Origin of the sequence: Nocardia sp. NBC_01377, from assembly GCF_045040005.1 — a bacterium.
Classification (GTDB): Bacteria; Actinomycetota; Actinomycetes; order Mycobacteriales; family Mycobacteriaceae; genus Nocardia; species Nocardia noduli.
In genome coordinates this window covers 8341410-8399080 of the sequence record NZ_CP109566.1, presented here as the reverse complement: position 1 = coordinate 8399080, position 57671 = coordinate 8341410, and the positions used below count along the sequence as shown (strand labels likewise).

General features: G+C 68.5%; 31 protein-coding genes (1 of these 31 only partly in view). 7 read left to right on the top strand and 24 right to left on the bottom strand.

Annotated elements, in window-relative coordinates; all coding sequences use genetic code 11:
* Positions 1–4, bottom strand: partial view of a phosphatase gene (locus OG225_RS38590; RefSeq protein ID WP_405179574.1) — the 5' portion only. Its footprint begins 800 nt before the window's first position; only the first 4 of its 804 coding nucleotides appear in the window; its start codon is at positions 2–4; its stop codon lies beyond the left edge, outside the window.
* 189 nt (positions 5–193) lie between these two features.
* Between OG225_RS38590 and OG225_RS38585 the strand changes: the two genes are divergently transcribed.
* Entirely contained in the window at positions 194–796 is a 603-nt protein-coding gene (locus tag OG225_RS38585; protein WP_405179573.1) for a YdeI family protein, read from the top strand.
* Between the two features lie 85 nt (positions 797–881).
* Here the strand turns inward: OG225_RS38585 and OG225_RS38580 are convergent, their stop codons facing one another.
* The 13 genes from OG225_RS38580 to rpsJ all read right to left on the bottom strand — a co-directional run bounded on the left by OG225_RS38580 (position 882) and on the right by rpsJ (position 6970).
* On the bottom strand, positions 882–1325 hold the full coding sequence (locus OG225_RS38580) for a type II toxin-antitoxin system VapC family toxin (protein WP_405179572.1): 444 nt from the start codon (positions 1323–1325) through the stop codon (positions 882–884).
* Positions 1322–1546, bottom strand: a complete 225-nt coding sequence (locus tag OG225_RS38575) for a ribbon-helix-helix domain-containing protein (RefSeq protein WP_405179571.1) — start codon at positions 1544–1546, stop codon at positions 1322–1324. The genes OG225_RS38580 and OG225_RS38575 overlap by 4 nt, the downstream gene beginning before the upstream one ends.
* Positions 1547–1665: 119 nt before the next feature.
* Complete coding sequence (rpsQ, locus tag OG225_RS38570) at positions 1666–1938, bottom strand: 30S ribosomal protein S17 (protein ID WP_405179570.1); 273 nt, start codon at positions 1936–1938, stop codon at positions 1666–1668.
* Positions 1935–2174 (bottom strand): 50S ribosomal protein L29, encoded by a 240-nt coding sequence (gene rpmC, locus OG225_RS38565; protein WP_109525367.1) that lies wholly within the window; start codon positions 2172–2174, stop codon positions 1935–1937. Before rpmC ends, rpsQ begins: the two co-directional genes overlap by 4 nt.
* On the bottom strand, positions 2174–2590 hold the full coding sequence (gene rplP / locus OG225_RS38560; RefSeq protein WP_216912052.1) for a 50S ribosomal protein L16: 417 nt from the start codon (positions 2588–2590) through the stop codon (positions 2174–2176). The genes rpmC and rplP overlap by 1 nt, the downstream gene beginning before the upstream one ends.
* Before the next feature lie 4 nt (positions 2591–2594).
* Complete coding sequence (gene rpsC / locus OG225_RS38555; RefSeq protein WP_109525365.1) at positions 2595–3398, bottom strand: 30S ribosomal protein S3; 804 nt, start codon at positions 3396–3398, stop codon at positions 2595–2597.
* Positions 3399–3800, bottom strand: a complete 402-nt coding sequence (gene rplV, locus OG225_RS38550) for a 50S ribosomal protein L22 (RefSeq protein WP_109525364.1) — start codon at positions 3798–3800, stop codon at positions 3399–3401.
* A complete protein-coding gene (gene rpsS, locus OG225_RS38545; protein ID WP_014349056.1) occupies positions 3797–4078 on the bottom strand; it encodes a 30S ribosomal protein S19 in 282 nt (93 codons plus the stop codon). The genes rplV and rpsS overlap by 4 nt, the downstream gene beginning before the upstream one ends.
* 15 nt (positions 4079–4093) lie before the next feature.
* Entirely contained in the window at positions 4094–4930 is an 837-nt protein-coding gene (rplB, locus tag OG225_RS38540; RefSeq protein ID WP_109525363.1) for a 50S ribosomal protein L2, read from the bottom strand.
* A gap of 33 nt (positions 4931–4963) precedes the next feature.
* Positions 4964–5269: a 50S ribosomal protein L23 gene (gene rplW, locus OG225_RS38535; protein ID WP_040686547.1), complete on the bottom strand. Its 306-nt coding sequence runs from the start codon at positions 5267–5269 to the stop codon at positions 4964–4966.
* The gene (gene rplD / locus OG225_RS38530) at positions 5266–5988 is read right to left on the bottom strand and encodes a 50S ribosomal protein L4 (RefSeq protein ID WP_405179569.1); all 723 of its coding nucleotides are present in this window, start codon (positions 5986–5988) and stop codon (positions 5266–5268) included. The genes rplW and rplD overlap by 4 nt, the downstream gene beginning before the upstream one ends.
* The gene (gene rplC / locus OG225_RS38525; protein WP_405179568.1) at positions 5985–6650 is read right to left on the bottom strand and encodes a 50S ribosomal protein L3; all 666 of its coding nucleotides are present in this window, start codon (positions 6648–6650) and stop codon (positions 5985–5987) included. The genes rplD and rplC overlap by 4 nt, the downstream gene beginning before the upstream one ends.
* Before the next feature lie 14 nt (positions 6651–6664).
* Positions 6665–6970 carry a 30S ribosomal protein S10 gene (gene rpsJ / locus OG225_RS38520; protein ID WP_003938093.1) on the bottom strand — a complete coding sequence of 102 codons (306 nt, stop codon included), beginning with the start codon at positions 6968–6970 and terminating at the stop codon, positions 6665–6667.
* Positions 6971–7469: 499 nt separating this feature from the next.
* Between rpsJ and OG225_RS38515 the strand changes: the two genes are divergently transcribed.
* A complete protein-coding gene (locus OG225_RS38515) occupies positions 7470–7946 on the top strand; it encodes a hotdog fold domain-containing protein (protein ID WP_405179567.1) in 477 nt (158 codons plus the stop codon).
* 137 nt (positions 7947–8083) lie between these two features.
* Positions 8084–9280: a lycopene cyclase family protein gene (locus tag OG225_RS38510; protein ID WP_405179566.1), complete on the top strand. Its 1197-nt coding sequence runs from the start codon at positions 8084–8086 to the stop codon at positions 9278–9280.
* 47 nt (positions 9281–9327) lie between these two features.
* Here OG225_RS38510 and OG225_RS38505 read toward each other — a convergent pair whose 3' ends face one another.
* The 4 genes from OG225_RS38505 to OG225_RS38490 all read right to left on the bottom strand — a co-directional run bounded on the left by OG225_RS38505 (position 9328) and on the right by OG225_RS38490 (position 12409).
* Complete coding sequence (locus OG225_RS38505; RefSeq protein ID WP_405179565.1) at positions 9328–9597, bottom strand: Uma2 family endonuclease; 270 nt, start codon at positions 9595–9597, stop codon at positions 9328–9330.
* Between the two features lie 111 nt (positions 9598–9708).
* On the bottom strand, positions 9709–10602 hold the full coding sequence (locus OG225_RS38500) for an ABC transporter permease (RefSeq protein ID WP_216912062.1): 894 nt from the start codon (positions 10600–10602) through the stop codon (positions 9709–9711).
* A complete protein-coding gene (locus OG225_RS38495; protein ID WP_216912063.1) occupies positions 10599–11429 on the bottom strand; it encodes an ABC transporter permease in 831 nt (276 codons plus the stop codon). The genes OG225_RS38500 and OG225_RS38495 overlap by 4 nt, the downstream gene beginning before the upstream one ends.
* Positions 11426–12409 carry an ATP-binding cassette domain-containing protein gene (locus OG225_RS38490; RefSeq protein WP_109525355.1) on the bottom strand — a complete coding sequence of 328 codons (984 nt, stop codon included), beginning with the start codon at positions 12407–12409 and terminating at the stop codon, positions 11426–11428. Before OG225_RS38490 ends, OG225_RS38495 begins: the two co-directional genes overlap by 4 nt.
* Before the next feature lie 370 nt (positions 12410–12779).
* Between OG225_RS38490 and OG225_RS38485 the strand changes: the two genes are divergently transcribed.
* Complete coding sequence (locus OG225_RS38485; protein WP_405179564.1) at positions 12780–14300, top strand: aldehyde dehydrogenase family protein; 1521 nt, start codon at positions 12780–12782, stop codon at positions 14298–14300.
* A gap of 20 nt (positions 14301–14320) precedes the next feature.
* On the opposite strand, the gene OG225_RS38480 is transcribed toward OG225_RS38485, so the two are convergent.
* Positions 14321–15604, bottom strand: a complete 1284-nt coding sequence (locus tag OG225_RS38480) for a TetR/AcrR family transcriptional regulator (RefSeq protein WP_405179563.1) — start codon at positions 15602–15604, stop codon at positions 14321–14323.
* A gap of 131 nt (positions 15605–15735) precedes the next feature.
* Between OG225_RS38480 and OG225_RS38475 the strand changes: the two genes are divergently transcribed.
* A complete protein-coding gene (locus tag OG225_RS38475) occupies positions 15736–16536 on the top strand; it encodes an enoyl-CoA hydratase-related protein (protein WP_405179562.1) in 801 nt (266 codons plus the stop codon).
* 67 nt (positions 16537–16603) lie between these two features.
* Positions 16604–17629, top strand: coding sequence for an SDR family oxidoreductase (locus tag OG225_RS38470; protein WP_405179561.1), 1026 nt, complete (start codon positions 16604–16606; stop codon positions 17627–17629).
* A gap of 9 nt (positions 17630–17638) precedes the next feature.
* Here OG225_RS38470 and OG225_RS38465 read toward each other — a convergent pair whose 3' ends face one another.
* From OG225_RS38465 to OG225_RS38455, 3 genes are all read right to left on the bottom strand, one after another.
* Positions 17639–18874: an Nramp family divalent metal transporter gene (locus OG225_RS38465; protein WP_405183505.1), complete on the bottom strand. Its 1236-nt coding sequence runs from the start codon at positions 18872–18874 to the stop codon at positions 17639–17641.
* 113 nt (positions 18875–18987) lie between these two features.
* On the bottom strand, positions 18988–19980 hold the full coding sequence (locus OG225_RS38460; RefSeq protein ID WP_216912094.1) for an alpha/beta hydrolase family protein: 993 nt from the start codon (positions 19978–19980) through the stop codon (positions 18988–18990).
* Positions 19981–20162: 182 nt separating this feature from the next.
* Positions 20163–36881: an amino acid adenylation domain-containing protein gene (locus tag OG225_RS38455; protein ID WP_405183504.1), complete on the bottom strand. Its 16719-nt coding sequence runs from the start codon at positions 36879–36881 to the stop codon at positions 20163–20165.
* 663 nt (positions 36882–37544) lie between these two features.
* Between OG225_RS38455 and OG225_RS38450 the strand changes: the two genes are divergently transcribed.
* Positions 37545–38591: an Rpn family recombination-promoting nuclease/putative transposase gene (locus OG225_RS38450; RefSeq protein WP_405179560.1), complete on the top strand. Its 1047-nt coding sequence runs from the start codon at positions 37545–37547 to the stop codon at positions 38589–38591.
* A 184-nt stretch (positions 38592–38775) separates the two neighbouring features.
* Here the strand turns inward: OG225_RS38450 and OG225_RS38445 are convergent, their stop codons facing one another.
* Both OG225_RS38445 and OG225_RS38440 read right to left on the bottom strand, forming a co-directional pair.
* Complete coding sequence (locus OG225_RS38445) at positions 38776–46122, bottom strand: amino acid adenylation domain-containing protein (protein WP_405179559.1); 7347 nt, start codon at positions 46120–46122, stop codon at positions 38776–38778.
* 254 nt (positions 46123–46376) lie between these two features.
* On the bottom strand, positions 46377–57464 hold the full coding sequence (locus OG225_RS38440; RefSeq protein WP_405179558.1) for an amino acid adenylation domain-containing protein: 11088 nt from the start codon (positions 57462–57464) through the stop codon (positions 46377–46379).
* Positions 57465–57671: the final 207 nt, after the last annotated feature.

Here is a 57671-nt window from a genome sequence, read left to right as displayed (position 1 = left end):
CCACTGCCGAACCTCCGCATATTCGGTGGGCCCGTTCAACCCCACCGAACCACCCAACCAGACGAACGTGACGCGCCCGTTCCCAGCGGACATTCTTCGAAGAAAATCCCAGGAATCCGCCGAGACGGACGGAGAATGTCCGGCCGGACCGATCCCCACCCAAACAGCTCATTCCATGAGCACTTTCCCCGCGATGATCGATAGCAACCACCACTTCGAGCCACCGGGAGCCCCCATGGAATCACGCGACACCGCCGACATCCTCGACCTCACCACCCCTGCCGCATGGGAATCCTGGCTCGCGGACAACCACGCGTCGAGCACCGGCGTCTGGCTGAAAATTGCCAAGAAGAATTCCGGCAGCACCACCATCACCATCACCGAGGCACTCGACGGCGCCCTCTGCTACGGCTGGATCGACAGCAACCGCCGCTCCCTCGACACCCGCCACTACCTCCAGCGCTACTCCCCCCGCCGCCCGAAAAGCCCCTGGTCCCAGGTCAACGTCGCCAAAGCCGAAACCCTGATCGCCGCGGGCCGCATGCGCTCCCCCGGCTTCGCCGCCATCGCCTCCGCCGAATCCGACGGCCGCTGGTCATCCGCCTACGAACCCCAACGCACCGCGACAACCCCGCCCGACCTCGCCGCGGCCCTCTCCGAAAACCCCACGGCCCGCACCCGATTCACCAACCTGGACCGCACCGCCCGCTACGCCCTGTTCCTACGCTTGATGAAGACAACCCCCACCACCCGCCCCACCCAACTGACCCGCATCCTCACCGAACTCTCCCACTGACTGGACCCACAACGACGTGCGCCACCCCGGTCGCGGAACGATGCGCAATCACCCAACACTCCGAATGCCGGACAGTCTCAGGGGCCTATGCCGAGCTGAGGTCATCGGGCAGAATCCGGAATGCGGGGAATCTGTTCAGCGGCCGCAACACCCGGAAGTCACGCCGATCCAGCGTCAATATCGCGTCGGTATCGTATTCATCGGCCATGGCTACGCAGATCGCGTCGACCAGATCGAGGTTCAACCCGTCATAGCCCGCGCGCACCGCGATCGCAGTGCGCAACTGCGCCGCATCGACATTCGCGATCGCGATTCGGGTGGCGGCTGCTCGATCCGCCACCAGCTCCAGAATGCCGTCGGCTACTTTGCGGCCTGCGCGGACACTCGCGACGTGGTGAACCTCGGTGAGGGTGAGCGGACTGACGATCAGCGCGCTGGCAGCGTCGGCCGCTCGCCGAGCTGCGAAATGCTCGGGTTCGGACCTATTGAAGATCGCGAGAAGCCCGGAGGTATCGGCGACAACAATCATGCCGACCGGTTCATCGCATCATGAATATCATCCTTGCCGACGGGACCACCCAGATCGAAGGTCTCCTCGTCGGTCAGCAGGGGTCCCTCCCAGCTGCGGTGGCGCATCAAATAGAGCCGAAGCGCGTCACGGGTGATTTCGTGTTTGGAACGCCCTTCGACATCCGCCTGCGCGGTGAGCGCAGCGTCTTCATCCTCGGGGAGCCGCATCGTCCAGGCCATAGTCCGATGATACCAAGTGTGATACCAATGCTCGGAAAGTCAGGGCCGGGCAACTGCCGAAGGCCCGCTTCCGGACGGAAGCGGGCCTTCGGTGTTCGACTATCAGCCGTGGAGCGGACTTACTTGGCCCGCTCCAGGACCTCGACCAGACGCCAGCGCTTGGTGGCCGACAGAGGACGGGTCTCCATCAGCTGAACGCGGTCGCCGACGCCGGCCACCTCGTTCTCGTCGTGCGCCTTCACCTTGGAGGTGGTGCGAATGATCTTGCCGTAGAGCGGGTGCCGGTGACGGTCTTCCAGCTCGACGACGATCGTCTTGTTCATCTTGTCCGAGACAACGTAGCCGCTGCGAACCTTGCGGCTGTTGCGCTGCCCTTCCACTTTGTCGGTCATGCCGCATCTCCCTTGCCAGCGGGTCCGGTGGCCAGGCCGAGCTCGCGCTCGCGCATGACCGTGTAGATGCGCGCGATCTCGTGACGAACGACGCGCAGCCGACGGTTGTTGTCCAGCTGACCCGTCGCCATCTGGAAGCGCAGGTTGAACAGCTCTTCCTTCGACTCACGCAGGCGGGAAACGAGTTCGTCCTCGGTGAGCTCGCGGAGCTCTGCGGCCGGTGTTTCGGTAGCCATCAGAACTGCTCCTCCCTGGTCACGATCCTGCACTTCATGGGGAGCTTGTGCATCGCGCGGCGCAGGGCCTCACGAGCGGTCTCCTCATTGGGGTACGACATTTCGAACATCACGCGACCGGGCTTGACGTTCGCGATCCACCACTCCGGCGACCCCTTACCGGAACCCATGCGGGTCTCGGCGGGCTTCTTGGTGAGGGGGCGATCCGGGTAGATGTTGATCCAGATCTTGCCGCCACGCTTGATGTGGCGGGTCATCGCGATACGGGCCGACTCGATCTGCCGGTTGGTCACGTAAGCCGGCTCCAGCGCCTGGATTCCGAACTCGCCGAACGTCACCGAGGTGCCGCCCTTGGCCATGCCGGAACGACCGGGGTGATGCTGCTTACGGTGCTTGACCTTACGAGGCATCAGCATTGCTTCAGCCCTCCTGTGTCTCTGCCGGTGCCTCCGCCACAGCGGTGGCGGCGCGTCCGGCCTCGGTGCTGGTCGCCGTGGTGCCGGCGGACCCGGACCGACGCGGACGGCTCGGACGCTCGCGGCGTGGACGATCACGATCGCCTGCCGGAGCGCTCGCGGCGGTCAGCTCACGCTTGCCACCGACGATGTCGCCCTTGTAGATCCAGACCTTCACACCGATGCGACCGAAGGTGGTCTTGGCCTCGTAGAGGCCGTAGTCGATATCCGCACGCAGCGTGTGCAGCGGAACGCGACCCTCACGGTAGAACTCCGAGCGCGACATTTCGGCGCCACCGAGGCGGCCCGAGCACTGCACGCGGATGCCCTTGACGTTCGGCGAACGCATGGCCGACTGAATGGCCTTACGCATCGCGCGACGGAACGCCACACGGTTGGAGAGCTGCTCGGCCACACCCTGGGCAACGAGCTGCGCATCCGATTCGGGGTTCTTGACCTCGAGGATGTTCAGCTGCACCTGCTTCTTGGTGAGCTTCTCCAGCTCGGCGCGGATGCGGTCGGCTTCCGCGCCACGACGGCCGATCACGATGCCCGGACGCGCTGTGTGGATATCCACACGGACGCGATCACGGGTGCGCTCGATCTCGACCTTCGAGATGCCCGCCCGCTCCATGCCGGTGGCGAGGAGCTTGCGAATGGCGACGTCTTCCTTCACGTAGTCCGCGTACTGCTTGTCCGCGTACCAACGCGACTTCCAGTCGGTGGTGATACCGAGGCGGAAGCCATGGGGGTTGATTTTCTGTCCCATTTACTTTGCCCCTCCCTTCCGGCGGTTACGAGTGGATCCACCGGCGGTGGGAACGCTCTCGACCTCGATGGTGATGTGGCTGGTGCGCTTGCGGATCCGGAACGCACGGCCCTGGGCCCGCGGCTGGAAACGCTTCATGGTGGCGCCCTCGTCGACGTAGGCCGTCGAGATCACCAGGGTCGCCGGGTTGAGGCCGAGGTTGTTCTCGGCGTTCGCCGCGGCGCTTGCCACGACCTTGGCGACCGGCTCGCTCGCTGCCTGGGGCGCGAACTTCAGGATCGCCAGGGCGTCCTCGACTCGCTTGCCGCGGACCAGGTCCACGACACGACGAGCCTTCATCGGGGTCACGCGAACGTGCTTGGCCGTCGCGCGCGCAGTCGGATTCTGAGTCTCAGTGGTCATCGCCGCTTGCTCTTCCGGTCTTCCTTCACGTGGCTCTTGAACGTGCGCGTGGGCGCGAACTCACCCAGCTTGTGTCCGACCATGTTCTCGGAGACGAACACCGGCACGTGCTTGCGACCGTCATGGACGGCGAAGGTGTGACCGATGAAATCCGGGGTGATGGTCGAACGGCGGGACCAGGTCTTGATGACCTGCTTGGTGCCCTTGTCGTTCTGAACGTCCACCTTCGCTTGGAGGTGGTCGTCGACGAACGGGCCCTTCTTGAGGCTGCGTGGCATTTCTTACCTCCTCCTTCAGCGCTTCTTGCCGGTCTTGCGACGGCGGACGATGAGCTTGTCGCTCGGACGGTTGGGCTTGCGGGTGCGGCCTTCCGGCTGACCCCACGGCGAGACCGGGTGGCGACCACCGGAGGTCTTGCCCTCGCCACCACCGTGCGGGTGGTCGACCGGGTTCATGACGACACCACGGACCGTGGGACGGCGACCTTTCCAGCGCATACGGCCGGCTTTGCCCCAGTTGATGTTCGACTGCTCGGCGTTGCCGACCTCGCCGACGGTGGCGCGGCAGCGCACGTCGACGCGGCGGATTTCACCGGAGGGCATACGCAGCGTGGCGTAGGGGCCTTCCTTGCCGAGCAGCTGGATGCTCATACCGGCCGAGCGGGCCAGTTTGGCGCCGCCGCCCGGACGAAGCTCCACCGCGTGGATGGTGGTACCCGTCGGGATGTTGCGCAGCGGCAGGTTGTTACCCGGCTTGATGTCGGCCGTGGGGCCGGACTCGATCGGGGTGCCCTGCTTGATGCCCTTCGGCGCGATGATGTAGCGCTTCTCGCCGTCGACAAAATGCAGGAGTGCGATATTCGCGGTGCGGTTCGGGTCGTACTCGATGTGAGCGACCTTGGCCGGGATGCCGTCCTTGTCCAGTCGACGGAAGTCGATCAGACGGTAGGCACGCTTGTGGCCGCCACCGCGGTGCCGGGTGGTGATACGACCGTGCGCGTTACGGCCACCGCTCTTGGTCAGCGGACGCAGCAGCGACTTCTCGGGGGTGGACCGGGTGATCTCGGCGAAGTCCGAGACGGACGCCCCGCGCCTACCCGGCGTAGTCGGCTTGTACTTACGAATTGCCATGAGTTCTTCTCTGCTTTCTGGATTCCCGTCCGCTTACGCGACCGGGCCTCCGAAGATCTCGATGGGCTTGCTGTCGGCCGAGATGGTCACGAGCGCACGCTTGGTGTCCTTGCGCTTGCCGTAACCGAAGCGGGTCCGCTTGCGCTTGCCCTGACGGTTGGCGGTGTTGACGCTGGTCACCTTCACACCGAAAACCTTCTCGACGGCGATCTTGATCTGCGTCTTGTTGGAGTCCGGGTGCACGATGAAGGTGTAGGTGCCTTCTTCGATGAGTCCGTAGGACTTCTCCGAGATGACCGGCGCCAGCAGGATGTCGCGGGGGTCGGCGATGGTGGTCACTTGCTCTCCTCCTGAACAGCGGAGCCGGGCTGCTCATTCTGGGCCGACTCCGTCGGACCGTGCACGAAGGCGTTGAGAGCCTCGACGCTGAACACCACTTCGTCGCTGTTGAGCACGTCGTAGGTGTTGAGCTGGTCCGGTGCGATCGGCAGCACGTTCTCCAGGTTCGCCACGCTCTTCCACGCGGCGACGTCCTCGCGGCCGACGACGACCAGGAACTTCTTGCGGTCCGAGAGCTCGGCCAGGAAGGTCTTGGCGGTCTTGGTCGACGGGGTCTGACCGGCGACCAGTTCGGTGATCACGTGGATACGCTCGTTGCGGGCCCGATCCGACAGGGCGCCACGGAGGGCGGCGGCCTTCATCTTCTTGGGGGTCCGCTGGCTGTAGTCACGCGGCTGCGGGCCGTGGACGACGCCACCACCGGCGAACTGCGGCGCGCGGGTCGAGCCCTGGCGGGCGCGGCCGGTGCCCTTCTGCCGGTACGGCTTCTTGCCGCCACCACGGACCTCGCCACGAGTCTTCGTGGAGTGGGTTCCTTGGCGAGCCGCGGCGAGCTGGGCCACGACGACCTGGTGCATCAGCGCGATGTTGGCGGTCACGTCGAAGATCTCCGCGGGGAGGTCGACGGTTCCGTTGGATTTGCCGCCGATCTCTTTCACCGGCAGCGTCAGATTCACGGACTGCTCCGCGGAATCCTTCTTCTCGGTATTGACGGTCATGCGTGCGCACCACCCTTCACGGCGCTCTTGACGATCACGACGCTGTTCTTGCGACCCGGGATCGCTCCCTTGATCAGCAGCAGGCCGTTCTCGGCGTCCACCTTGTGAACCGACAGGTTCTGGGTGGTGACGCGGTCGTTACCCATCCGACCCGACATGCGCATGCCCTTGAACACGCGGCCGGGGGTGGCGCAACCACCGATGGAACCGGGGCGACGGTGCACGGCCTGCGCACCGTGCGAGGCGCCCTGACCGGCGAAGCCGTGACGCTTCATGGTGCCGGCGAAGCCCTTGCCCTTGCTGGTGCCGGTGACGTCGACGTACGCGCCCTCTTCGAAGACATCGGCGGAGAGTTCCTGGCCGATCTCGAAGGTGGTCGCGTCGGCGACGCGGATCTCGGCGACGTGGCGGCGCGGGGTGACACCGGCCTTGGCGAACTGGCCGGAAGTCGGCTTGTTCACCTTGCGCGGGTCGATGGCGCCGAAAGCGATCTGCACGGCGCTGTAGCCGTCGCGCTCCACGGTGCGGATCTGGGTCACGACGTTCGGTCCCGCCTTGATGACGGTGACCGGAACGACCCGATTCTTGTCGTCGAAGACCTGGGTCATGCCGAGCTTGGTGCCCAGGATGCCGGCTGCGGGCCGGTTCTTGTTGTCAGTCATATCTCGAGTCCCCGTCACTGAATGTTGACGTCGACGCTGGCCGGCAGGTCGATGCGCATCAGCGCGTCGACCGTCTTCGGCGTCGGGTCGAGGATGTCGATAAGCCGCTTGTGCGTACGCATCTCGAAGTGCTCGCGCGAGTCCTTGTACTTGTGCGGCGAACGGATGACGCAGTACACGTTCTTCTCGGTGGGCAACGGCACCGGGCCGACGACACGTGCCCCGGTACGGGTCACCGTCTCGACGATCTTGCGCGCGGACGCGTCGATCGCCTCGTGGTCGTAGGCCTTGAGCCTGATGCGGATCTTTTGTCCCGCCACGCTAAGTGTCCTTTTCTCCGCTTTCGTTCGTGATCCGGAAGCTGCGCTCCCGAACCACCCTCATTTGCACAGTCCGAACACACGAAAGACGCCTCAGAAGAGACCTACGACCGGGCACCGCCCGATCTTCGCCGCTGTTCATCTGTCATGGTTCTCCGGTCCACGCGGTCGGGCGTGTCGCCTTTCCGCTCATTCCTCTGCCCGGACAGAAACTTCATCTCAGGCCTGGAACGTTCGTCCCGGACGTACCCGCGCTGATAAGCCAGCGGGATACACGATTGGGTACTGCTCGCCTCGCCCGACCGCATTCGATTCCGACTTCGGGAACAGACGCGGCCCGGTGCAGGGCAACCCGAACAGTATGCCCGATGCCCCTGGACACTTCAAATCCGCCCCCACCACCGGCGCGTGCTTCCGAAGAAGCGCAGCTCGAAGGCCGATTCGTCAAGTATGCCCATACTTCGACCGAGCAGAACTTACTTTTGAGTAAGATGCGGGCATGACGAAAGAGACCGCGACCTACCGCGGCTGGAAGAAGCTGCCGGACAACCGCCTGGGGCACGCGCTGTTCTCGCTGGGCATGGTCGCGAGGGTGCCGTATTTCGGCACGGTGCTGCCGAACGTGGTGCGGCTGGAACCGGGATTGTGCGAGGTCACCTCGCCGAAGTGGTTCGGCATCCACAATCATCTCGGCACCTATCACGCGATCGCCGCGTGCAATCTCGCCGAGGTCGCGATGGGCATGCTCAGCGAGGCGACGGTGCCGTCCTCGCACCGCTGGATCCCCAAGGCCATGAACGTGCGGTACCTGGCCAAGGCCGAAACCGGGCTGCGCGCGGTGGCGCGGTTGGCCGAGATCCCCGACTTCTCGCTGATCACCGAGGGAACCGAGCTGACGGTGCCGGTCGCGATCTACGACAAGCACGGGGTCGAAGTCGTGCACGCGGAGATCACGACGTGGGTCACGCCGAAGTAGGTGCCTGGAGGCTCTCACGAACGCCGTCGGGCAGGCAGGCCGGTGAACGAAGTGCCCCCGAACAGGCGAATCCGACACGCGGTGTGGTTCGCCACGGGTAGTTGCACCGCCCGATCCCGACGGCATTGAATGCTTCTATGAGCGACAGCGCAGTCAGCGATTTCGATATCGCCGTGGTCGGACTCGGTCCGGCCGGGCGCGCGCTGGCCCATCGCGCGATGCTGGCCGGATTCCGCGTGGCGGCCGTCGATCCGCGCCCGGATCGGCTCTGGCCGCCCACCTTCTCCTGCTGGGTCGACGAGTTGCCCAGGTGGCTGCCCGCCGAGGCGATCGCGGTCCGCATCCCCGCCCCGACGGTCTGGACCACGACCGAGCACCGGATCGAGCGACCCTACTGCGTGCTGTCCAAACCCGGTCTGCACGCCGCCCTGCCACTGGACGACGCGACCGTTTTCGCCGCCCGCGCCACCGAGGTCGGCGCGCACGAGGTCGAACTCGCGGACGGTGTGAAACTCAGGGCGGCAACGGTTTTCGACACCCGCGGACTCCCGCCCCTCGGACAGCGGCGAGCGGCGAGCGCGCACGGCATCTTCGTCGACGCCGACACCGCCGCTCCCATGGTCGCCGATGGTGAAGGCCTGCTGCTGGATTGGCGACCGGAGAACGGCGCGGGCCCCGAGGAGCCGCCGTCGTTCCTCTACGCGGTTCCGCTCGGCGACGGGACCGTCATCTTCGAGGAGACCAGCCTCGGACTTCGCGGCGGTATGCCGCAGCGTGAACTGCGCAGGCGCACGCTCGAACGTCTTGCCGCGCACGGTATCCGGCTCACCGGCGACGAGCCGAGCGAAGCCGCGCACTATCCGCTCGATCAGCCGCCACCGCGCCGTGGGGCCGGGCGGGCGATCCCGTTCGGTTCCAGGGGCGGGATGATGCACCCCTGCACCGGCTACAGCGTCGCCGACTCACTGGCCCTGGTCGACACCGCCGTCGACGCGCTGCGGGCGGGCCGCGATCCGATCGAGGCCCTGTGGCCGTGGCAGGCCCGCCTGGTCTACTGGATGCGGACACGCGGCCTGTACGGCCTCGGTCGACTCACCACCGACCAGTCGATCGCCATGTTCGAGGCGTTCTTCACCGAATCCGAACGCGGACAGCGCGCGCTGCTGTCGGCCCACGACGACTACGCCGCCCTCGGCGCGGTGCTGTTCAACACCGTCGCCCACACCTGGCCCTTCCGCTGGCGCTACGACCTGGTCGGCTGGACCAACCGCGACCGGTGGTCGGACTACGACTTCCCCGCCGTCACGGAGCGATTACCCCACCCCACCGACTGAAACCCGACGCGGTCGGGAATTGCTGTGGCCCAGTTGCCGCCTGTGCCTCACTTGAACTCGGCGGTCTCCAACGTCAGCGCGAAGGGCTCGGGAAGGTCGAGCGACTTACCGAAAGGCACACGGATTTCTTGGCGATAGTCGATGAGATCAGCGTGTCCGCCGGGTTCACCGAGGAGAGTGACGGCTTCGAGTTCACGATCGATCAGGAGATACAGGGGCACGCCACCACGCGCGTAGCAATACCTCTTGGACTTGCGGTCTCGATCGGCCCCTGAACTGGTGACTTCCATGACCAGCAGAACCTTGTCGACAGGCATCCAGCCCGGCTCGTCCGCATATCAGCATACGGATCACAGCTGGTCATCGCCGCCGTTCATCGGCTCTCCGAGGCCCGAGACATCAGCGTCGCGCACCCCGGAGTACCGAACTCAGGCTCCGGTTTCGGCCGCGCGCTGGTAGCCGCGGATCGCGGGCCAGCCGAAGACGAGGAGGATGCCGACGGTCCACGCGACGGTTTTCATGAGGGGTTCGGCGACGGGGCCGCCATAGGACAGGCCGCGCATGGCGTCGATGGCGCAGCTCATCGGCTGGTTCTCGACCACGTCCTGCAACCAGACCGGGTAGGCGTTGACCGGGACGAAACCGGTGTTGAAGAACATCAGCAGGGTGTTGAAGATGCTGACCAGGCTGACCAGCATCACGCCCTCGGTGATGGTCGCCAGTGCGGTGACCAGGACCGCGAAACCGACGCCGAACAGGACCGGGATGCCGATCATGGCCAGGGCGGCGATCGGTCCCTGGTCGAATCGGAAGCCGATCGCGAAACCGACGGCGATCACGATCAGCGTGGTCACGAGCACGCGGACGGCTTCGGCGAGCAGTCGACCGGTCAGGCCCGCCGCCCGGTGCACGGGCATGGTCCAGAAACGGCCGAGCAGTCCGGTGGCCTTCTCGACCTTGAATCCCAGCGCGCTGACCACCGCGCCCGCCATCGCCGCGACCAGCGTGATCATCGGCACCTGACCGTAGACGGCCGGTTTGCCGGTGGCGTCGCTGATCGAATTACCGAGCACCACGTGGAACATCAGCAGGGTGACGGCCGGGTAGAGGATCGTCTGAATGGTGGTCGCGGGGTCGCGGGCCCAGCCGTAGAGCAGTCGTTTGCTCTGGATGAGGCTGTGCGAGGCCCAGGTGGTGAGCGCGCCCTCGGATTTCGCGTGCGTGACCGTCGGCAGCGGGGTCCACCGCGGCGTGCCGGGCGAATCGGGGTCGGATGTCACATCGGACGCTTCCGGTCGCATGGTCGTCTCCACCGAACTCATGATCGCCTCACACTCGCCCAGACCGCGAACGGGATGAACACGATCGCCAGCCCGCCCAACCACACCAGCGGAACCCACAGCACCTGCCAGGTCACGCCGTCGGCGGCCATGTCGCGCATCGCGAAGGAGAACTGGGAGATCGGTTGATTGCGCGCGAACGGCCGTATCCACTCGGGGAAACTACTCTCGGGGACGAACCCGCACGACAGCATGCCGAAGATGATCGTCGGCAGGGTGAGTGCCTGACTGAGCGATTCCGGGCTCTTGGTCACGCTGCCGAGTCCGTCGGCGCCGATCGCCAGCACCGTGCCGACCGCGAGCGAGAACGCGCAGAACAGCACGGCCTGCCCGAGTCCCGCCTCGAATCGGAACCCGATCATGTGGCCGAACAGCAGCGCGCCGGTCAGCGAGACGACCGAGCGGATCAGACCGGCGCTGATACGTGCCGTCAGCGGCACCAAGGTGCCGATGGGCATGGTTTGCAACCGGGTACTCAGCCCGGTGAGCGCTTCGAACGCCGAGAGCTGCGCGTTCGACATCATGGTGAAGGCCATGGTCTGGAGCACGATGACCGGCATGACGAACTGCGCGTAGTCGATGCCCTGGAATTTCATGACGTAGCGCAGCGGCAGGTAGAAGCCGAGGGTGAAGACCAGCGGGGTGACGAACGCGACGATCAGTTCGCCCTTGGTCGCCATCGTCCACACGACACGACCGGCCAGCGCCCGCCACTGCGCGAAGGAGGACGGGTCCGCCGTGGGAAGTTCGGCGAAGAGCACGGCCGGGTCGGTGCGGTGCTCGGCTCTCTCGCCGGTGGCCGCCGTCATGCGTGGCTGCCCGAATGTCCGGTGATCGACAGGAACACGTCGTCCAGCGACGGCCTGCGCAACCCGATATCGGCCAGGTCGACGCCGGCCGAATCCAGCCTGCGCAGCGCCTCGGCCAGGGTGGCCGCGCCCTCGGGGGCCGGAATGGAGAGGCGGTCGACGCCCTCGAGTTCGGCGAGCACCGCGGCGGGCACGAGGTCGCCGAGCGCGTCGGCGACCTTGCGCATCTGGGTGGGATCGAGCGGGACCACCTCGCAGTAACTGCCGCCGGTGCGCTCCTTGAGCTCGTCGGCGGTGCCCTCGGCGATCACCGTGCCCTTGTCGATGACGATGATCCGATCGCTGAGCACGTCGGCTTCCTCGAGGTACTGCGTGGTCAGCAGTACGGTGATGCCCTGACTCTTGAGGATCTGCACCAGATCCCACACGCCCTGGCGGCTGCGCGGATCCAGGCCGGTGGTCGGCTCGTCGAGGAACACCACCTCGGGGCGGACCACCAGACCGCAGGCGATGTCGACCCGGCGGCGCATACCGCCCGAGTAGTTGCGCACCGCACGGCGACCGGCGCTGACCAGGTCGAACTGTTCGAGCAGATCGTCGGCGCGGCGGCGGGCGACGGTCTTGCGCAGACCCATCAGCCTGCCGAAGAGTTCCAGGTTCTCCCGGCCGGACAGATTCTCGTCCAGCGCGGCGTACTGCCCGGTCATCATGATCGAGCGGCGCACGCTGGAGGGATCCTTGCGCACGTCGTGGCCCGCGACGACCGCGTTTCCGGAATCCGGGCGCAGCAGCGTCGACAGGATCTTCACCGTCGTGGTCTTACCCGCGCCGTTGGGTCCGAGGATGCCGAGCACATTGGCCTTCGCCGCGGTGAAACTGATGCCCTGCAGCGCGTGGACGTCGCCGAAGGATTTTCGGACGTCCTCCACGATGACCGCTGGTTCACTCGCGGGCGAATCTGCTTGGTTCGAACTCGGCATCAACTCTCCACTATCGGCCGGGGGCGGCGACCGGGTCACCGGTGCACACGGCTGTGCGCCCTCCGGAGGGTGATCGGACCGCTCGGCGTGATGTTACCGGGCGGAGATGGCCCGACCGTTCCTGCGCCGGTATCCCGTCTACGCGGAACCTAAATGTGTCTTTACTCACATTTTGCGAGGGCGCGCGGGCCGCCGCCGAATCGCCGCTGGTAGCGCCGGTCATGGGCAGCGCAAGGGCAGCGACTACGCCTTGTCGGCGCGCGTCGACGCGCCATAGTCTTCACGCAGGGGAACCAATGTGCTCACTCGTCGGCGGGGTCGCTGTACACCGAGTGGGTACCAGGGCGGGGATGACTGCGAAGAGGTGACCATGGCCGAGTCCGCGCAGCCACAAGTGGTGGTGTATCCCGGTGGATCGGGCCGAACGAATGTGCTGACGTCCTACGATCCACGCACCGGTGAGACGGTCGGGACGTACGCGATAATGGGCGCGAGCGAATTGAACCGCACGGTTCGCGCCGCACGAGCCGCCGAAAGATGGTGGGCTGATTTAGGTTTCGTGGCGCGCAAGCGCTGGCTACTCGATTGGAAGCGCAGTATCGCAAGGCGGGCAACCGAATTGGTGGAGCTGCTGTGTGAGGAGACCGGAAAACCGGAGGCGGACGCGGTAATCGAGGTGATGCTCGCGGTCGAGAATCTGGATTGGGCCGCACGCAACGCGGCCCGCGCGCTGCGCCGCCGCAGTCTCGGCTCGACGTGGCTCACGCGCAACCAGAAGGCCTCGGTCGGCTATCTGCCGCTCGGCGTCGTCGGGGTGCTCGGGCCGTGGAACAACCCGGTCTTCACCGCGATGGGCTCGATCGCCTACGCGATGGCCGCCGGAAATGCCGTGGTGTTCAAGCCACATGAGCTGACCACCGGCGTCGGAGTCTGGCTCGCCGAGAGCTGGACCGAACTGGCGCCGAGCCAGCCGGTGCTCCAGGTGGTCACCGGTGACAGGAGCACCGGCGCCGCGCTGTGTCGGGCCAAGGTGGACAAGATCGCCTACGCGGGTTCGGATTCCGGTGCGCGCGAGGTGATCTCGCTGTGCGCGCAGAGCATGACGCCGGTGGTGGTCGAACACAACGGCAAGGGCTCGATGGTGGTGCATGTCGACGCCAGACTCGATGATGCCGCGGAGGCGGCGGTTTTCGGGGCGATGGCCAACGCGGGCCAGAACCCCACCGGAATCCAGTGCGCCTACGTCGCCGATTCGGTGTTCGACAATTTCCTGGAACTGGTCGCCGGTCACGCGAAGAGGTTGCGTCCCGGCGCGGACCGGAAGGCGTCCTACGGTCCGATGATCATGGAATCCCAGGTCGGCGTGATCCGAAAACAGGTGCGCGACGCCCTCGCGCGCGGTGGCCGGGCGGTGGTCGGCGGACTCGATTCGATACGCGAACCGTATATATCGCCGATCGTGCTCGCCGAGGTTCCCGAGGAGAGTCTCGCGGTCACCGGGGAGGCGATCGGGCCGGTGCTGATCGTGAATCGGGTCTCGATGATGGACGAGGCGGCCCAGCGCATCAACGCGTCGGGCAATGGGGTCGCGGTCTCGGTGTTCACCCGTGACGTGCGCAGTGTCGACGCGTTCGCCGAACAGTTGCGCGTCGGTGTGGTGACGATCAATTCCTCGACCGCCTACGCGGGTATTCCCGCGCTGCCGTTCGGCGGGGTGGGCGAATACGGGCAGGGACACAGCCACGGCGAACACGGATTGCGCGAATTCAGCCGGACGCTGGCGGTGGCGCGCAAGAAGTACCGCGCCGCGGTGGACCTGTCCACATTCGACCGGCATTCGCGTCATCTGCGCGCGGCCAAGACCATGTTCCGACTACGGCACGCGCGCTGACGGGTGGGCGGCAGTCCGGTTCAGTCGTCCCGGCCGGACTCGCCGCCCAGCAGTACCGCGCCCATCAGGGTGATGACGCGGGCGAGTTGCTCGGGCCGGGAATCGAAGCGAACGGCCCGGCCGACGTCGATGACCTGACCGATCGCGGCGTGGACGCGGAACCGCGCCTCGATCGGGTCGCCATCGAGCAGATTGGCCCACTCCAGCACGTTCTGGCGCTGAATGGCGCGCAACTTGTGCTGTTCGGCCTGCGGCAGATTGCTGAACTCGGCGTAGTAGACCGGCATGATCTCGGGTGTCGCGAAGGTCAGCCTGGCGTAGCGTTCGGCGATGCCGCAGGCCGCGCCGGGCCTACTTGTCGCCTCGGCCAGCGCCTCGGTGATCGCCATCGCGACCCGATCGCCGGTGCGGTAGAACGCCGCGGCGAGCAGATCGGATTTGCTGGTGAAGTAGCGGTACACGCTGGAGGCGTTGATGCCGACGGCCGCGCCGATCTCCTCGATACTGGCCTCGTGGTAACCCTGCCTGCCGAAGATCCTGATCGCCTCGGTGAGCAGCTGTTCGCGTTTCGATGTCACGGGAAGGCCCTTGGTCGCGGGTCCGGGCGCGGGTGACGGCGGCGCGGGCGGCAGGTCGGCGCGCACCAGTGCCCAGCACATGTCGTGCAGCAGCGGCAGCAGGCGCGCGCCCGACAGCGCGGTCCGATGCGCGGCGATGCTGGCGACGGCGCTGAGGACGGCGGCGGCGAGCAGGGCGATGTCCTCCTGCGGCGCGCCTGGGCGCAATTGCGCGATAGGGGCGGCGACGGTGGCGTTGAGATCGTCGTAGATCTTGCGGATCCGGACCCGATCCTCGCGTTCCAGGTAGCGCCGTTCCCAGCGGTAGAGCCCGGCCTCGCGGCGAATATCGATGGTGTGCTCGCTGATCGCCTCCAGCACCGCGTCGAGCCTGGCGGCGGGTGCGAGCCGGGGATCGTCGGCGGCCTGGGCCACCTCGAGCAGGTGGCGGGCGCCCTCTTCGGCGGCCGCGACCAGCAATGCGTATTTGTTGGCGAAATGCCGGTAGAGCGCCGGTCCGGAGATACCGACCTCCGCGGCGATCTCGTCGACGCCGACCGGGTAGTAGCCACGCTCGCTGAAGGCGCGAGCGGCCGCCCGGATGATCTGCACCTTGCGGTCCTTGGGGCGTCGGCGCACCGATTTGGGAGTGTCGACCCCGGCGGCACCGGTGCCGGAATCCGTGCTTTTACCACCTGGGTCACGCCGCGCGGAAGCGAGACCGACCTCGCTGCGATCCGCGACCATGCACCACTCCGTTCTGGGACGCCACTGCTTGTTGACAGCGCCGGACAGCTCAACCTAAGTTAACCACAATTCGCAAAGTTAACCACTATTCGTGTTGCGATGCCCGCCGAACGGCAGACCAGGAGCACCAGATGAGTACGACCGATTCCGCCCCGGCGACCTCCTTCTCCGCGGTCGAGGACGGCAAGATCCTGCGGGTCACCATCACCAATCCCAAGCGCAAGAACGCCGTCGACTACGACACGATGGTCGCGCTCGGCGACACCTTCCTCGCGGCCGCCGACGACCGCTCGGTCCGGGTCATCGTGCTGACCGGAGCGGGCGAGGATTTCTGCACCGGCGCCGATCTGTCCGCCGCCGCGGCGAACGCCCAGCGTGGCATCACCTCGGAGATGGTGATGGACACCGCCAACCGGCTCGTGAAATCGATCGTCGACTGCCCGGTCCCGGTCATCGCGCGGATCAAGGGTTCGGCGGCGGGCGTCGGCGTCGGGGTGGCGCTGGCGGCCGACCTCGTCTACGCGGACGTCGATTCCTATCTACTGCTCGCCTTCATCAATATCGGACTCATGCCCGACGGCGGCGCGGCGGCCATGGTCGCCGCGGCGGCCGGGCGTCCGCTCGCCGCCGAGATGGCCCTGCTCGGTGAACGACTGCCCGCACTCGCCGCGAAAGAGGCGGGCCTGTTCACCGGCGTGTTCGCGGGCGCGGAACTCGACGCGAAGGTCGGGGCCGCCGCGGCGAAACTGGCCGCGGGGCCGCGTCGCGCACTGGAACTGACCAAAGCCGCGCTGAATGCCGCCACGTTGCCCGCACTCGACGCCGCGCTCGCGGCGGAGAAGGCCGGACAGTCCGAATTGCTGGAATCGCCCGACTTCATCGAGGGCGCGACGGCGATGCTGACCAAGCGCGCGCCGGTCTTCTCCGACTGACCCACACCGTCGGCGAATGTGGCACCCGCCACACTTCACGGATCCGCGCCGACTATGTTGATCGGCTATGGCATACCTGGTTACCGGAGCAACTGGGTTCATCGGTCGGTTCCTCGTTCCGCAGTTGCTGAATCAGTACGGCGATATCCACGTCCTGGTCCGCCCCGGCCTCGATTCGGCGGACCGGTTCACCTGCTGCGCGCGGGAATGGGCGGCTGGTGACCGGATCCGGCCGGTCCACGGCGATCTCGGCGCGCCGGGTCTCGGCATCGACCGAGCCTGGCTCGACGAGCACCGGGGCACCATCGATCATGTCTTCCACCTCGCGGCCGGTTACGACCTGACCCAGCGCGGCGGCGGGACAAGACATGTCGTCGACGTCGCCGCCGACCTGCGGGCGGGACTTCTGCACCACGTCTCGACCATCGAGGTGGCGGGCATGTTCCAGGGCCTGTTCACCGAGGACATGTTCGATCAGGGCCAGGTGCTCGCCACCGCGAACCAGCGCACCAAATTCGAGGCCGAACGGATCGTGCGCGAATCCGGACTCGACTGGCGTATCTACCGGCCCTCGATCGTGATCGGCCATTCCAGGACCGGCGAGATCGACCGGATCGACGGGCCCTACTACTTCTTCCGCCTGCTGCGCATGGCCGCGCAATTGCCGCGCATCCTGCCGGTGCTGGTTCCGAAACTCGGCGAGACCAATATGGTGCCCGTCGATTTCGTCGCTCGCGCGCTGGCGTACCTGGCGCACAAGGACGGGCCGAACTCGACCACCTACCACCTGGTCGATCCCCGCAGGCAGAGCGCCGCCGAGGCACTGAACCTGTTCGCCGACGAGGCCGGTTCGCCGCATCTGGTCGAGGTGATGCCCAAACGCACCCTCGAGATGGTGCTGCGCGTGCCCGGTGCGCACTGGGTGCTCCCCCGCGTCGGCGTCCCGCAGGACGTGCTGGCGCACAGCGAGTTCACCTGCTGGTTCGACTGCCGACGCGCCACCGCGGCATTGGCCGACACCGATATCAAGGTGCCGCCGCTGGCCGGTTACGCCCCGCTGATCTGGAAGTACTGGGCCGAGAACTGGGTCTAGGACACCGGTTCAGCCCGTGACGGTCAGGTAGATCAGCGCGATGTTGAGCAGCGAGATGATCACCGCGACAAGCCATGCCAGCGCGCTGGTGACGCGGTGGTTCACGTCCGCGCCCATCAGCGTGCGGTCGGCGGTGAGTCGCGCCAGGGGGATCAGGGCGAACGGGATGCCGAAGGAGAGCACGACCTGGGAGATGATCAGCGCGCGCGTCGGGTCGATTCCCGCCGCCAGCACGGCGATAGCCGGAATCAGCGTGATCAGGCGACGCAACAGCAACGCGACCTTGCGCCGCAGCAGACCCTGCATGATCATCGCTCCGGCGTAGGCGCCGACCGAGGTGGACGCCAGCCCGGAGGCCAGCAGACCGATCGCGAGCAACAGGCCGGCGACGGGGCCGAGCGCCTCGCGGACCGCGGCGTGCGCCCCTTCCAGGGTGTCGACGTTCTCGCGCCCGCGCAGGGTGTTCGCGGCCATCAGCAGCATGGCCAGGTTGACGGTGCCGGCCAGCACCATGGCGAGCCCGACATCGACGCGGGTCGCGCGCAACAGCCGGACCCGGCCGGGGCCCGGCGCGGGATGGCCGTGCCGGTCCCTGGCCAGCCCGGAATGCAGGTACACCGCGTGCGGCATCACCGTCGCGCCGATCATGGCCGCCGCGAGCAGCACGCTCTCCGCGCCGTCGAAACGCGGGACCAACCCGGCGACGGCCTCCGACGCGGACGGCGGCGATATCACCACGCTCGCCAGGAATCCCACCGCGATCACCGCGAGCATGCCGATGATGACCCGTTCGAAGGGGCGTTGCCCGCGCCTGTCCTGCACGAGCAGCAACCCCATCGACACCACGCCGGTGATCAGTCCGCCGACCACGAGCGGTAACCCGAACAGCAGGTGCAGGGCGATGGCCCCGCCGACGACCTCGGCCAGGTCGGTCGCCATCGCGACGGTTTCGGCCTGACCCCAGTACGCCAGGCGCACCGGTCGGCTCGCCCGCTCCCGCACCGCCTCCGGCAGCGACATGCCGGTGACGAGGCCGAGTTTGGCGGAGAGGAACTGCACGAGTCCGGCCATGGCGTTCGCCATCACGATGACCCACACCAGCAGGTAGCCGAATTGCGCGCCCGCGCTGATATTGGACGCCACATTCCCGGGGTCGACGTAGGCGATCGCCGCGACGAACGCGGGCCCGAGCAGCGCGAGGAACGCTCCCGCGCGGCGCGCGGCCGGACGGGTCCGCTCCCCCAGTGTTGTGCTCACGAACAGAATTTTACGGTCACCCGAACTTATCGCCGCCCCCGGACGACGAACGCCCCGGCCGACCTCGAGGAGGCGACCGGGGCGTAGCGGGTTTCGTCGAGTCAGATCCCCATGCCGCGGGCCAGCGTCGGCCACGACTGGTGCAGGTCGTCCTGCCAGTAGCCCCACGAGTGCGTGCCGTTGGGACGGAAGTTGAACGTCGCCGGGATACCGAGCTGGTCCAGCTTGGTTTGCAGGTTGTGGGTGCAGTAGTTGGTTCCTGCCTCGATCACACCGCCGATGAGCACCTGGTTGGCCAGGCCGTACGCGCCGGGCAGCGCGTAGGGGCCGTCGAGGGTGTCGTACTGGCCGGGCAGGCCGGTGCCGGTGGAGACATAGAGTTCCACTCCGCGCAGACCTTCCGCGTTCAGGTACGGGTCGTTCTTCTTCCACTCCTCCGAACCCTCGGGGCCCCACATGTTCAAGGTGTCGCCGCCGCCCCAGGTCTCGACGGTCAGCCGCACGAATTCCGAGCCGACCGGATCACTGGTCTGGGCGCAGCCGCTGTAGGCTGCGGCGGCCTTGTACAGGCCGGGCTTGGCGATCGGCAGCGCCAGCACCGTGGTGCCCGAGGTCGACAGACCCGCGATACCGTTCACCCCGTTGGTGCCGAGCGCGCCGTCGACCAGCGGCGGCAGCTCCTCGGTGAAGAAGGTCTTCCACTTGTTGCGGCCCAGCGTCGGATCGTCGGCGATCCAGTCGGTGTAGTAGCTCCATTTGCCGCCGATCGGCTGGATCACGTTGACGTTCTTGTCGCGCAGGAACTCGAGCGCGTCGGTCTTGGCGTTCCACGACGCCGAATCCTCGCCGCCGCCCGCGCCGTTGAGCAGGTACAGGGCCGGACGCGGCACCGAGGCGTCGGCGGGGCGCTGCACGTCGACCGGGAAGGTCTCGTCCATGGCCGCCGAATACACGTAGAGCCGGATACTGCGCGAATCCTTGATCTCGGCCTTGGTGATCTTGGAACCGTCGGGCGCTACCGGATTGGCCAGAAGCGCTTTGGAATCGATGATCGGGTCAGCGGCCGTCGCCGATGATGCGCCGAGTCCGGACATGACTGCCGCGATGGCCGCGGTCGCCGCGATGATCGCCGCGGCACGGGAGCCACGGCGCCGGGTCTGTCGACGTATCAATTTCACACCTTCACTTCGTATCGGGATGACAGAGGGCCGAGCGGATCATATACGCCCGCCCAGATCCGGCCGCACGGATCCGGCCGGGACGCCCGACCCGCGATTCAGCGTCCACCGTCACCCGCTCGCAGCAATTTGTCCAGCACCGGGCCGATTTCCACCAGCGCCTCGGGCTGGGTCATCAGCTCGTGCACCGTCGGAATCGGGTGATCGACGACCGTCGCGGCGTAGGGCCGCCACGCCGCGATCACGTCGTGGGTGCGGCGGTCGTCGTTCGCGGCGCGGAAGTACTCGATCGTGCCGTCGAACACGCCGGGCTGGTAGGTCTGGGTGAGCCCGACCGACCGCATGGCACTGGTGTAGATGCGACGCAGCCGGTCGGCGTTCATGCCGACCATCTCCGTCGGGATCAGCTCGTGCAACTTGACGAAATCCGCCTCGGACAGTTCGTCGAGCTGATCGATGTTCAACCCGGCGATGCCGAGTTCGGCCAGCATCTCGACCATGGTGGTCCGCCACGTGGTCAGGTCGAAACTGTGATCGCTGTCGAGCATGGCAAGCAGCGCCACCTCGTGTCCGGCCGAGCGCAGCCGCACCGCGATCTCGTGGGCGAGCACACCGCCGAGCGACCAGCCGAGCAGCCGGTACGGGCCCTGCGGCTGGGTGGCGATGATCTCGTCGGTGTAGCGCGCCGCCATCGCCGTCAGCGACTGCGGCGGCGGGCCGTCCTCGGAGAGCGCGGCGGCCTGGATGCCGTAGATCGGGCGCTGTTCGTCGATGTACTGGACGAATCCGGTGTAGCACCAGGCCAGACCGTACATCGGGTGGATGCAGAACAGCGGCGGCAGGGCGCCGCTCGTGCGGATCGGCAGGACGAGTCCGAGCGCGGCATCGGATTCGGCGTCGTAGTCCAGCGTTCCCTCCTGCGCGGCGGCGAGCCGGTCGCCGAGCGCCTGCACCGTCGGAGCCAGGAAGAACCACTGCACCCGCACCTCGATACCGGTGAGCCCGCGCAACTGATGCACGACCTTGCTGGCCACCAGGCTGGTTCCGCCGAGGGCGAAGAAATCGTCGTCGAGACCGACCCGGTCCAGGCCGAGGACATCTTGGAAGACCTCGGCCACCGTCCGCTGCATCGGGGTCACCGGGGCGCGGAAGGCGCGTGCCGCGAAATCGGGTACCGGCAACGCCTTGCGGTCGAGTTTGCCGCTGGCGTTGAGCGGCAGCGCGGGCAGCACGACCACCACGGCGGGCACCATGTACGACGGCAGTCCGGCGCGCGCGTGTTCGAGCACGCTGCGTTCGGAGACGGCCCGATCGGGCGCGGCCACCACGTAGGCGACAAGGCGATCGGGATCGCGTACCACCGCGACGGCCACGTGTCCGACCGAGTCGTGTTGGCGCAGAACCGTTTCGATCTCGCCGAGTTCGATGCGCTGACCGCGGATCTTGACCTGGAAATCGGAGCGCCCCAGATATTCCAGGCCGCCGCCCGAGGCTCGGACGATATCGCCGGTGCGATAGAGCCGCTTGCCGCGCTGGTACGGGTCGGCGACGAAACGTTCCGCGGTGAGCGCGGGCGCGCCGATGTAGCCGCGCGCCAATTGCGCACCGGCCAGGTACAACTCGCCCGGTGCGCCGAGCGGCACCTGACGCAGCTGCCTGTCGAGCACGTACACCCTGGTGTTGGACACCGGAGCGCCGATCGACACCGCCGCGTTCGGATCGGCGCCGTTGACGCGCGCCGCGGTCACGACGGTCGCCTCGGCCGGGCCGTACCAGTTGTGCAGCGCGCCGGGCAGCGCGGCGTCGAAGCGGGACACCGTCGCGGCGCCCAGTGCCTCGCCCGCGGCGAATACCCGCCGAGGCACGGAGGTCGGCAGATCCGGCGCGAGATCGAGGAAGGCGTCCAGCATCGACGGCACGAAATGCGCCGTCGTCACCGATTCGCGGTCGATCAGTTCGGCCAGGTAGCGCGGATCACGGTGCCCGTCCGGTTCCGCGATGACCAGTCGCGCGCCGGTCTGCAAGGGCCAGAACAACTCCCACGTCGAGATGTCGAAGGTGATCGGCGTCTTGTGCAGCACCGTGTCGGAGCGGTCGTGCGGATAGGCCGACTGCGCCCAGCGGAACTGGTTGACCATCTGCCGGTGCGTGATCATCACGCCCTTGGGGCGGCCGGTGGAGCCGGAGGTGTAGATGACGTAGGCCAGCGTGTCGGGCCGCACCGCCCGGCGCGCGGGCAGGTAGCCCGTGCCCGCCGCGAGCGCGCCGATATCCACGATCGCCGTCCCGGTAGCGGTCGCGAACGCGTCGGCGGAGGTGGTGAGCACGAACGACGGCGACGCGCTCGTGAGCACGTGGTCGTTGCGTTCGAACGGATGATCCGGGTCGACCGGCACATATCCGGCGCCGGTCTCCAGTACCGCGTAGATCGCGACGACCAGGTCGATCGAGCGTCGCATCGCGACCGCGATCAGGGTTTCCGGGCCCGCGCCGTAGCGCGTCAACGCCCCGGCGAGCGCCGAGACCCGTTCGCGCAGTTCGGCATAGGTCAGCGTGAGCTGACCGAAGGTGACCGCGGGCGCGTCCGGTGTGCGGGCGCACTGTTCCTGGAACAGCGACACCAGGGTGGCGTCCTCGGAGGACCAGTGCACGTCGGTCCGGTTCATCGAGTCGACGACGAACCGCTCGGTGCTCAGCAGCAGGTCGGTCCCGGCCAGATTCCGCTGCGGCGCGAGCACGAATTCGCTCAGCAACATCCGCATCCGGTCGGTCAACGACTGCGCCACCGCCTCGTCCACCGTCTCGTACTGGAAAAGCACCTTGACGTGCAGCTGGGTGTCCAGGTTGATCAGCAGCGTGATCGGGTAGTGGGTGAAGTTGACGGCCTTCAGGTCGACCACCGACATCCCGTCGATGGTGCTGGCCTGTTCGAGTCCCTCGGTGTCGACCGGGTAGGACTCGAACGCGATCATCGTGTCGAACAGGCCGTCGACGCCGATCCCGCGCTGGATGTCGGCCAGACCGATGTAGTGGTGATCGAGCAGCGCGGCCTGTTCGGCCTGCAAGGTGCTCAGCATCTCCCGCACGGTCCAGCGCGGATCGAACCGGACCCGCACCGGAATGGTGTTGACGAACAGGCCGACCATCGAGTCGATCCCGTCCAGCTGCGGCGGGCGTCCCGACACGGCGGCGCCGAAGACCGCCTCGTCGCGATCTGTGCTGCTCGCGATCACCATCGCCCACGCCGCCTGCACGACGGTGTTGATGGTGACCCCGGTGTCGGTGGCGAGCGCGGCCAACGCCGTCGTCTCCTCCGGCGGCAGCGTGAACCCGGTCGTCCCGACGCCGACCACCGGCGCCTGCGGTGCGGGCAGCGCGGGGATCAGCGGTGTCGGCTCGAGTCCGGCCAGCGCGTCGGTCCAGGCGCGCAACGCCGCGTCCTGATCCTGTTTGTGCAGCCAGGCCAGGTAATCGCGGTAGGGCCGCACCCTCGGCAGCAGCGCCGGATCGCCGCGCAGCGCGTACAGCGCGAGCAGATCCTTCATCAGCAGCGGCATCGACCAGCCGTCGAGCAGGATGTGGTGGGTGGTCAGGGTCAGGAAACTGCGCCCCGACACCGTCCGGTGCATGGAGAACCGAACCAGCGGCGCGACCGACGGATCGAATCTGCGCTTCTGATCCGCGGCGAGAACCTCGGGCATCTCCTCGTCCGGCACCCCGTCGAAGGCCTGCCACGGCACGTCGATCGAATCCACCACGAGTCCGACCGGTGTGCCGTCCGACGTGCTGACGAACGCCGTGCGCAGCGTGGCGTGCCGGTCGAGCACGGCCTGGGCGGCGCGTTTCATCCGGTTGATGTAGATGCGGCCGGTCAGTTCGAGGGTGAACTGCATGACGTAGTCGTCGACCGTGGACGCGCTGAGTTCGCTGAGGAACAGCAGTCCGGACTGCAACGGTGACAGCGGCACCACATCGGCCAGACCCGGCCGCTCGTCGCGCCACGTGTCGAGTTCGGCCTGGGTGACCTCGACCAACGGGGTGTCGGACGGGGTGAGACCACCGGCCGAGACTTCCTCGGTGTGCCGGGCGAGCGCGGTCAGCGCGCCGACCCAGTCGTCGGCGAGTTCGCGTACCGAGGGCTCGTCGATCACCTCCGACGCGTAGAGGAAGGTGACATCCATCTGCGGGCCCGCGTCGGTGTCGTTGACGATGGCGTTGATATCGACGACGGCCGCCGCCGACATGCCGTGATCCTGGTCGGGACTGTGCTGGCCGACCTCGCCGGTCGGCATCCAGCCGAGTGCGGTGAGCCCCTCGGGCACACCTCCGGCCGAGACCCGGCCGAGGTAGTTGAAGCTGATCTGGCCGATCCGATCGCTGAGCCGCCCCGCGCTCTCGCGGTTGAGGTGGCGCAGCAGTCCGTAGCCGATGCCCTTGTCCGGCACCCGGAGCAGCTGTTCCTTGACCGCCTTGACCGCGTCGCCGGTGGCCGCGCCGCCGTCGAACATGGTGGCGAGATCCACCGTGCTCAGATCGAGCGACACCGGGTAGATGCTGGTGAACCAGCCGACGGTCCTGGTGAGATCCGCGCCCGGCAGCACCTCCTCCTCGCGGCCGTGGCCCTCCAGTTTGACCAGGGTGCTCGGCGCGTCGATGCCGCGGCGCGCACGCCAGGCCCGCACCGCCATCGCGAGCGCGGCGAGCAGTCCGTCGTTGACCCCGCCGCGGTAGAGCGCGGGGACCTTGGTCAGCACGGCGTCGGCGACATCGACCGGGATCCGGACCTGGACCCGGCGCACCGTCGCCTGGGTGTCGAACGTGGGGTCGAGCATCCGGCTGCCGAGCAGCGGATCCGGCGTGGAGGTCACGTCCTGCCAGAAGTCGATCTCGTCGCGGCGACCGGGCGAGGCGGCGAGTTCGACCAGGCCGTGCGACCAGCGCCGGAACGAGGTGCCGTTGTCCGGCAACACGATCGGCTGCCCGGCCGCGAGCTGCGACCAGGCCGTCGCCAGGTCGGGGATGATGATGCGCCACGAGACGCCGTCGATCGCGTAGTGGTGCGCGGCCACGGCGAGCACATCCCTGGCGTCGGGACGATGCAGCCAGGTGAAGGCCAGCATCCTGGCCTCACCGGGATCGAGCGCGTCGACGGTCTCCTCCATGGCGGAGGCGGCGATGCGCTGGAGTTCGTCCTCGCTCACCCCGGCGGGCACATCGATGCGCCCGACCAGGTCGGCCGGGACGATCGCGCCAGGCGCCAATGTCTCGAATCGCCACTCGCCGTTGATATGACGCACCCGCGAGCGCAGCACGTCGTGGTGGTCGAGCACCGCGGCGATGGTCGTGAGCAGACCGTCGGTGTCGATCTCCTCCGGCAGGCCGAGCACCATGCTCTGGAAGAAACGGCCGAAGGAACCGTGGGCGAGGTAGGCGGACAGCACCGGCGTCAGCGGCACGTCGCCGATACCCGCGCCCGCCAGTTCGTCGAGTACGACCGGCGCGTTGTCGGCGGCGTTCACGGCCACCCTGGCCAGCCCGGCGACGGTGCGCTGCTCGAAGACGTCACGCGGGGAGAAGACGATACCCGCCGCCTTGGCCCGCGACACCAGCTGGATCGACAGGATGCTGTCGCCGCCGACGGAGAAGAACGAGTCGTCGACGCCGACCTGTTCCAGGCCGAGGACCTGCGCGAACAGTTCGGAGATCCGCGCTTCCACCTCGCCGATCGGCGCGCGCGTCTCGGTGGTGGTGAAGGTCGGCGCGGGCAGCGCGCGACGGTCGAGTTTGCCGTTGGCGGTCAACGGGATCGCGTCGATCACGACGAAAGCCGAAGGCACCATATAGCCGGGCAGCAGCGTGCCCGCGCCCTCGCGCACCGCCTCGGTGTCGAGCGCGGCGCCGGGATCGCCGACCAGGTAGGCGACAATGCGCTGGTCCCCCGGCTTGTCCTCGCGTACCACCACCGCGGCCTGACGCACCCGATCCTGGGCGAGGACCGCGGCCTCGATCTCGCCGAGTTCGATACGGAAACCGCGGACCTTCACCTGATCGTCGGCGCGACCCAGGTATTCCAGGTCACCGTCGGCGTTCCAGCGGGCCATATCGCCCGAGCGATACAGCTGCGAGCCCGGCTCGCCGTACGGGTCGGCCACGAACCGGCCCGCGGACAGCGCGGGCCTGCCGAGGTAACCGCGCGCGAGTTGCGTTCCGGCGACGTAGATCTCGCCGGGCACCCCGGCCGGCACCGGCCGCAGCCTGGTGTCGAGCAGATAGGTGCGCAGGCCGCGGATGGCGCGGCCGATGACGCTGCCGTCCGCGGCGGCCACCGACGCGGCGTCGAGCGCGCGATAGGTGACGTGCACGGTCGTCTCGGTGATGCCGTACATGTTCACCAGGCGCGGCGCGTTGTCCTCGTACCTGGTGTACCAGTCGGCCAGCCTGCGCAATTCGAGCGCCTCACCGCCGAAGACGATGTAGCGCAACGACAGCGGCTCGACATCGGGTCCGGCCACCCGGTCCGCCTCGGCCAGTTGATAGAAGGCCGAGGGGGTCTGGTTGAGCACCGTGACCCGTTCGCGGCGAAGCAGTTCGAGGAACTGCTCGGGCGAACGCGAGACGTGGTAGTCGACGACGACCAGGGTACCGCCGTAGAGCAGCGGACCCCACAGTTCCCACACCGAGAAGTCGAACGCGTAGGAGTGGAACATCGTCCACACGTCGTCGCGGTCGAATCCGAAATCGGGTTCGGTGTTGGCGAACAGTTTCACCACGGTCCGGTGCGGAACCCGCACGCCCTTGGGGCGGCCGGTCGAGCCGGAGGTGTAGATGACGTAGGCGATGCTGTCCGGGGTCAGCGAATGACGGCGTTCGGCGTCGGCGACGGTCGACGCGTCGTAGAAGGACAGGTCGAGCCGGTCGATCTCCAGGATCGGCAGGCCGTCCGGCAGCGCGATCTCGCGATCGGCGTGGGTCAGCACGCAGACCGGGCGCGCGTCGTCGATCATGTAGGCGATGCGGTCGGCCGGATAGGTGGGATCCACCGGGAGGTATCCCGCGCCCGCCTTGACCGTCGCCAGCAGCGCGACGACCAGTTCGAGCGAACGCGGCAGCGCCACCGCGACCAGCGTTTCCGGACCGGCGCCCGCCTCGATCAGCTTGCGGGCCAGGCGATTGGACTGATCGTCGAGATCGGCGTAGTCGACGCGGGCCTGCTCGAAGACCACCGCGGTACGGTCGGAGTTCTTCAGGGCGGCCAGGTCGAACAGGTCGACCAGCGTGGTCTCCAGTCCCACATCCGGACCGGACGAACTCCACTCGCGCAGAACCTGTTCGCGTTCGGTGTCGGTCAGCAGTTCGATATCGCCGACGGGAGTGCGCGGCCGGTCGGCGATCGCGCCGAGCAGACGCTGGAAGCGGTCGGCGAATCCGGCCGCCGTGGCCTGGTCGTACAGATCCGTCGCGTAGGACAGGTGGCACGACAGCACGTCGGCGCCGTCGGCGTCCACGGTCTCGAAGACCGTCAGCGACATATCGAATTTCTCGACGGCGGCGTCGAATTCGACCGTGCCCGCACGCAATCCGGGCAATTCGAAGGATCCGCCCGGCAGGTTCTGGAAGGCCAGGATCACCTGGAACAGCGGCGAACGATTGGTCGAGCGCTCCGGCTCCAGGACGTCGACGAGCCGTTCGAAGGGGATGTCGGCGTGCGCGAGTGCGGCGATATCGGTCTCGCGCTGCCTGGCGACCAGGTCGGCGAAGGTCTCGCCCACCCTGATCTCGCTGCGCAGCACGACGGTGTTGACGAACATGCCGATCAGGTCGTCGATGGCGGCGTCGCCGCGACCGGCGACGGGGGTGCCGATCGCGATGTCCTCCGCACCGGAGATCCTGCCGAGCAGGACCGCGAGGGCGGAATGCACCACCATGAACAACGTCGCGTTCTGCGCGCGTGCCACCTGGGCGAGCGCGGCCCGCACCGGGGCGTCGATCACGAATTCGACCGAAGCGCCACGCTGGCTCGGCACGTTCGGGCGCGGCCGGTCGCCCGCCACCGTGGATTCCTCCGGCAGCCCGGACAGTTCCCGCCGCCAGAAGGCGATCTGTTCGCCCGCGAGCGATTCCGGGTCGTCCTCGGCGCCGAGTACGGCCCGCTGCCAGATGCTGAAATCGGCGTACTGCACCGGAAGCGGGTTCCACGCCGGTGCGGCGCCCGCGGCCCGCGCGGCATAGGCGGTCATCACGTCGCGGGTCAGCGGGCCCATCGACCAGCCGTCACCGGCGATGTGATGGACGACGAAGACCACGACGTGATCGTCGAGCGCCGCGTTCACCCGGAACAGGGCCACCCGCAACGGGATCTCGGCGGACACGTCGAATCCCGCGCCGATCACCTCCGCGACTCGGCCGAACAGTTCGGATTCGCTCACCATGACCGGATCCACCCGTGGCACCGACTGCGCGGCGGGCATGATCACCTGCACCGGACCATCGGCGGTCTGGGGGTAGCTGGTCCGCAGGATCTCGTGCCTGGCGACCACATCGGCCACAGCCTGGCGCAGGGCGTCCAGGTCGAGGACACCGGTCAGCCGCACGGCGACCGGGATGTTGTAGGTCGCCGACGCCGTGTCGAACTGGTTCAGGAACCACATGCGCTGCTGCGCGAGCGACAGCGGCACCTTGCCCGGCCTCGGCTTGGCGACCAGCTTCGGCCGCGCCGAGGCGGCCAGCGTCGCGACCCGCGCGGCCAGAGCCTCCACCGTCGGGGCCTCGAACACCAGCCGGACCGGCACCGCGACGTCGAGCGCGGCGCTCAGGCGAGCCGTCACGCGGGTGGCGATGAGCGAATTGCCGCCGAGGGCGAAGAAATCGTCGTCGACGCCGACCTGATCCAGTCCGAGCACCTCGGCGTAGACCTCGGTCACCGCCTGCTCCGCTTCGGTCGCGGGCGCGCGGAAGGTCATGGTCTCGAAAACCGGTTCGGGCAGCGCCCTTCGGTCCAGTTTGCCGACCGGGGTCAGCGGGATCGTGTCGAGCACCATGATCGAGGTCGGCACCATATGCGCGGGCATCCGCTGCTGGGCGTAGGCGGTCAGCGCCGCGATATCGACCAATCGTCCCGGCGCGGCGTGCACGTAGGACACGAGCGCGGTCGCCCCGCTGGCCAGTTTGCGGCCGAGGGTCACCGCGAAATCGATGGTGTCGTGATCGGCGAGCACGGCGTCGATCTCGCCCAGTTCGATGCGGAAACCGCGCACCTTCACCTGGAAGTCGTTGCGTCCGACGAATTCGATCTCGCCGCCGGGAGTCCAGCGGACGACGTCGCCGGTGCGGTACATCCGGCCACCGCGCAGCCACGGACCGGCCACGAAACGCCCCGCCGTCAGGCTGGGACGCCGGTGGTAGCCGTTGGCCACCTGGTCACCGGCGATGTACAGCTCGCCGGACACTCCGACCGGCACCGGCCGCAGGCGCTCGTCGAGCACCCATTCGGTGACGCCGCGAATCGGCGCGCCGATCGTCACCGCAATGCCGGGGGCCAGCGGTTCGCTGAAGTTGACGATGATGGTGGTCTCGGTCGGACCGTAGGCGTTGTGGAACTGCCTGCCGTCGACGGCCCAGCGGCGCACCAGATCCGGGGACCAGGTCTCGCCACCGGTGAAGACCGCGCGCAGGTCGGTGAGCCCGCTCGGGTCGAGAGAGGCCAGCGCGGCGGCGGTGATGAACATGTGGGTGACCCGCTCGGACCGCAGCAGATCGGTCAGGTCCGCACCGCCGTAGACGTCGGTCGGGACGACGACCATGGTGGCGGCCGCGCCGGTGGCGAGCAGCAGTTCCAGTACCGCGCCGTCGAAACTCGGCGTCGCGAAATGCAGTGTGCGCGAATCCTGGTCGACCGCGAAACGCTCACGCTGTTCGGCGTTGTAGCCCGCGAGACCGGCGTGGGTCACCGCGACGCCCTTGGGCACACCGGTGGAACCGGAGGTGTAGACCATGTAGGCCACGTTCGACGCGCGGATCGGGCGGATCCGGTTGGCGTCGCCGATGGGAGCGCCGCTGCGGCGCTGGATGGCGATGTCGAAATCCTGGTCGTCGAGGATCAGCCAGTCGATGTCGTCGCCGAAATCGGGGCGGACCTCCTGGACCGTCAGGCCCAGGATCGCACCGGAGTCGGCGAGCATGTGCGCGACCCGCTCCGGCGGATAGTTCGGGTCGACCGGGACGAAACCGGCACCGGTTTTCGCCACCGCCCAGAACGACAGCACCGATTCCAGCGATCGCGGGATGCCGATCGCGACCAGATCCCCCGGGCCGATACCCCGTTCGATCATCTCGCGCGCCAGACGTGAAGAGCGCGCGTCCAATTCGCGATAGGTGAGCGTGCGCGCGCCGTCCCGGATCGCCGCGCCGTCCGGACTGCGGACGGCGGCCGCGGCCAGGATGTCGGGCAGCATTCCGGTTTCGGTGCTGGTCGGACCGCTCATCCGGCCGAGCCGGTCGAGTTCGGTATCCGACAGCAGGCGCAGATCACCGACGGCGGTCCGCGGGCTCGCCACGATCTCACGCAGCAGCCGCACGAAACGCTCGGCGAAACCGCGCACCGTCGCGGCGTCGAAGATGTCACGGGCGTAGGTCAGTTCGCCTGCCATGCCGTCGGAACCGCTGTCGCCGCCGGAACCCTCGACCACCGTCAGCTGCATGTCGAAACGTTCGATATCGACGGGCGCGTCCAGGCCGCGCACGCTCAGGCCGGGCAGCTGGAAATCACCGGCGGGCAGGTTCACGAAGGACAGCGCCACCTGGAACAGCGGAGTCCGGCCGGTCGAACGCGACGGGGCGAGGACCTCGACCAGCTGCTCGAACGGGATATCGGCGTTCGCGAAGGCCGCGAGATCGTCCTCGCGCTGCCTGGCGAGCAGGGCGGTGAACGGTTCGCCGGGATCGAGGGCGGTGCGAAGCACCACCGTGTTGACGAACATGCCGATGACATCGTCGAGTTCGGCCGCGCCGCGACCGGCGATCGGGGTGCCGACGGCGACGTCGTTGGTTCCCGCCATGCGCGCCAGCGCCACGGCGAGCACGGCGTGCACGACCATGAACACCGTCGCGTTCGCCGAACGCGCCAGATCCCGCAGGCCGCGGTGGGTTTCGGCGTCGACCCGGAAACTCACCGCGCCGCCCTGGTAGGACTGGACGACCGGTCGCGGCCGGTCCAGCGGCAGCGTCGATTCCTCCGGCAGACCCGCGAGTGTGGTCTTCCAGAATTCGATCTGCTTGGCGGCCAACGAATCCGGGTCGTCGACCGCGCCGAGCAGACCGCGCTGCCACAGCGTGTAGTCGGCGTACTGCACGGGCAGCGGCGCCCAATTCGGCGGCACGCCCTGCGACCGGGCGGCGTAGGCGGCCATCACGTCGCGGGTCAGCGCGCCGAGCGACCAGCCGTCGGCGGCGATGTGGTGCACCACGACGAGCAGGACGTGCTCGTCGGGTGTGCCGTCGACCTGGAACAGCGCCATCCGCAGCGGGATATCGGTGGAGACGTCGAATCCGGCGCCCGCGATCTCGGCGACGCGCTCGTAGAGCCGGTCCTCGTCGACGACGATCGGCTCGACCAGCGGCGCGGCCCGCGCGGGCGACAGGATCTCCTGCCAGGGCCCCTGGTCGCTCTGCGGGTAGCGGGTCCGCAACGTCTCGTGCCTGGTGACGATGTCGGCGGCCGCGGCGCGCAACGCGGCGACGTCGAGTGTTCCGGTCAGCTGCACCGCGACCGGCAGGTTGTAGGCCGCGGCGGTGGTGTCGAACTGGTTGAGGAACCACATGCGCTGCTGTGCCAGCGACAGCGGCACCCGGTCCGGGCGCGGTCCCGCCACCAGGGCTGGACGGCCGCCCTCGGTGAGTTCCACCCGGTTCGCCAGCCCGGCGACGGTGGAGTGCTCGAAGATCAGCCGGACCGGGACGCGGGTGTCGAGCGCGTCGCCGAGCCGCGCGGCGACCCTGGTCGCACTCAGCGAGTTGCCGCCGAGTTCGAAGAAATCGTCGTCGCGGCCGACGCGTTCGACGCCGAGCACCTCGGCGTAGACCTGCGCGACCGCTTCCTCGATGGTGGTGGTCGGCGCGGCGAAGGCCTTCGCCTCGAACTGCGGGGCGGGCAGCGCCTTGCGATCCAGTTTGCCGGAGGTGTTGAGCGGGAAGGCGTCCAGTACCAGCACCGTCGCGGGCACCATGTAGGCGGGCAGGACGGCGGCGATCTCGGCACGCAGGCCGACGGGGTCGGGGTCGTGTCCCGGGGCGGGGACCACGTAACCGACGAGCTGATCACCGGTCGGCCCGCTCGCGACGACGGCGACGGCCTGGCTCACCGATTCCGACGCGAGCAGCGCGGTCTCGATTTCACCGAGTTCGATGCGCTGGCCACGGAATTTCACCTGGAAGTCGGTGCGGCCCAGGTAGTCCAGCACGGACCTGCCGTCCTCGGCGAGGCGCCAGACGACGAGGTCGCCGGTCCGGTACATGCGCTCGCCGAAGCCGAAGGGGTTGGCGACGAACCGGTCCGAGGTCAGGTCGGGACGACGGACATAGCCGCGCGCCAACTGGTCACCGGCCAGGTACAGCTCGCCTACGACGCCCGCGGGCACCACGCGCAGACTCGAATCCAGGACGTAGACCTGGGTGTTCCACTGCGGAAGGCCGATGGGCACCGACGTGTCGGCCGTCGCGTCGGCCTGCCAGTAGGTGACCGAGACCGCGGCCTCGGTGGGTCCGTACAGATTGTGCAGGGCGGCGTCGGACACGGCGGCGAAGGCGGCCACCGTCTCCGGCGGCAGGGCCTCGCCGATCGCGAAGACGTGCCGCAGCGAGGTCAGCAGTTCGGGCCTGGCGTGCGCGGCGAACACCGACAGCATCGACGGCACGAAATCGGTCACCGTGACCTGTTGGGCGGCGATGATCTCCGCGACGTACTCGGGATCGCGGTGACCGTCGGGGGTGGCGACGACGAGTTTCGCGCCCGCCCGCAGCGGCATGAAGTAGCCCCACAGCGACACGTCGAAAGTGGTCGCGGTCTTCTGGAGGTACACATCTCCCGGGCCGAGCGGATATTCGTCCAGCATCCACGCGATCTGATTGTGGATCGCGCCGTGCGATACCGCGACGCCCTTCGGCCTGCCCGTCGAGCCCGAGGTGAAGATCACGTAGGCCGGATGGTGCGTCAGCACCTGACGCGAGAGTTCGGCGATACGCACCGGGCGGTCGTCGAACCCGGACAGATCGACATCGTCGATCAACACCGTCCGCGCGCTCTGCGGCACCGAGGCGGCGTCGGCCACCGTGCTCAGGACGCACACCGGCTGCGCGGTATCGAGGATATGGCCGATCCGCTCGGCCGGATGATCCGGATCGAGCGGCACGTAGGCGCCACCCGCGGTGACGATCGCGTACATGCCGACCACGAGATCGATCGAACGCCGAATCGCGAGACCGACCAGCGACTCCGAGCCGACGCCCTGCGAGATCAGCAGGCGCGCAAGGCTGTTGACCCGCGCGTCGAATTCGCGGTAGGTCAGTTCGACGCCCCCGTAGGCGATCGCGACCGCGCCGGAATTCGCGGCCACCGTCCGGTGATAGGTGTCGAGCAGCAGTTCCGAGCGAACCCGGTGCCGAGTGTCGTTGCGGTCGAGCAGGATACGGTCGCGCTCGACGGGCGCGAGCAGTTCGATGGCGCCGACCTGGCGTTCGGGATCGGCGACGACCGCGGTGAGCACCCGGATCAGCCGCTCGGCGAACTGCGCGACCGAGGGTTCGTCGAAAAGATCTGTCGCATAGGTGAACAGCGCGGACAGACCGGCCGGGACACCGCCCTCGGTCTTCGGCTCCAGGGTCAGCTGGAGATCGAATTTCGCCACCGCGCCGTCGAGTTCGACGACCTGGGCGGAAAGTCCGGGCAGTTCCAGGGTCGCGCTGTCCATGTTCTGGAAGAACAGGGCGACCTGGAACAGCGGGTGATGCGATTGCGAGCGCACCGGGTCGAGCACCTCGACCAGACGCTCGAACGGCAACTCGGCGTGGGAGAACCCGCTGAGATCGGTATCCCTGGTCGCGTGCAGCAGATCGAGGAACGACACGCCCCGGTCGACGCGCGTGCGCAGCACCAGGGTGTTGACGAACATGCCGATCAGGTCGTCGAGCAGGCGCTCACCGCGACCTTCCACCGGGGTGCCGATGGTGACGTCTTCGGTATTGGCCAGGCGGGCCAGCAGTACGGCCAGCGCCGTGTGCACCACCATGAACAGCGAGGCGCCGCTGTCCTGGGCCAGCTCGTTCAACTCGGCGTGGACGCGCGCCGGGATCTCGAAGGCGTAGGTCGCGCCGCGCCCGGACGCCACCGCGGGCCTCGGCCGGTCGGTCGGCAGTTCCAGCCGGTCGGGGATACCGGCGAGGGCGGTCCGCCAGTACTCGACCTGCGCGGCGGCCACGGACGCCGGATCGCGTTCGTCACCGAGGACGCGGCGTTGCCACAGCGTGTAGTCGGCGTACTGCACGGGCAGCGGCATCCAGCGGGGTTCCGCGCCCGCGGCACGCGCCATGTAGGCGGCCATCAGATCCCGCACCATGGGCGCGATCGACGCGCCGTCGGCGGCGATGTGATGCACCACGACCGCGACGACGTAATCCCCGGACCCCAGCGACGCCAGACCGATGCGCAGCGGCACTTCGGTGGCGACGTCGAATCCGGTCAGCGCCGAACGCAGCAGCCAATCGCGCAACTCCGACTCCGACACCCGCTGCGGCGTCAGATCGGGCAGCGCCTCGGCGACCGGCAGGATGGACTGGTAGCCGGTGCCGTCGACGGCCGGATAGACCGTGCGCAGTGATTCGTGCCGTCGGATGAGATCGGCGACCGCGGTCTGGAGCGCGGCGACGTCCAGCGCGCCGGACAGCCGGATCGCGAACGGGATGTTGTTGGCGGCCGATTCCGGATCGAAGCGGTTCAGGAACCACATCCGCTGCTGGGCCAGCGAGAGCGGAATCCGCTCGGGCCGCTCGGCCACCTCGAGCGCGGGACGTCGCCCGGATCCCTCGTAGTCGCTCAGTCGCTGCGCGAGCGCGGCCACCGAGGAGGCTTCGAAGAGCAGTCGCGCGGGGATCTGCGAGTCCAGGGCCGCACCGAGCCGCGCGATGGCGCGGGTGGCGATCAGGGAGTTGCCACCGAGGGCGAAGAAATCGTCGTCGGCGCCGATCTCGCGGTCGATGTCGAGCAATTCGGCGAAGACGGCGGCGACCGTGATCTCGGTTCGGCCGGTCGGCGTGCGGAATTCCTTGGCGCGCAACAGAGGTTCGGGCAGCGCGGCCCGATCCAGTTTGCCCGACGGGGTCAGCGGGATGGTGTCGAGCACCATGACGGTGGTCGGCACCATGTGCGCGGGCAGGCTGCGTTCGGCGTAGGCGGTCAGCGCGTCGACGTCCACCCTCGCCCCGCCGGCGGCACGGACGTAGGAGACGAGAATCGTTGCGCCGGTGTCGAGGGTGTGCCCGATGGTCGCGGCGAAATCGACCGTGTCGTGTTCGGCAAGCACCGCGTCGATCTCGCCCAGCTCGATCCGGAAACCACGGACCTTCACCTGGAAATCGTTGCGGCCCAGGTGTTCCAGCTCGCCCGCTGGGGTGAAGCGCACCAGGTCGCCGGTGCGGTACAGCCGGGAACCGTTCGGGTCGAACGGATTCGCGACGAACCGGGCGGCGGTCAGCGACGCGCGGCGGTGATAGCCGCGCGCGAGCTGCGCGCCCGCGATGTACAGCTCACCGGTGACCCCGGTCGGCACCCGCGCCAAGCGGTCGTCGAGCACGTATTCGGTGGTCCCGCGGATCGGGCCGCCGATGGAGAGCAGGTCGCCGGGCAGCAGCGCCGGGCTGATGTTGACCACCATCGAGGTCTCGGTCGGACCATACACATTGAGGAAGTCGCGCGTCGCGCCACCCGCGACTGGCTGGGCCCAGCGACGCAGCAGATCGGGCGAGCATGCCTCGCCGCCGACGGCGACCACCCGGAGGTCGTCGAGTCCGGTCGGATCGATCGAGGCGAGGGCGGCGGGGGTGATGAAGGCGTGGCTGACCCGTTCACGGCGCAGCAGTGCCGCGAGTTCGGCGCCGCCGTACACCGTCGGCGCGACGACCACCATGGTCGCGCCCGCGCCGACCGCGAGCAGCAGTTCCAGCACCGACGCGTCGAAGGACGGCGAGGCGAAATGCAGGGTGCGTGATTCGCCGGTCACCCGGAGCCGATCGCGCTGTTCGTCGCTGAAATTCGACAGCCCGGTATGGGTGACGACCACGCCCTTGGGCAATCCGGTCGACCCCGAGGTGTAGATGACATAGGCCGGGTGTTCGGCGCGCAGCGGCCGCACGCGATCGGCATAGGTGACCTGCTCCGACGACTGCCGGGCGAGTTCATCGGCGAGTCCGTCCATGACCAGCCAGCGCACCCGGTCCGGCAATCCGGCGGCGACCGAGGCGACCGTCACTCCGAGTGTCGCGCCGGAGTCGGTGACCATGTGTTCGATGCGATCGGCCGGGTAGTTCGGGTCGACCGGGACGAAACCCGCGCCGGTCTTGGCCACCGCCCACACCGCGAGCACCGATTCCAGCGACCGCGGCACCCCCACCGCGACCAGATCTTCCGGACCGATCCCCTGCGCGATCAGCAGGCGAGCCAGCCGGGTGGAACGTTCGTCGAGTTCGGCGTAGGTCAGTTCGGCGAGCGTCGACTCGGCGTCGGCGAACCGCACCGCGACACGGCCCGGATCGGCCTCGACCGCGCCGACCAGCAGCTGCGGCAGCGTTTTGACGCGCGCCCGTGGAGTCCGGGTGGGGCGCGTCCGGGTGGGGCGCGTCATGCCTGCACCCGGCCCCATGTCGCGTACCGGCGACCCAAGTCCACCCGAATCATCTAGCAGCTCACCCAATCCATCTATCCACGCTCGGTCGTGCGCTCCCCTTTGCCCACTTCGTGTGCATCGTAGAGATAAGCAACGATCGTTACCAGACACGTCACGCAGCCCGAGGGGCCGCGCTGAACAAGTGTTCGAGGTTACGCGGGGGCTCCAACAGCGGCAACAATGGGCGACCTACGGCCATGGACAACCACTGCCCCGTGGCATCGATCGGCGACAACCGACGCGGCCTCCAGTACCTCACAGTGCCGAGCATCACATCTTGAACGAGGGTGCCATGAACAAAACGGAGGGCGCCCCTTGATCCAAGAGAGACGGAATGCGACACCGATCGGTCTAGCGAACCGAGCGATTCTCCAACCACGACTCGCGCCGGACGAGCGCGGCGAAGTCGGACGCGAAGCGGATGCAGGCTCCAGCGGCTACCCAGGAAGTTCCGCGCCGGGTCCGAATCATTCTTGTACAGAACATATTCCGCAGATATAACGGTTTGTCCGATTGGCTGCCCATCCGCGGTGACCTGTAGTGTCGCCCGTCATGGCCGAGCAGCGCTCCAGCCCGCACGACACGTACTTCCGAAACGTCATGGCGCGCCGAGACAACGCCGCCTCCGAACTACGCGTGGTCCTCCCCGAGGCGATTATCGCCCGCGTCGACTGGGCCGAACTGCAATTACAACCGGGCAGTTTCGTCCACCCCGATCTGACCAGCCGCTACAGCGATCTACTGTTCCGCACCCGTCTCGACGGCCACCCCGCCTTCATCTACGTCCTGATTGAACATCAGTCCAGCAGTGATCGGTTCATGGCCTTCCGGATGCTCGAATACATGGTTGCCATCTGGCGGCGACATCTGGCCGACAACCGTCATGACCGCAAACATCGATCCCCCGGTGCCACCAAAGCCACCACCTTGCCCGCGGTCATCCCGTTGGTCGTGCACAACACCGCCGATGGCAATGCCTGGTCCGCCCCCACCGAACTGGCCGAGCTGCTCGATCTCGACCCCGAAGCCCGCGACGCTCTCGATCCGTATCTGCCCCGGCTGCGATTCCTGCTCGACGATATCGCCGCCCTCGACCCCGCCGCCCTACGTCAACGCGACCTGACCGCAGCGACGAGGGTGTTGCTGGTCCTGCAACGAATCGCGCCCAGGAATGCGGCGCTGGGACACGATATGCTGGACTGGCTCGAAGACCTGCGCGAACTGGAGTCCGGCCCGGACCCCCTCGGCGACTACCTCGCCATCCTGACCTACATCATGGCGGTCGGCGAAACCACCGAGGCCGACCTCGCCACGGTATTCGAGCGGCTCGGCCCGCGAGCGAAGGAGGCGATCGTGACCACGGCAGAAATCATCGAAGCACGCGGAGAAGCACGCGGAGAAGCACGCGGAGAAGCACGCGGAGAGGCGCGCGGCGAAGCACGCGGCCGGAAAGCGGCCCTGATCGAGCTCATGACCGCGAAATTCGGTACGCCGCCAGCCGCCGCCATCCACCGCGTCCGATCAGCAGAACCCGCCCAGATCCGCGCCTGGACGACCCGGATACTCACCGCGACCAACCTCGACGACATGTTCACCTGAACCCACCTGAACAGCCCTGCTCGGGCGAACTCGAGTAAAGCCCGTCCGTGTCGGTCGGCTCACATCCGAGGAAGCCGCGGCGCGAGGCATCGGTTGTCGGCCCGCAACGCTGAAATCGCGGTGGCGACCCGCGCTCACCGATGTGCGGTGAGCGCGGTCCGCGCGGCCGGTACCGGGTTACCGACTAGCGCGGCACCGCGATCGCGAGGAGATCAGCCAAGGCGAGTACTTCGATCGCACCGGTGGAACTCGCGGGACCCGGATCACCTTCCAGGACCACGACTTTCAGGTCCTCCAGTTCCGAGACCGCGACGGCGGCGAACGAGGCGGCGTCGGTGAACAGGTGGGTGACCCATTCGTCGGCGAGGAAGCCGGTCGGGTCGCCCGCGTCGTCACCGATGACGATCGACGCGCCGTTCGTGCCCGCGGCGACCGTCTCGATCAGCGCGGACAGCGATTCCGGGCGACCGTGAGCGAAGACACGCGATTCGAAGGTCATCTCGGTGCGGGCCGCGATCCTGGCCGCCGCGGCGGCCAGCTCGTCGTAGGTCAGGGCGACGGCGCCGCCCGACCAGAGGGCCGGATCGCCGCCGCGCAGGGTGCGCACCCGGTTCGCGTAGGTCACCGGGCGCGCCGATTGCGCGGCGATCCGCGTGGCGACCGCGGGATCGTCGAGTGCGATCCAGTCCACGGTGGCGTCGCGGGTGTCCGCGACCGACCCGATGCCGACCGTGACCGCACCCGGCAGGACGTCATCCCGGTACGCGGTCGGGGCCAGCGCGGCTCCGGCCTTGAGCACCGCCCAGCGCGCCACCACCGCGTCCACGCCTCGGCCGAGCCGCACCGCGACGCCGTCGCAGGGACCGCAGCCGCGCTCGATCAGCACCCGCGCCAGACGCGAGGATCGCGCGTCGAGTTCCTGGTAGGACACCGCCCGCTCGCCCCACACGACGGCGGGCCCATCCGGATCGTCCTCGACCGCGGCCGACAGCGACTGGGTCAGTGCCGCGCCCGCCGTCGCCGCCGCGTTCTCGCCCGGATCGGCGCTCCCGCCGACGAGCACACGGTCGCGTTCCTCGGCATCGAGGATGTCGATATCGCCGACGACGACCGAGGGGTCGGCCGCGACGGCGGTGACGATGCGCTCGAAACGGCGACCGAACGCCCGCGCGGTGGATTCGTCGAAGATGTCGGTGGCGTAGCTGAAGACCACGCTCAGTTCGCCGGTCGTGCCGTCCGCGGCGCGGCGCGGGTCGACGATGACCTGGAGGTCGAATTTGGCGGCGACGGCGCCCGCGTCCAGGCCGGTGATCGTCAGGCCGGGTAGTTCCAGCGACGGCGGCTCGGTGCTCTCGAACGACAGCACCACCTGGAACAGCGGATTGTGCGCGCTCGAACGTCCCGGCGCGACGACCTCGACCACCCGCTCGAACGGCACGTCGGCATTGCCGAACGCCGAAAGGTCGGTTTCCCGCGCCCGGTCGACCAGGGCGCCGAAGGTGGCGCCGGAATCGACGGGGATACGCAGCGCGAGGGTGTTGACGAACATGCCGACCAGATCGTCGAGCGCGCGTTCACCGCGGCCCGCGAGGGCGGTGCCGATGGCGATATCCGAACTTCCCGACATCCGCGCGAGCAGTACCGCGAGCGCGGCGTGCACCACCATGAACAGGGTCGAATTGTGTTCGCGGGCGATTCTCGTCAGATTCTCGTTGACCTCGGCGGGCAGCACGATCCCGGTCGCCGCCCCGCGCATGGACGGCACCTGCGGGCGCGGGCGGTCGAGCGGCAGCGCCAATTCCCCGGACAGTCCGGCGAGCTGACCGCGCCAGTACGCCAATTGCGTGGCGGCCACGGAGTTCTCGTCGGAATCCTCGCCGATCGCGGCACGCTGCCACAACGCGAAATCCGCGTACTGCAGTTCCAGCGGCACCCAGGACGGCGAACGTCCTTCCACCCGTGCGACATACGCGGTGGCGAGATCGCGGGCCAGCGGCGTCATCGACACACCGTCGGCCGCGATGTGGTGCACCACGACGACGAGCAGATGATCCTCGGCCGCGGCTTCACCGACCAGCAGCACCGCGCGCAGCGGAACCTTCGCGGTCACGTCGAAGCCGACCGCCATCAATTCGCCGACGCGGCGCATCGGATCGTCGTTCGTCTCGACCTCGAGCCCGCCGGGCAGTGCCTCGGCCACGGTCAGGATCTCCTGGTACGGCAGGCCGCCGGTGCCCTCGGCCGGGTAGCGGGTGCGCAACGCCTCGTGCCGTTCGAGCACATCGGCGACGGCGTAGCGCAGCGCGGACACGTCGAGTGCGCCGCTGAGCCGGATGGCGAGCGGAATGTTGTAGGCGGGCGACGCCGGATCGAGCTGATTGAGCACCCACATCCGTTGCTGCACCAGCGACAGCGGCACCTGATCGGGCCGTTCACCCCTGGTCAGCGGCGGACGGGCGGGACCGTCGCCCGCGCCGGGCACGATCCGGGCGGCCAGCGCCGCGACGGTGGAGGCCTCGAACAGTTCGCGCACCGCGAGTTTCGCGTCCAGCGCCGCGTTGACGCGGGCCACCGCGCGCGTGGCGAGCAGCGAATTACCGCCGAGCGCGAAGAAATCGTCGTCGAGTCCGACCTCGACACCGCCGAGCAGTCCCGAGAACACCTCGGCCACAGCCTGTTCCAGCGGCGAGGACGGGGCGCGGTAGGTCGCGTCGCTGACGAATTCCGGAGCGGGCAGCGCCTTGCGATCCAGTTTGCCGTTGGGGGTCAGCGGCAGCGCGTCCAGGACGACGACGGCGTCGGGCACCATGTAGCCGGTCAGGAATTCCGCGACGGCGCTGCGCAATTCGACAGCATCGAGCCGCGCGCCGGTATCGGGGACCGCGTAGGCGATGAGCCGGTCGCCCGCGTGCTCGTCGGCGCCGATGAGCACGACGGCCTGACTGACGCCCGCGCAGCGCAGCAGCGCGGATTCGATCTCGCCGAGTTCGATACGGAAACCGCGCAATTGGACCTGCTGATCGCTGCGACCCGCGTATTCGAGATTCGCCTCACCGCCGAGTCCGACCCAGCGACCGACGTCACCGGTGCGGTACATCCGGGTTCCGGGCGCGCCGAACGGGTTGGCGACGAATCGGGTCGCGGTGAGTCCCGGCCTGCCCAGGTAGCCGCGCGAGAGCTGACGCCCCGCGACATTGATCTCCCCGGCCACCCCGACCGGCGCGGGATGCAAGCGCTCGTCGATGACGTAGGCGTCCAGGCCCGGCAGCGCCCGGCCGATGACGCTGGCCGGATTCTCCACCTTCTGTTCGTCGAGCGACAGGAACGACACGTGCACCGTGGTCTCGGTGATGCCGTACATGTTGACCAGCCACGGCGCGTCCACCGCGTGCCGGTCGTACCAGCGCCGCAGTTGACGCAGGTCGAGCGCCTCGCCGCCGAACACCACGTAGCGCAGCGCGAATTTGCCCTGGCCGGTGGCGTGCGCGGCGCGGTCGGCCTCGGCCAGCTGGTAGAACGCCGACGGCGTCTGGTTCAACACCGTGACCTGTTCGCGAATCAGCAACTCGCGGAACAGTTCCGGCGACCGCGAGGTCAGGTAGTCGACCACGACGACGGTGCCGCCGTTGGCCAGCGCGCACCACAGTTCCCAGACCGAGAAGTCGAACGCGAAGGAGTGGAACAGCGTCCACACGTCGGTCTCGTCGAATTCGAACCGCGACTGGGTATTCGCGAACAATTCGACGACATTGCGATGGGCCACCCCGACGCCCTTGGGCACGCCGGTGGAACCGGAGGTGTAGATGACGTAGGCGAGATTGTCCGGGCGCAACGGCGCGCGTCGGTCCGCGTCGGTGATGGGGGCGTCGGCGAAGAGCGCGGTCTCCTCCAGCAGCACGACCGGACGGCCGGTGTCGGGCACCGCGTCGCGCTCCCCCGCCGTCACCAGAACGCAGGCGGGAGCGGCGTCGGAAAGCATGAATTCCAGCCGCTGGGCCGGATAGGCGGTATCGATGGGCAGGTATCCCGCGCCGGAGAGCAGCACTCCCAGCAGGGCGACGGGCAGATCCTCGGTACGAGCGACCGCGACGGCCACCAGTTTCTCCGGGCCCGCGCCACCGGCGATCAGGGCGCGAGCGACCCGATTGGCCCGGCGCTGGAGTTCGGCGAAACTCAACGCGGTGTCCCCGAAGCGGATCGCCGTCGCGTTCGGACGCAGCCTGGCTTGCACGGCCACCAGATCGACCAGGGTCACCTCGGGGATGGTCGCGCCGGGCGTATTCCATTCGCGCAGTACGAGTTCGCGCTCGCCCGGGGCGAGCAGATCGATATCGCCGACGATCGCCGCGGAATCGGCGACCAGCGAGGACAGCACCAGAGCGAACCGGTCCGCGAAATCCCGCACCGTCGGTTCGTCGAACAGGTCGGTGGCATAGGTGTAGGCGATGGAGACGCCCTCGGCCCTGCCGTCGGGCCCGATGTTCTCGACCAGTTCCAATTGCAGGTCGAATTTCGCGAGCGGCACCGTCATCTCGACGCCCGTCGCGATCAATTCGGGCAGTTCCAGCGAGGTGGGCGCGAGGTTCTGGAGCACGAGCAGCACCTGGAACAACGGATGACGCGCGGTCGAACGGACCGGGTCGAGCAGTTCGACGAGCCGCTCGAACGGCACGTCGGCGTTGCCGAAGGCCTCCACGTCGCTGCCGCGGACCCGGCCGAGCAGTTCCTCGAACGTGACACCGGGATCTACTTCGGTGCGCAGCACGAGGGTGTTGACGAACATGCCGATCAGATCGTCGAGCGCCGCCTCGCCGCGACCGGCCACCGGGGTGCCGATGGCGATATCCCTGGTGCCCGACAGCCGGGCCAGCAGCACCGCGAGCGCGGCGTGCGCGACCATGAACAGCGTCGAATTGTGTCGCTTGGCCACCGCGCGCAACGCGGTGTGCAATCCGGCGTCGAGATTCGCGCGCAGCGTCGCGCCCTCGTTGCTGGCGACGGCGGGACGCGGACGGTCGGCGGGCAGGTTCAATTGTTCCGGGAGACCGGCCAATTCGCGCTTCCAGAAGCCGATCTGACGACTCAGCAGCGAATCCGGGTCGTCCTCACCGCCGAGGGTCTCGCGCTGCCAGATCGCGAAATCGGCGTACTGCACCTCGAGCGCGGGCCAGATCGGCGCCGCGCCGGAGACCCGATCGGCGTAGGCGGTCATCAGGTCCCGGGTCAGCGGGCCCATCGAGAAGCCGTCACCGGCGATGTGGTGCACCACGCTGACCAGGATGTGCTCGGTCGCGCCGATACTCATCAGGCGCAGCCGGATCGGCGGCGCGGCGGTCACGTCGAAACCGGCCATCACCGTCTCTCCGACGAACTGGGGTACCCGCTCCTCGCTGCCCTCGATCACCAGCAGTTCCGGCACCGCGTCGGCGTCGTCGATCGAGAGCACCCGCTGCACGCCGATACCGTCGACTTCGGGGTAGACGGTGCGCAAAACCTCGTGACGCTCGATCAGATCGCCCACCGCGGCACGCAGCGCCGCGACGTCGAGCCTGCCGGACAGGCGCACCGCCATCGGAATGTTGTTGACCGCGCTCGCCGGATCGAAGCGGTTGAGGAACCACATCCGCTGCTGGGCGTAGGACAGCGGCACCCGCTCCGGACGTTCCACCGGATGCAGCGCCCGGCCCGCGGGGGTGTTCGCCTGCTGCTCGACGCGTTCGGCCAGTGCCGTCACGGTGGTCGCCTCGAACAGCAACTGCACCGGAACCCGCACGTCGAGCGCGGAACCGATCCGGGCCGCCGCCTGCGCGGCGAGCAGCGAATTGCCGCCGAGTTCGAAGAAGTCGTCGTCGGCGCCCACCTCCGCGTCCTCGACACCGGCGAGCAGCAGCGCGCCGAAGATCTCGGCGATGGTGCGCTCGGTCGGTGTGGTCGGCGCCCGGAATTCGCGCACGGCGAACACCGGCTCGGGTAGCGCGGCGCGATCGAGTTTGCCCACCGCGTTGAGCGGGATCTGCTCCAGCACCACGATCGCGGCCGGAATCATGTACGCGGGAAGCGATTCCGCGAGATGCGCGGTGAGCGCGGCGGTGTCGACGGCGGCGTGCTCGTGCGGTCGGACTTCGTGCGGCAAGACGTAGGCCACCAGCGCCGTCTGGCCCGAGGGCAGCGTCTTGCCGAGCGTCGCCGCGTAGTCGACGGTCGGATGAGCGGTCAGCGCGTTGTCGATCTCGCCGAGTTCGATACGGAAACCGCGGACCTTGACCTGGAAGTCGACCCGGCCCAGATATTCGATGGCGCCGCCGTCCTCGGCGCGGCGCACCAGGTCGCCGGTGCGGTACAGCCTGGCCCCCGCGTTCTCGGTTTCCGCGCCGAACGGACTCGCCACGAAACGTTCGGCGGTGAGACCGGGACGGCCGAGGTAGCCCTGCGCGAGCGCGGGACCGGACAGGTAGAGCTCGCCGATGACACCCGCCGGAACCGGCCGCAACCTCGGATCGAGGACGAACGCGCCGACGCCGGGAATGGCGGTGCCGATGGTGACCGGTTCGTCGGCCCGCATCGGCGCGGAACTCGTCGCGAGGATGGTGGCCTCGGTCGGGCCGTAACCGTTGTAGAACTCGCGGGTGCCGTCGGCCCAGCGGCCGACCAGTTCCGGACCGAATTTGTCGCCCGCGACGACGATGGCCCGCAGATCGGGCAGATCGGCCGCGTCGACCGATTCCAGCGCCCCGGGGGTGATCAGCATGTGCGTCACCCGTTCGCGACGCAGCAGGTCGGCGAGTTCGAAACCGCCGAAGACCGACGGCGGTGAGATCACCAGGGTCGCGCCCGCGGTGAAGGCGAGCAGCAGTTCGAGCACGGACACGTCGAAATTCGGCGAGCAGACGTGCAGCACCCGCGACTGTCCGTCGATGCCGTAGTGCTCGCGTTCGGCCGCCACCAGTCCCGCGAGACCGGTGTGGCTGACGACGACGCCCTTGGGCTTGCCGGTGGAACCGGAGGTATAGATGACATAGGCCGGATGTCGCTCGTCGAGCGGACGCACCCGGTCGGTGTAGGAGATCGGGTGTTCCGGGCGGTCGGCGAGCCGTCCGGCGACCACCGGATCGTTGAGTTCGATCCAGTACACCGACGAACCCAGCACCGAGCGGTGGGCCTTGGTGGTGAGTCCGACGGTCGCGCCGGAATCCGACAGGATGTGCGCGATCCGGTCCGACGGATAGGACGGATCCACCGGTACGTAGGCCGCTCCGGTCTTCGCGATGGCCCAGACCGACAGCACCGATTCGATGCTGCGGGCGATGCCGATGGCGACGACGTCACCGGGGCCGACGCCGCGTTCGATGAGTTCACGGGCCAGACGCGAGGAGTCCGCGTCCATCTGGCGGTAGGTGAGTTCGACGTCGTGCTCGCGCACGGCCACCGAATCGGCGGCGGACTCGACCGCGGCGGTCAGCAGCTGACCGAAGGTGGGGCTGCCCGACCTGCGGCGACGACTAGAACGGCCAGTACGGCGGGCAGTATCCATTCGGGTGTGATCACCTCTCGCGTGCAACTCGGCCGCACGGCCGTTCTGTCAATCGGCCCCACCCCGTGGATCGTGATCCTGGGCCAGCGCGGTCCGAGCAATCATATCGGTCGGCCCGGTCACCGACACCCGGCGGACATATGACCGACGGCCGGGTGCTTTCCCCGGATGCATCGGTTCCGGGGGCCGCGATGTTGCAGAACCGTCGGTACGTGGGGCCGCTCACAGGTCACCGTCGGCTGCCGCTGGAGTTCTCACAACCGGTACCTCAGCAGTTCGGCGATCGTGCGCAGCGAGGCATCGGTGGCCATCCGCCCGTGTGCGACGGGAATCGGGTGATCGCGCACACATCCGGTCACCGCTTCGGTCCAGGTCGCGGCATTGGTACCCGGCGGCCTGGTGGAATCGGCCGTTCCGTCGTTCGCGGGCTCGGGGGCATCCGGCTCGGTCCCACCCGTCGCGGTGGGGTCGCCGACCGCTGAGAAATAGACGAGGTCACCGGCGAAGGGCCTGGGACGGTAGGCGGCGTCGAGGGCGATGGATTCGATCGCGGCGTCGACCACGCGCTCGATCCGCGCGGCCCCGAACGAGGCGAACGGTTCGGGCAGCGCGCTCAACCGCTGCGCGAGCAACGCGACCTCGCTCGCCTCGTCGCCGCCCTCGTCCGGTCCTGGATCGCCGAAAAGATCGACGAACAACTCCCGCACCAGCTCCCGCCGCACCTCCGGCCAGGAGTGCGCGACGGTGTCCGGTTCGGCGATATGGCGCAGCGCGCTGTCCATCATGCCGAGCAGCGCCACCCGCTCGCCCTCGTCCTGCAACTGCACGGCCATCGCGTGCGCGAGCACGCCGCCCAGCGACCAGCCGAGCAGGTGATACGGCCCTTCCGGCTGTACCGCGCGGATCTGTTTGACGTAGTGCCGCGCCCAGTCCTCGATCGAATCCGGTAGCGGCGCGGCCGAGCCCAGTACCGGGGTCTGGAGTCCGTAGAGCGGTCGGTCGGTGTCCAGGTGGACGACGAGACCGGCGAAGGACCACGAGATCCCGCTCATGGGATGGACACAGAACAGCGGTTCGGCCGTGCCGGAGGTCCGCAACGGCAACAGCATGTCGAACGCCGCGTCCGCGCCCGCGCCCTCGGTGCCACGCACCCGCAACTCGGCGACGACGGCCGCCGGGGTCGGCGCGGTGAAGATCCACACCACCGGAACCCGCTCGGACACCGCGTCACTCAGCCGAGCGGACAACTCGGTCGCGATCAGCGAATTACCGCCGAGTTCGAAGAAGTTGTCATCGAGTCCGACCCGATCCAGGCCGAGCACATCGGCGAAGATCCCACACACGGTGCGCTCCAGCCCGGTCACCGGCGCGCGGTGGGCGCGTCGACGGGCTCGCGGCTCGGGGAGCGCCGCCCGGTCGAGTTTGCCCACCGCGGTCAGCGGCAGTTCGTCCAGCACGACGATCGCGCCGGGCACCGTATGCGACGGCAGGGTGCGCGCCGCCCAGTCCGCGAGCCGGTCCGGGTCCAGCGTCGCGCCCTCGGCCGCGACCACGTAGGACACCAGCGTGGTCGCCCCCGCGGCGTTGTCGCGCCCGATCGTGACGGCGATGTAGACGTCGTCGTGGGTGGTCAGCACCGCGTCGATCTCGCCGAGTTCGATGCGATAGCCCCGGATCTTGACCTGGAAGTCGGTGCGGCCCCTGTGGTCGAGCACGCCGTCGGCGGACCAGGCCGCGAGATCGCCGGTGCGATACATGCGTTCGCCCGGCCGGAACGGATCGGCCACGAAACGCTCCGTGGTCAATCCGGGGCGGCCGAAATAGCCGCGCGCCAACTGCGCTCCGGCCAAATACAATTCACCGCTGACCCCCGGCGGCACCGGTCGCAGCCACCGATCCAGCACGTAGACGCGGCTGTTCCACACCGGGACGCCGATCGGCACGGTCGGCCGATCGGCGGCGTCGACCCGGTGGCCGGTGACGACGACCGCCGCTTCCGTCGGGCCGTACAGATTGAACAGTTCCGCCCACGGCGCGGCCGTGGCGAACCGCCTGGCCAGCACGGGCGGCAACGCCTCACCCGCGGTGAGCACCCGGCGCAGCGAAACCGGCAGCCGACCCGTCGTCAGCGCGTCGAGCATCGACGGCACCGCGTGCAGCGTCGTCACGCCCTCGCGCGTCATCAACTCGTTGAGGTAGGCCGGATCGCGCTGCCCGCCTGGAGCCGCGATGACCAACCGGCCGCCGCACACCACCGGCGACCACAGCTCCCACAGCGACACGTCGAAGGTCACCGCCGTCTTCAACACCATCACGTCATCGCCGTCGAGACCGAATTCCGCTGTCTTCCAGCGCAACTGGTTGACGATCGCGGCGTGCGACACCGCGACGCCCTTGGGTCGCCCGGTGGAACCGGAGGTGAAGATGACATACGCGGTGTGCGCGGCGCGCAGCGGTGCGAGCCGATCGGCGTCGGTGATCGGGGCGGTGCTCACCGCGCCGAGATCGACGTCGTCCAGGCCGATCACCGGCGCGGCCTCGGTAGCGAAGGCCGTGCCGGTATCGGTGAGCACGCAGATCGGGGCGGCCGTTTCCAGGATATAGTCCGAACGGACCGCGGGCTGGTCCGGATCGATCGGCACGTACGCGCCGCCCGCCCGCGTCACCGCGAACAGCGCGACGACGAGATCCACCGAACGATCGAGGGCGAGCGCCACCCGCGACTCGGGACCGACGCCGAGCGAGATCAGATACCGCGCGAGACCGTTCACCCGCCGATCCAGCTCCGCGTAGGTCAGCCGCGCGCCGTCCGGCGCGACCACAGCGACCGAGTCGGGCACGGCGACCACCGCGGCGTCGAGCAGCGTCAGGAGGGTGGTGGTCGAATCCAGCTCGCGCGCGGTGTCGTTCCAGTCGTCGAGCATCCGCGCCCGCTCGGTGGGCGAGAGCATGTCGATCGCGCCGACCGGAATGTCCGCGTCCTCGATCACCGCGTCGATGATCCGCGCGAAACGGTCGGTGAAACCCCGCACCGTCGATTCGTCGAACAGATCCGTGGCGTAGGTGAAGTAGCCGCTCAGACCGGCCGGGTCGCCGTGTTCGTCGTAGCTGTCGGCCACGACGACATGCAGATCGAATTGCGAGAGCCGCAGATCCGCGTTCCCGGTCGTGATGGTCAGTCCGGGCAGTTCCATCCGGACCCGGTCCAGATTCTGGAAGGAGAGCCCGACCTGGAACAGCGGATGCCGCGCGGTGGAACGCGCCGGGTTGAGCACCTCCACCAACCGTTCGAAGGGCACGTCGGCGTGGGCGAAGGCGTCCAGATCCGTCTCGCGCTGCCGGGTGAGCAGTTCGGTGAAACCCATGCCGTCGTCGACCCGGGTGCGCAGGACGAGGGTGTTGACGAACATGCCGATCAGGTCGTCCAGCGCGGGATCGGCGCGGCCGGCGATCGGGGCGCCGATCGCGATGTCGTCGGTACCCGACAGGCGTGCGAGCAGTATCGCGAGCGCGGTGTGCACGACCATGAACAGCGTCGCCGAATGGGTGCGCGCGATACCGGCGAGCGCGGCGTGCGCGTCCGCGTCGACACGCAACTCCACCCGGCCGCCCGCGAACGACTGCGCCGGAGGCCGGGGCCGGTCCCTCGGTAGCTCCAGCTGATCGGGGAGGTCGGCGAGCGCGGCGCGCCAATAGGCCATCTGTTCGGCCGCCACCGAACCCGGCCGGTCCTCGCTGCCGAGCATCGCGCACTGCGACAGCGCGTAGTCGGCGTACTGGAACGGCAGCGGAGCCCATCCCGGCTCCTCGCCGCGCGCACGCGCCGCGTAGGCCGTCGCCAGATCCCGCGTCAGCGGACCGGCGGAAAGTCCGTCGGCGCAGATGTGATGGACGACCATGACCAGCACGTGATCGCTCGCCGCGACGCGCAGCAGTTCCGCGCGCACCGGAACCCGCGCGGTGACGTCGAAGACCACCCCGACCGCCCGCGCGACGGCGGTATCGATATCGGCGACCTCCCGCAGCGCCAGTCGCGGTGCGTCCTCGTGTTCGGGGGCGAGAACGACCTGCGCGGGCCCCTCCTCGGTCTGCGGGTACCTGGTGCGCAGGATCTCGTGTCGCAGAACCAGATCGGCGAAGGCCAGGCGCAGCGCGTCGGCGTCGAGCGCGCCGGTCAGGCGCAGCACGACGGGGATGTTGTAGGCCGCCGATTCCGCGTCGAATCTGTTGAGGAACCACATCCGCCGCTGCGCGGGCGAGAGCGGAATATGTTCGCCCGCAACACCGCTCGTGCGCGCGAGCACCGGCGCGCTCGGCCGGACGCCGGTGAGGCGCGTGACCGCTTCGGCGCAGTCGGCCACGGTCGGCGCGGCGAAGAGCACCCGCACCGGAACCCGCGCGTCGAACGCCGCGCCCAGGCGCGCGGTCACCCGGGTGGCCAGCAGCGAATTACCGCCCCGATCGAAGAAGTCGTCGTCGGCCCCCACGCGTTCGATCCCGAGTACCTCGGCGAAGATCTCGGCCACGGTGTGCTGCGCACCCGTCGACGGCGCGCGGTAGGAGCGCGTCGCGACGCGCGGATCAGGCAGGGCCGCGCGGTCGAGTTTGCCCACCGACGTCAGCGGGACCTGGTCGAGGACGACCACCGCGGCGGGCACCATATGCGCGGGCAGCGTCCGCGCCGCGATTCGTCGCACGGCGTCGGGGTCGAGCCCCGTCCCGGTCACGTAGGACACGAGAACGGTCACGCCGCTCGCGTTCTCACGTCCGACGGTGACCGCGAAATCGACCAAGGGATGCGCGAGCAGTACCGAGTCGATCTCGCCGAGTTCGATCCGGTAGCCACGCACCTTGACCTGGAAATCCGTGCGGCCCAGGTATTCCAGCCGCGGGCCCGCCGATTCGGCGTCGGCCGCGGTGACCCGCCGGACCAGATCCCCGGTCCGGTACATCCGCGTGCCCGGTCCGCCCCACGGATCGGCGACGAAGCGTTCGGCCGACAGTCCCGGCCGGTTCCGGTAGCCGCGAGCCAGACCGCCCCCGGCCAGATACAGCTCACCGGTGACACCCGGCGGTACCGGACGCAGTCGCGCGTCCAGGACGAGCGCCGACATGCCGTGCACCGGTTTGCCGATCGTGATGCGCTCTCCCGCAGCCAATTCCGCGAAGGTCGAGATGATGGTGGTCTCGGTCGGTCCGTAGCCGTTGAGGTAGCGGCGTCCCGGCTGCCAGGTCGCGAGCAGATCCGGTGTCGTCACGTCGCCGCCGACCGACACCACCTCGAGCGCGTCCAGACCCGCTGGATCGACGGTGCCAAGCACCGCCGGGGTGATGATCGCGTGGGTGACCGCCTCGGAACGCAGCAGGTCACCGAGTTCCTCTCCGCCGATCACCGAGCGGTCGGCGATCACCAGCGTCGCGCCGACAGAGAACGCGCACAGCCATTCGAGCACGGACGGGTCGAAACTCGGCGCGCAGATGTGCAGCATCCGGTGCCGTGACGCGAGCCGGTAGCGGCGCACCGCCTCGTCCACCAGACCGCCGAGTCCGGCGTGGGTGACGGTGACGCCCTTGGGCCTGCCCGTCGAACCGGAGGTGTAGATGACATAGGCGGGATTGCGGATGTCGAGCGGGGCACGTCGGTCCGCGTCGGTCACCGGGGTCGCCGGTCGCGTCGCACAGTGCCGTTCGAAGTCCGGGTCGTCCAGGACCAGCCATTCCACGTCGTCGGGGAGCCGTTCGGCGTATTCGGAGACGGTGATGCCGAGTACCGCACCGGAATCGGTGACCAGATGACGCGACCGCTCGAACGGATGCGCCGGATCCATCGGCACGTGCGCGCCACCGGCCTTGGCGACCGCCAGTGCGGCGGCGACCATCTCGTAGGAACGCGGCAGGGCGACCGCGACCGAATCCTCCGGTCCGATACCGCGTTCGATCAGCACCCGCGCCAGGCGCGAGGTGTACTCGTCCAACTCGCCGTACCCGATGGATCGTCCCCGGTACCGCACCGCGACCCGGTCACGCCCGGATTCGACACCCCTGCCCCACGGTTCGGGCATCGTCGCGGAAGCCATGACGTCGTCACCCGCGACCCGGGTCAGCGTCACCTGCTCGGCCGTGCTCAGCAGTGCCAGGTCACCGACCGGCGTACCGGGCCGCTCGGCGGCGTCGGCGAACAGCAGCAGGAAGCGTCGGGCGATGATCTCTACGGTGTCGCGGTCGAAAAGTTGAGGTGCGAAAGCGAATTCGGCGTCGATACCATCCTGGGATTCGCGGATGCACAGCATCAGATCGAATCCGGCGGTATCGATGCGGTGTCCGGCCGACAGCGCCACCCGCACCGGCGACGGGGCGGTCTCCGGTCGATCGAGCAGCGCGACGACGGCGTCGAGGGACAACGCAGCCCGCGCGAACGCTTGGGCGGCAGTCTCTTTCGCCTGTTCCAGTACCGTTTCGAAGGGGGTGTCACCGGTGATCCCGGTGCGCAATACCACCGCGTCTCCGGCATCGGCCCCGACGACGGCGATGTCGTCGCCTCCTGATAGCCTTGCCAGCAGAATCGCGAAAACCGAATGGGCGAAGGAGAATACGGTCGTGCGACGGCTGCGGGCGAGTTCGAGCGCCGAGCGGTACGCCGGACCGTCCACCCGGAATTCCACGCGACCGGTGGCGACGACGGGTACGGGCGGCCTCGGCCGGTCGGTGGGCAGACTCCAGTCCTGCGGCAGATCCGCGAGGGTCTCACGCCAATACCTCGCCTGGGCGATGACGTCGCCGCGCCGGGTGAACAGCAGGTCGAGATCGGCCGGGGTGTGTTCCGGCGCAGAGACGAGTTCGCCGATGGAGGTGCGCAATCGGTCGGCCAGTGCCCGCGCGGCCTCGGTGGTGACCGAGTCGAGTCGGTACTGCACCCGCACGAGCAGCCGTGTCCCCAGGTCGATCTGGACGGCGACCGGATAGTGGGTCACATTGGCGCCGTGCAGCGCGACGATTTCCAGACCGTCGATCGTGCCGTAGGCCTCGCGCAGGCCGTCGGCGTCGACGGGATAGGACTGATAGGCCATCAGCGAATCGAACAGTTCGCCCGCACCGACCGCCCGCTGGATCTCGGACAATCCGACGTGATGGCTGCCCAACAGCGAAACCTGTTCGGATCGAAGCTGTTCCAGCAGACGGTGCAGCGGCGCGTCCGGATCGAAGCGGACGCGGACCGGGACGGTATTGGCGAAGAGGCCGACCATGTCGTCGACGCCGTCGAGCTGCGGCGGACGACCGGACACCACCGCGCCGAAGACCACGTCCCGACCGCCGACACTGCCCGCGAGCACCAGGCCCCAGGCCGCCTGCACCACGGTATTGACGGTGACGTCGTTGGCGGCCGCGAATTCGGTCAGCGCGGTCGTCTCGGCCACCGAGAGATCGGCCTCGCAATCCCCGTACCCCGATACCGGCGACATCGGCGCGGGCAGGGCAGCGGCCAACCGGGTCGGTGTGACCTCGCGCAGCGCCTCGCGCCACGCGCCGATCGCGGTATCGCCGTCGTATCGCGCCAGCCAGGCCAGATGATCGCGGTACGGGCGCACGCGCGGCATCGCCTCCGGATCGCCGTGCACCGCGTAGGAGATCAGCAATTCCTTCATCAGCAGCGGCATCGACCAGCCGTCGAGCAGCAGATGATGTGCGGTGAGCACGAGGTGCACGCGCCCGGAATCCGCGCGGTACAGCGTGAATCGCAGCAGCGGCGCGACCGTGGGGTCGAAGGAGAGGCGCTGCTCGGCCGCGAGCAGCGCGACGGGATCCTGTTCGTCGGTGTCCACGATCCGCCAGGGCACCCGGGTGCCCTCGGCGACGAGTTGGACCGGCACGCCCTCGGCGGTGGCCACGAACGCCGTGCGCAGGATGGCCTGGCGATCGAGCACCGTCTGCGCCGCCACGCGCAGCCGGTCCGGATCGATCACGCCGGACAGTTCGACCGCCGACTGGAGCAGGTACGGATCGGCCGAACCCTCCGAAACCTCGACCAGGAACAGCAGACCGGCCTGTAGCGGAGACAGCGGGAGCACATCGGCCAGCCCCTGGTATTCGCGCTGCCACCGGTCGAGTTCGGCCTGGCCCACACGGACCAGCGGCACATCCGACGGGGTCAGGCCACCGGCCGACGGGTCGTGCGCGTGCGCGCCGAGCGCGGTCAGCGCCGCCACCCAGTGCTCGGCCAGATCGCGCACGGCCGACTCGTCGAGTATCTCGCCCGCGTAGGCGAACGAGGCGGTCAACTCGGCGCCCGACTCCGCCTCGATGACGATCGCGTTGATGTCCACGACGGCGGCGGCGGGCATCTCCGGATCCTGTTCGGCCTCCGGTTCACCCCATTCGCCGGTCGGCAGCCAGCCGGTAGCGGAAGCGGATTCGGACATCCCGCCGGTGGCGATCCGTCCCAGGTAGTTGAAGCCGATCTGGCCGAGCGAGCCGTCGAGTTCGCCACCACCGCCACCGAGATGGCGCGCCATGCCGAAACCGATACCGCGATCCGGAACCGAGAGCAGCTGCTCCTTCACGGTTTTGAGCAGTGCGCCGATCTCGTCGCCGTCGCGGCGCGCGGCGTCACGGGCGATACCGGTCAGGTCGAGCGCGACCGGATACACGGTGGTGAACCAGCCGACGGTGCGGGTCAGATCGGCGCCCGCGACCGCCGACTCCTCGCGGCCGTGACCTTCGAGCCGGATGCGGGTGGCCGCGGCGTCGATGCCGCGATCGGCCCGCCACGAACGCACCGCCAGCGCGAGGGCTGCCAGCAGGCCGTCGTTGACGCCACCGCGATAGCGCGCGGGAAGTTCGGTCAGCACCGCGTGGGTGATCTCGGCCGACAGTGTGACGCCGACCCGCCGAACGGTGGCGGCGGTATCGATCGCCGGATCCAGAACCCGCGCTCCCAGCGGCGGATCGGGCACCGCGAGCACCCCTCGCCAGTACGCCGTCTCGTCGGCGCGGGTCGCCGCCGCGTCGACGAGCCCGTGCGCCCAGCGACGGAACGAGGTGCCGACCCCGGGCAGCGCGATCGGCTGCCCGGCCGCCCGCAGCGCCCACGCCGTCAGCAGATCACCGATCAGGATCCGCCACGACACACCGTCGATGACCGTGTGGTTCGCCGCGACGATCAGCGCGTTGCTGCCGTCGGGGCGCGACAGCCAGGTGAAGGCGACCACGCGCGCCCGTTCCGGTTCCAGGGTGTCGAGCGCGAAGTTCATCGCGGTATTCGCGGCTCTGCTCAGAGCTCGCGCGTCGAGTCCCTCGGGCAGTTCGACGCGGGTGAGCAGCGTTTCCACGTCGACGGCACCGGGGGGCAGGGCGCACAGTTCCCAGCGCCCGTCGACCGAACGCAGTCGCGCGCGCAGCATGTCGTGGTGATCGAGCACCGCGGCCAGGGTCGCGACCAGATCAGCGCGGTCGACCCGGTCGGGCAGGGCGAGCACCATCTGCTGGGTGAACCGGCCGAAGATCCGTCCCCCGGACAGGTAGGCGGACAGCGTCGGTGTCAGCGGCATCTCCCCCCCACCGCCACCCGGCAGTTCCGCGAGGGTCGGCGCGGATTCGCCGCCGAGCACCGCGACCCGCGCCAATCCCTCCACCGTGCGCTGTTCGAAGACGTCCTGGGGGGTGAAGGCGATCCCCGAAACCCTGGCCCGCGACACCAACTGGATCGACAGGATGCTGTCACCGCCCGCGGCGAAGAACGAATCCTGCGCCCCGACCCGCACCCCGAGTACCTGCGCGAACAGTTCCGCGAGATGGGATTCGACGACGCCGACCGGATCCCGCGAGACCGAGGTCTGGAAAACCGGTTCCGGGAGCGCCTGGCGATCCAGCTTCCCGTTGGCGGTCAGCGGAATCGCGTCGAGCGCGATGATCGCGGACGGCACCATATGGCCGGGCAGCGAGGTACCGACGAAGCGGCCGAGCTCCCCGGTGTCGACGTCGATCCCGTCGCGCGCCAGCACGTAGGAGACCAGCATCGTCGCACCCGACGGCGCGACCTTGCCGAGGGTCGCCGCGTATTCGATATCGGGATGGCCGGTCAACGCGGCATCGATCTCGCCGAGTTCGATACGGAAACCGCGGACCTTCACCTGGAAATCGGACCGGCCCAGATATTCGAGAACACCGGCGTCGGCGCGGCGGCGCACCAGATCACCGGTGCGATACATGCGCGTGCCCGCCGTACCCGCGTCGCCGCCGAAAGGATTGGCGACGAACCGGTCCGCCGTCAGGGCCGCCCGCCCCAGATAACCGCGCGCGAGCGCCGGTCCGAACAGGTACAGCTCGCCGGTGACCCCGGCGGGCACCGGACGCAGCCGGGTGTCGAGCACCGCTGCGCCGACGCCGGGCAGCGCCGCGCCGATGGTGATCGGCGCGCCCGGCGTGAGTTCGGCGCTGCCGGTGGCCAGGATCGTGGCCTCGGTGGGGCCGTAGCCGTTGTAGAAGGCCCGTCCGTCCACCGCCCACCGCTCGACCAGGCCCGGCCCGAAGGCATCGCCCGCGACCACGACGACCCGCAGCCCGTCCAGCCCGGCCGGATCGACGGATTCGAGCGCCGCCGGGGTGATCAACATGTGCGTGACGTGTTCGCGACGGATCAGATCGGCGAGTTCGACGCCGCCGAACACCGTCGGCGGTGACACGACCAGCGTCGCCCCCGAACCGAAGGCGAGCAGCAGTTCGAGCACCGAGACGTCGAAACTGGGCGAGCACACGTGCAGGACCCGGGCCCGCTCGTGCACCGCGTAACGCTCGCGCTGCGCGGTGACCAGCGCCGCGAGTCCGGCGTGGGTCACCACGACGCCCTTGGGACGACCGGTGGAGCCGGAGGTGTAGATGATGTAGGCCGGATGCTGTTCGGTCAGCACCCGCACCCGGTCGACGTAGGAGATGGGATGCGCGGGCCTGGCCTCGATCCGGCGACGACAGTCCGGATCGTCGAGTTCGAGCCAGTCGATATCGGCGCCGAATCGCGCGCGGTGCGTGGAATCGGTGAGCCCGAGCACCGCACCGGAATCGGCGACGAGGTAGGCGGCGCGTTCGGGTGGAAGGGCGGGATCGACGGGGACGTAGGCCGCGCCGGTTTTCGCGACCGCCCATACCGTCAGCACCGATTCGATCGAACGGGTGAATCCGGCGGCGACGACGTCACCGGGGCCGATACCGCGGTCGATCAGTTCGCGCGCCAGTCGCGACGACGATTCGTCCAACTCGGTATAGGTGAGTTCGCGGCGGCCCGTGGCACCGATCGGGCTGTAGCTGATCGCTATCGAGTCGGCGGCGGATTCCACCGCGACGGTGAGCAACTGAACGAACAGCGGGGCGCTCGATCGGCGACGAATGCGACCTCGAGCAGTCCGGCGAACCCCATCCATCGGTGTCCAGCATTCCTCTCGGTCGAGCTCACACAATTGCGCCGAAACCCACCGACCCGGCTGGATTCCGGCGCGTGCGGCACCGGCGTCGAACAAAGCGCGAGGAATGATTCGGGCGTTTCGGCCCAATCAGATCAC

Excerpts from the sequence above, each read along its gene's own strand:
- OG225_RS38585 (WP_405179573.1), top strand. The coding sequence starts at position 194 with ATGATCGATAGCAACCACCACTTCGAGCCACCGGGAGCCCCCATGGAA.
- OG225_RS38580 (WP_405179572.1), bottom strand. The coding sequence starts at position 1,325 with ATGATTGTTGTCGCCGATACCTCCGGGCTTCTCGCGATCTTCAATAGG.
- OG225_RS38575 (WP_405179571.1), bottom strand. The coding sequence starts at position 1,546 with ATGGCCTGGACGATGCGGCTCCCCGAGGATGAAGACGCTGCGCTCACC.
- rpsQ (WP_405179570.1), bottom strand. The coding sequence starts at position 1,938 with ATGACCGACAAAGTGGAAGGGCAGCGCAACAGCCGCAAGGTTCGCAGC.
- rpmC (WP_109525367.1), bottom strand. The coding sequence starts at position 2,174 with ATGGCTACCGAAACACCGGCCGCAGAGCTCCGCGAGCTCACCGAGGAC.
- rplP (WP_216912052.1), bottom strand. The coding sequence starts at position 2,590 with ATGCTGATGCCTCGTAAGGTCAAGCACCGTAAGCAGCATCACCCCGGT.
- rpsC (WP_109525365.1), bottom strand. The coding sequence starts at position 3,398 with ATGGGACAGAAAATCAACCCCCATGGCTTCCGCCTCGGTATCACCACC.
- rplV (WP_109525364.1), bottom strand. The coding sequence starts at position 3,800 with ATGACCACTGAGACTCAGAATCCGACTGCGCGCGCGACGGCCAAGCAC.
- rpsS (WP_014349056.1), bottom strand. The coding sequence starts at position 4,078 with ATGCCACGCAGCCTCAAGAAGGGCCCGTTCGTCGACGACCACCTCCAA.
- rplB (WP_109525363.1), bottom strand. The coding sequence starts at position 4,930 with ATGGCAATTCGTAAGTACAAGCCGACTACGCCGGGTAGGCGCGGGGCG.
- rplD (WP_405179569.1), bottom strand. The coding sequence starts at position 5,988 with ATGACCGTCAATACCGAGAAGAAGGATTCCGCGGAGCAGTCCGTGAAT.
- rplC (WP_405179568.1), bottom strand. The coding sequence starts at position 6,650 with ATGACTGACAACAAGAACCGGCCCGCAGCCGGCATCCTGGGCACCAAG.
- OG225_RS38515 (WP_405179567.1), top strand. The coding sequence starts at position 7,470 with ATGACGAAAGAGACCGCGACCTACCGCGGCTGGAAGAAGCTGCCGGAC.
- OG225_RS38510 (WP_405179566.1), top strand. The coding sequence starts at position 8,084 with ATGAGCGACAGCGCAGTCAGCGATTTCGATATCGCCGTGGTCGGACTC.
- OG225_RS38505 (WP_405179565.1), bottom strand. The coding sequence starts at position 9,597 with ATGCCTGTCGACAAGGTTCTGCTGGTCATGGAAGTCACCAGTTCAGGG.
- OG225_RS38500 (WP_216912062.1), bottom strand. The coding sequence starts at position 10,602 with ATGAGTTCGGTGGAGACGACCATGCGACCGGAAGCGTCCGATGTGACA.
- OG225_RS38495 (WP_216912063.1), bottom strand. The coding sequence starts at position 11,429 with ATGACGGCGGCCACCGGCGAGAGAGCCGAGCACCGCACCGACCCGGCC.
- OG225_RS38490 (WP_109525355.1), bottom strand. The coding sequence starts at position 12,409 with ATGCCGAGTTCGAACCAAGCAGATTCGCCCGCGAGTGAACCAGCGGTC.
- OG225_RS38485 (WP_405179564.1), top strand. The coding sequence starts at position 12,780 with ATGGCCGAGTCCGCGCAGCCACAAGTGGTGGTGTATCCCGGTGGATCG.
- OG225_RS38480 (WP_405179563.1), bottom strand. The coding sequence starts at position 15,604 with ATGGTCGCGGATCGCAGCGAGGTCGGTCTCGCTTCCGCGCGGCGTGAC.
- OG225_RS38475 (WP_405179562.1), top strand. The coding sequence starts at position 15,736 with ATGAGTACGACCGATTCCGCCCCGGCGACCTCCTTCTCCGCGGTCGAG.
- OG225_RS38470 (WP_405179561.1), top strand. The coding sequence starts at position 16,604 with ATGGCATACCTGGTTACCGGAGCAACTGGGTTCATCGGTCGGTTCCTC.
- OG225_RS38460 (WP_216912094.1), bottom strand. The coding sequence starts at position 19,980 with ATGTCCGGACTCGGCGCATCATCGGCGACGGCCGCTGACCCGATCATC.
- OG225_RS38450 (WP_405179560.1), top strand. The coding sequence starts at position 37,545 with ATGGCCGAGCAGCGCTCCAGCCCGCACGACACGTACTTCCGAAACGTC.
- OG225_RS38445 (WP_405179559.1), bottom strand. The coding sequence starts at position 46,122 with ATGGATACTGCCCGCCGTACTGGCCGTTCTAGTCGTCGCCGCAGGTCG.